46 protein-coding genes and 1 pseudogene are annotated in these 55912 nt (G+C 73.0%); 23 read left to right on the top strand and 24 right to left on the bottom strand.

The window, feature by feature from the left end; genetic code table 11:
- The 3 genes from ACFYNP_RS35655 to ptsP form a co-directional block, all read left to right on the top strand.
- Positions 1-225: hypothetical protein (locus ACFYNP_RS35655; RefSeq protein ID WP_388791363.1), on the top strand; the 225-nt coding region annotated here is incomplete at its 5' end.
- Positions 226-508: 283 nt separating this feature from the next.
- The gene (locus ACFYNP_RS35660) at positions 509-958 is read left to right on the top strand and encodes a PTS glucose transporter subunit IIA (RefSeq protein ID WP_388420396.1); all 450 of its coding nucleotides are present in this window, start codon (positions 509-511) and stop codon (positions 956-958) included.
- A gap of 81 nt (positions 959-1039) precedes the next feature.
- Complete coding sequence (gene ptsP, locus ACFYNP_RS35665) at positions 1040-2710, top strand: phosphoenolpyruvate--protein phosphotransferase (protein WP_388791364.1); 1671 nt, start codon at positions 1040-1042, stop codon at positions 2708-2710.
- Between the two features lie 81 nt (positions 2711-2791).
- Here ptsP and ACFYNP_RS35670 read toward each other — a convergent pair whose 3' ends face one another.
- Positions 2792-3676: a hypothetical protein gene (locus ACFYNP_RS35670; protein WP_388791365.1), complete on the bottom strand. Its 885-nt coding sequence runs from the start codon at positions 3674-3676 to the stop codon at positions 2792-2794.
- Between the two features lie 24 nt (positions 3677-3700).
- Positions 3701-4975, bottom strand: a complete 1275-nt coding sequence (locus ACFYNP_RS35675) for an MFS transporter (protein WP_388791366.1) — start codon at positions 4973-4975, stop codon at positions 3701-3703.
- A gap of 45 nt (positions 4976-5020) precedes the next feature.
- On the opposite strand from ACFYNP_RS35675, the gene ACFYNP_RS35680 reads away from it, so the two are divergent.
- Positions 5021-6340, top strand: a complete 1320-nt coding sequence (locus ACFYNP_RS35680) for an aminotransferase class I/II-fold pyridoxal phosphate-dependent enzyme (RefSeq protein WP_388791367.1) — start codon at positions 5021-5023, stop codon at positions 6338-6340.
- A gap of 58 nt (positions 6341-6398) precedes the next feature.
- Here ACFYNP_RS35680 and ACFYNP_RS35685 read toward each other — a convergent pair whose 3' ends face one another.
- Positions 6399-8387 carry an acetoacetate--CoA ligase gene (locus ACFYNP_RS35685; protein WP_388791368.1) on the bottom strand — a complete coding sequence of 663 codons (1989 nt, stop codon included), beginning with the start codon at positions 8385-8387 and terminating at the stop codon, positions 6399-6401.
- 217 nt (positions 8388-8604) lie between these two features.
- On the opposite strand from ACFYNP_RS35685, the gene ACFYNP_RS35690 reads away from it, so the two are divergent.
- On the top strand, positions 8605-10959 hold the full coding sequence (locus tag ACFYNP_RS35690) for a glycoside hydrolase family 31 protein (protein WP_388791369.1): 2355 nt from the start codon (positions 8605-8607) through the stop codon (positions 10957-10959).
- 95 nt (positions 10960-11054) lie between these two features.
- On the opposite strand, the gene ACFYNP_RS35695 is transcribed toward ACFYNP_RS35690, so the two are convergent.
- Positions 11055-11591 (bottom strand): NUDIX domain-containing protein, encoded by a 537-nt coding sequence (locus tag ACFYNP_RS35695; protein WP_388791412.1) that lies wholly within the window; start codon positions 11589-11591, stop codon positions 11055-11057.
- A 241-nt stretch (positions 11592-11832) separates the two neighbouring features.
- Here ACFYNP_RS35695 and ACFYNP_RS35700 point away from each other — a divergent pair, with 241 nt between their 5' ends.
- The 5 genes from ACFYNP_RS35700 (at position 11833) to glpK (ending at position 16672) form a co-directional block, all read left to right on the top strand.
- Positions 11833-12621: a M15 family metallopeptidase gene (locus ACFYNP_RS35700; protein ID WP_388791370.1), complete on the top strand. Its 789-nt coding sequence runs from the start codon at positions 11833-11835 to the stop codon at positions 12619-12621.
- Between the two features lie 187 nt (positions 12622-12808).
- On the top strand, positions 12809-13210 hold the full coding sequence (locus tag ACFYNP_RS35705; RefSeq protein ID WP_388791372.1) for an Mpo1-like protein: 402 nt from the start codon (positions 12809-12811) through the stop codon (positions 13208-13210).
- 118 nt (positions 13211-13328) lie between these two features.
- Entirely contained in the window at positions 13329-13757 is a 429-nt protein-coding gene (locus ACFYNP_RS35710; protein WP_388791414.1) for a Zn-ribbon domain-containing OB-fold protein, read from the top strand.
- Positions 13754-14944: a lipid-transfer protein gene (locus ACFYNP_RS35715; RefSeq protein ID WP_388791374.1), complete on the top strand. Its 1191-nt coding sequence runs from the start codon at positions 13754-13756 to the stop codon at positions 14942-14944. The genes ACFYNP_RS35710 and ACFYNP_RS35715 overlap by 4 nt, the downstream gene beginning before the upstream one ends.
- Positions 14945-15160: 216 nt before the next feature.
- A complete protein-coding gene (glpK, locus tag ACFYNP_RS35720) occupies positions 15161-16672 on the top strand; it encodes a glycerol kinase GlpK (protein WP_388791376.1) in 1512 nt (503 codons plus the stop codon).
- Positions 16673-16750: 78 nt separating this feature from the next.
- On the opposite strand, the gene ACFYNP_RS35725 is transcribed toward glpK, so the two are convergent.
- From ACFYNP_RS35725 to ACFYNP_RS35740, 4 genes are read right to left on the bottom strand one after another with little or no spacing between them, the layout of a single operon-like run.
- Positions 16751-17356: an ATP/GTP-binding protein gene (locus ACFYNP_RS35725; protein WP_388420408.1), complete on the bottom strand. Its 606-nt coding sequence runs from the start codon at positions 17354-17356 to the stop codon at positions 16751-16753.
- Positions 17337-17780 (bottom strand): DUF742 domain-containing protein, encoded by a 444-nt coding sequence (locus ACFYNP_RS35730; protein ID WP_388420409.1) that lies wholly within the window; start codon positions 17778-17780, stop codon positions 17337-17339. The genes ACFYNP_RS35725 and ACFYNP_RS35730 overlap by 20 nt, the downstream gene beginning before the upstream one ends.
- Positions 17781-17808: 28 nt before the next feature.
- Positions 17809-18255 carry a roadblock/LC7 domain-containing protein gene (locus ACFYNP_RS35735; protein ID WP_388420410.1) on the bottom strand — a complete coding sequence of 149 codons (447 nt, stop codon included), beginning with the start codon at positions 18253-18255 and terminating at the stop codon, positions 17809-17811.
- Positions 18252-21113, bottom strand: coding sequence for a nitrate- and nitrite sensing domain-containing protein (locus ACFYNP_RS35740; RefSeq protein WP_388791378.1), 2862 nt, complete (start codon positions 21111-21113; stop codon positions 18252-18254). The genes ACFYNP_RS35735 and ACFYNP_RS35740 overlap by 4 nt, the downstream gene beginning before the upstream one ends.
- 167 nt (positions 21114-21280) lie before the next feature.
- Between ACFYNP_RS35740 and ACFYNP_RS35745 the strand changes: the two genes are divergently transcribed.
- On the top strand, positions 21281-21853 hold the full coding sequence (locus ACFYNP_RS35745; protein ID WP_388791380.1) for a hypothetical protein: 573 nt from the start codon (positions 21281-21283) through the stop codon (positions 21851-21853).
- A 110-nt stretch (positions 21854-21963) separates the two neighbouring features.
- Here ACFYNP_RS35745 and ACFYNP_RS35750 read toward each other — a convergent pair whose 3' ends face one another.
- The 4 genes from ACFYNP_RS35750 to ACFYNP_RS35765 all read right to left on the bottom strand — a co-directional run bounded on the left by ACFYNP_RS35750 (position 21964) and on the right by ACFYNP_RS35765 (position 30094).
- A complete protein-coding gene (locus ACFYNP_RS35750) occupies positions 21964-26595 on the bottom strand; it encodes a hypothetical protein (protein ID WP_388791382.1) in 4632 nt (1543 codons plus the stop codon).
- 42 nt (positions 26596-26637) lie between these two features.
- Positions 26638-27546 (bottom strand): hypothetical protein, encoded by a 909-nt coding sequence (locus ACFYNP_RS35755; protein ID WP_388791384.1) that lies wholly within the window; start codon positions 27544-27546, stop codon positions 26638-26640.
- Positions 27547-27781: 235 nt separating this feature from the next.
- On the bottom strand, positions 27782-29308 hold the full coding sequence (locus ACFYNP_RS35760; protein ID WP_388791386.1) for a hypothetical protein: 1527 nt from the start codon (positions 29306-29308) through the stop codon (positions 27782-27784).
- A 78-nt stretch (positions 29309-29386) separates the two neighbouring features.
- Positions 29387-30094, bottom strand: a complete 708-nt coding sequence (locus ACFYNP_RS35765; RefSeq protein WP_388791388.1) for a GntR family transcriptional regulator — start codon at positions 30092-30094, stop codon at positions 29387-29389.
- Between the two features lie 251 nt (positions 30095-30345).
- On the opposite strand from ACFYNP_RS35765, the gene ACFYNP_RS35770 reads away from it, so the two are divergent.
- From ACFYNP_RS35770 to ACFYNP_RS35790, 5 genes are all read left to right on the top strand, one after another.
- Positions 30346-31635 (top strand): MFS transporter, encoded by a 1290-nt coding sequence (locus ACFYNP_RS35770; protein WP_388791390.1) that lies wholly within the window; start codon positions 30346-30348, stop codon positions 31633-31635.
- Entirely contained in the window at positions 31632-32426 is a 795-nt protein-coding gene (locus tag ACFYNP_RS35775) for a putative hydro-lyase (RefSeq protein WP_388791392.1), read from the top strand. The genes ACFYNP_RS35770 and ACFYNP_RS35775 overlap by 4 nt, the downstream gene beginning before the upstream one ends.
- A 100-nt stretch (positions 32427-32526) precedes the next feature.
- Positions 32527-33300 carry a LamB/YcsF family protein gene (locus tag ACFYNP_RS35780; RefSeq protein ID WP_388420419.1) on the top strand — a complete coding sequence of 258 codons (774 nt, stop codon included), beginning with the start codon at positions 32527-32529 and terminating at the stop codon, positions 33298-33300.
- A gap of 5 nt (positions 33301-33305) precedes the next feature.
- Positions 33306-33926: a 5-oxoprolinase subunit PxpB gene (pxpB, locus tag ACFYNP_RS35785; protein ID WP_388791416.1), complete on the top strand. Its 621-nt coding sequence runs from the start codon at positions 33306-33308 to the stop codon at positions 33924-33926.
- Complete coding sequence (locus ACFYNP_RS35790; RefSeq protein ID WP_388791394.1) at positions 33923-34792, top strand: biotin-dependent carboxyltransferase family protein; 870 nt, start codon at positions 33923-33925, stop codon at positions 34790-34792. Before pxpB ends, ACFYNP_RS35790 begins: the two co-directional genes overlap by 4 nt.
- On the opposite strand, the gene ACFYNP_RS35795 is transcribed toward ACFYNP_RS35790, so the two are convergent.
- The 5 genes from ACFYNP_RS35795 to ACFYNP_RS35815 form a co-directional block, all read right to left on the bottom strand.
- Entirely contained in the window at positions 34693-35634 is a 942-nt protein-coding gene (locus tag ACFYNP_RS35795) for an SGNH/GDSL hydrolase family protein (protein ID WP_388791418.1), read from the bottom strand. The two genes, ACFYNP_RS35790 and ACFYNP_RS35795, sit on opposite strands and share 100 nt — an antisense overlap.
- 20 nt (positions 35635-35654) lie before the next feature.
- The gene (locus ACFYNP_RS35800) at positions 35655-36878 is read right to left on the bottom strand and encodes a glycosyltransferase (protein ID WP_388420421.1); all 1224 of its coding nucleotides are present in this window, start codon (positions 36876-36878) and stop codon (positions 35655-35657) included.
- Positions 36875-37990 carry a glycosyltransferase family 4 protein gene (locus ACFYNP_RS35805; protein WP_388791396.1) on the bottom strand — a complete coding sequence of 372 codons (1116 nt, stop codon included), beginning with the start codon at positions 37988-37990 and terminating at the stop codon, positions 36875-36877. The genes ACFYNP_RS35800 and ACFYNP_RS35805 overlap by 4 nt, the downstream gene beginning before the upstream one ends.
- A gap of 163 nt (positions 37991-38153) precedes the next feature.
- Positions 38154-39572, bottom strand: a complete 1419-nt coding sequence (locus ACFYNP_RS35810; RefSeq protein ID WP_388791398.1) for a HEAT repeat domain-containing protein — start codon at positions 39570-39572, stop codon at positions 38154-38156.
- 267 nt (positions 39573-39839) lie between these two features.
- Entirely contained in the window at positions 39840-40232 is a 393-nt protein-coding gene (locus ACFYNP_RS35815; RefSeq protein WP_388420424.1) for an ankyrin repeat domain-containing protein, read from the bottom strand.
- Between the two features lie 296 nt (positions 40233-40528).
- Between ACFYNP_RS35815 and ACFYNP_RS35820 the strand changes: the two genes are divergently transcribed.
- Together ACFYNP_RS35820 and ACFYNP_RS35825 are read left to right on the top strand one after the other, a co-directional pair.
- Positions 40529-40723, top strand: a complete 195-nt coding sequence (locus ACFYNP_RS35820; RefSeq protein WP_100577357.1) for a hypothetical protein — start codon at positions 40529-40531, stop codon at positions 40721-40723.
- A gap of 73 nt (positions 40724-40796) precedes the next feature.
- Entirely contained in the window at positions 40797-42407 is a 1611-nt protein-coding gene (locus ACFYNP_RS35825; protein ID WP_388791400.1) for an ATP-binding protein, read from the top strand.
- Positions 42408-42533: 126 nt separating this feature from the next.
- Here ACFYNP_RS35825 and ACFYNP_RS35830 read toward each other — a convergent pair whose 3' ends face one another.
- The gene (locus tag ACFYNP_RS35830) at positions 42534-44036 is read right to left on the bottom strand and encodes a PLP-dependent aminotransferase family protein (protein WP_388420426.1); all 1503 of its coding nucleotides are present in this window, start codon (positions 44034-44036) and stop codon (positions 42534-42536) included.
- Positions 44037-44137: 101 nt separating this feature from the next.
- Here ACFYNP_RS35830 and ACFYNP_RS35835 point away from each other — a divergent pair.
- The 4 genes and pseudogenes from ACFYNP_RS35835 to ACFYNP_RS35850 form a co-directional block, all read left to right on the top strand.
- Positions 44138-44728: pseudogene (locus tag ACFYNP_RS35835) on the top strand (YitT family protein); the annotation flags it as partial.
- A gap of 230 nt (positions 44729-44958) precedes the next feature.
- Positions 44959-45723, top strand: a complete 765-nt coding sequence (locus ACFYNP_RS35840; RefSeq protein WP_388791402.1) for a glycerophosphodiester phosphodiesterase — start codon at positions 44959-44961, stop codon at positions 45721-45723.
- 54 nt (positions 45724-45777) lie between these two features.
- Entirely contained in the window at positions 45778-47160 is a 1383-nt protein-coding gene (locus ACFYNP_RS35845; protein ID WP_388791404.1) for an MFS transporter, read from the top strand.
- A gap of 254 nt (positions 47161-47414) precedes the next feature.
- Positions 47415-47789 carry an RNA polymerase-binding protein RbpA gene (locus ACFYNP_RS35850; protein ID WP_053724453.1) on the top strand — a complete coding sequence of 125 codons (375 nt, stop codon included), beginning with the start codon at positions 47415-47417 and terminating at the stop codon, positions 47787-47789.
- Between the two features lie 381 nt (positions 47790-48170).
- Here the strand turns inward: ACFYNP_RS35850 and fxsA are convergent, their stop codons facing one another.
- From fxsA to ACFYNP_RS35870, 4 genes are all read right to left on the bottom strand, one after another.
- The gene (gene fxsA / locus ACFYNP_RS35855; RefSeq protein ID WP_388791406.1) at positions 48171-48752 is read right to left on the bottom strand and encodes an FxsA family membrane protein; all 582 of its coding nucleotides are present in this window, start codon (positions 48750-48752) and stop codon (positions 48171-48173) included.
- Positions 48753-49130: 378 nt separating this feature from the next.
- On the bottom strand, positions 49131-49895 hold the full coding sequence (locus tag ACFYNP_RS35860) for a polyprenol monophosphomannose synthase (RefSeq protein ID WP_388420431.1): 765 nt from the start codon (positions 49893-49895) through the stop codon (positions 49131-49133).
- Between the two features lie 574 nt (positions 49896-50469).
- Positions 50470-52128: an amidohydrolase gene (locus ACFYNP_RS35865; RefSeq protein WP_388791408.1), complete on the bottom strand. Its 1659-nt coding sequence runs from the start codon at positions 52126-52128 to the stop codon at positions 50470-50472.
- Positions 52129-52138: 10 nt separating this feature from the next.
- Complete coding sequence (locus ACFYNP_RS35870; RefSeq protein ID WP_053724457.1) at positions 52139-52579, bottom strand: Lrp/AsnC family transcriptional regulator; 441 nt, start codon at positions 52577-52579, stop codon at positions 52139-52141.
- A 204-nt stretch (positions 52580-52783) separates the two neighbouring features.
- Here ACFYNP_RS35870 and ACFYNP_RS35875 point away from each other — a divergent pair, with 204 nt between their 5' ends.
- A complete protein-coding gene (locus ACFYNP_RS35875) occupies positions 52784-53206 on the top strand; it encodes a hypothetical protein (RefSeq protein WP_388420433.1) in 423 nt (140 codons plus the stop codon).
- An 88-nt stretch (positions 53207-53294) separates the two neighbouring features.
- Here the strand turns inward: ACFYNP_RS35875 and ACFYNP_RS35880 are convergent, their stop codons facing one another.
- Both ACFYNP_RS35880 and ACFYNP_RS35885 read right to left on the bottom strand, forming a co-directional pair.
- Positions 53295-54395 (bottom strand): phosphotransferase family protein, encoded by a 1101-nt coding sequence (locus ACFYNP_RS35880; protein WP_388791410.1) that lies wholly within the window; start codon positions 54393-54395, stop codon positions 53295-53297.
- Positions 54396-54560: 165 nt separating this feature from the next.
- On the bottom strand, positions 54561-55682 hold the full coding sequence (locus ACFYNP_RS35885) for a hypothetical protein (RefSeq protein ID WP_388420435.1): 1122 nt from the start codon (positions 55680-55682) through the stop codon (positions 54561-54563).
- Positions 55683-55912: the final 230 nt, after the last annotated feature.

Here is a 55912-nt window from a genome sequence, read left to right on the forward strand (position 1 = left end):
AATCTGGCGTTGACTTTTGGCACGCTGTTGAGTTCTCAAGGAACGGACGCTTCCTTTGTACTCACCCTCTCGGGCTTTCCTCCGGGCGCTTCCCTTCGGTATTTCGTGTTCCCGACTCTATCAGACTCTTTCGTGTCCGATTTCCTCGGTGCCTTTCAGGTTCTCCCTCTCGGGATTTCCCTTTCCGGCGATTCAAACTCTAGCAAGTCATTTCCGTCTTCCTGACCACCGCTCCGCGAGCATGCGGAACCAGAGATTCAGGTTAGGATCGGGACTTGGTAGGTGCCGCCGACCGTCGAATCACAGTGTCGTGATGGGGTCAGGCAGGAGTACGACAGTACATGCCACCGGGAGTTGAGGCAAATCGTTTCCGGTGTGCACCTAGGTCCGCCAACCAGTACCTGTCGTGCGGAACTAGGACTTCTTATGACTTACCCTTCTGAACAGTACGCCGTCCAGGACAGGTAGTGACGGCGACACTAGAAGCTCCGCCCCTGGGAGGCTCCCCATGACTAGCGTGATGTCCCCACTTGCCGGACGGGCCATCGGGCTCGCGGCAGTGCCCGACCCCGTCTTCTCCGGCGCGATGGTGGGCCCCGGCACCGCTATTGATCCCGTACGTGAGCCGTCGGCGGCCGTGGCGCCTGTTGACGGCGTCGTTGTGTCCCTGCACCCGCACGCGTTCGTCGTCGTCGACGGCGAGGGCCACGGTGTGCTGACGCACCTCGGAATCGACACCGTTCAGCTCAACGGCGAGGGCTTCGAGCTCCTCGTCAACAAGGGCGACACCGTGACGCGCGGCCAGGAGGTCGTGCGCTGGGACCCGGCCGCCGTCGAGGCCGCCGGCAAGTCCCCCATTTGTCCCATCGTGGCGCTCGAAGCCACCACCGACTCCCTCTCCGATGTCGTCGAGAGCGGCGATGTGAAGGCCGGCGACGCGCTGTTCAGCTGGCAGTGACGCCCGCGCCGCTGTGACGGCGCGCTGGACAGACCACAACGGCGGCGGCATCGACCGCCGCGACTATCGGAGACGGGTGAGATGGAGACAACGCTGCGAGGCGTCGGCGTGAGCCACGGTGTGGCGATCGGCGAGGTTCGGCACATGGGCACGGCGGTTCTTGAGCCGCCGGCCAAGCAGATTCCGGCATCGGACCACGGGCGCGAACAGGGGCGTGCCCGCCAGGCCGTGGAAGCTGTGGCCGCCGACCTGATGGCGCGTGGCAATCTGGCCGGCGGTGAGGCGCAGGCCGTGCTTGAGGCCCAGGCGATGATCGCCCAGGACCCGGAGCTCATGTCCGATGTCGACCGGCGCATCGTCGTCGGCAGCACCGCGGAGCGCGCCGTCTACGACGCGTTCTCGCACTACCGCGAACTGCTCGCGGGTGCCGGTGAGTACATGGCCGGACGCGTCGCCGACCTCGACGACGTGCGGAACCGGATCGTGGCACGTCTGCTCGGCGTGCCGATGCCGGGTGTGCCGGACAGCGACGAGCCGTACGTGCTCATCGCCCGGGACCTCGCGCCGGCCGACACCGCGCTGCTGGACCCGGCGCTCGTGCTCGGCTTCGTGACCGAGGAGGGCGGGCCCACCAGCCACAGCGCCATCCTGGCGCGGGCGCTCGGCGTGCCCGCGATCGTGGCCCTGCCCGGCGCCGGTGAGCTGGCCGAGGGCACGCTGGTCGCCGTGGACGGCAGCACCGGTGAGATCTTCGTCGACCCGAGTGCCGAGAAGCAGGCCGAGCTTGAGCGGGCCGCGGCCGAGCGCAAGGCGGCGCTGTCCGCCTCGTCCGGCCCGGGTGCCACCTCGGACGGGCACAAGGTGCCGCTGCTCGCCAACGTCGGCGGTCCCGCCGATGTGCCGGCCGCGGTCGAGGCGGGCGCCGAGGGCGTCGGTCTGTTCCGTACCGAGTTCCTCTTCCTCGACGACTCGGCCAAGGCGCCGTCGGAGGAGAAGCAGGTCGAGGCGTACCGCAAGGTGCTTGAGGCGTTCCCCGAGGGGCGCGTCGTGGTGCGGGTCCTGGACGCGGGCGCCGACAAGCCGCTCGACTTCCTCACCCCCGCCGACGAGCCCAACCCGGCGCTCGGCGTGCGTGGTCTGCGCTCGCTGCTCGACCACCCCGAGGTGCTGCGGACGCAGCTGACCGCGCTGGCCAAGGCCGCCGCGGGTCTGCCCGTCTACCTTGAGGTCATGGCGCCGATGGTGGCCGACCGTACCGACGCCAAGGCGTTCGCCGACGCGTGCCGGGAAGCGGGGCTTCAGGCGAAGTTCGGCGCGATGGTGGAGATCCCCTCCGCCGCGCTGCGCGCTCGCTCGATCCTCCAGGAGGTCGAGTTCCTGTCGCTCGGCACCAATGACCTGGCGCAGTACGCCTTCGCCGCCGACCGTCAGGTGGGCGCGGTGTCGCGACTCCAGGACCCGTGGCAGCCCGCTCTGCTCGACCTGATCTCGTTGTCCGCCGAGGCCGCCAAGGCCGAGGGCAAGAGCTGTGGTGTGTGTGGTGAGGCCGCCTCCGATCCGCTGCTGGCCTGTGTCCTGACCGGGCTCGGTGTCACCAGCCTTTCGATGGGTGCGGCTTCCATTCCTTACGTGCGCGCGACGCTGGCGAAGTACACGCTGGCCCAGTGCGAGCGTGCGGCTTCCGCGGCCCGTGCCGCGGACACCGCCGAGGATGCGCGCAACGCCGCTCAGGCGGTTCTGTCCGGCGAGTGACCGGACGGTCGTGAGACCGGTGTGAGATGTGGGAGGGGCTTCCCGGCGCGAGGCGCACGGGGAGCCCCTTTCGCTTGCCTCTCAGTGGTGGGGATCGGGATGGCCGACGGGGAATCCCGGGCGGTATTCGACGCCGGGTTCGGGGGCGAGGGGTTCTCCGGTCTCGGCGTCGGTGCAGTAGGCGCTGAACACCTCGCCCTCGGTCAGCGGATCGAGATGGCCCTGCCGCAGCCGCCATCCGTGCAGCCGGTCCGGGCTGCCCGGCTCGGTCGTGCGCAGGACGAGGCCGCCGGCGCTGTCCCGGGCGATGCCGGCGGCGAGGACGGTGACGAACTCGGCCGCGTCCGTCTCGTCGAGGCGCACCGGATCGGAGCCGGGGCGCTCCGCGTGGAGGACGGCGATGAGCTGCTCCTCCTGGGCGGGGATGCTGCAGACCAGGTGGTGGTGGCCGGGGCCGGCGGCCTCCAGCAGGTTCAGCAGGAGCTGGGAGGCCCGGTCGAACGCGGATCGGCCGATGTCCTGGCCGCACTCGGCGCAGTCGCCCGCTTCGGCCAGGAGCAGCGTCGCGTACTCCCAAGTCGCTTTGCGGACGGCCTTGTTGATGAGCTGTGGGACCAGGCTGTCGATGGGCTGGCCCGCATAGGCGACGCAGGCGCCGCCCGCTGCCAGTTCGGCGGTGAAACGGGTGCGGCTGTCCGCTGTGTCCGGGTCCAGGCCCCGCGCCGTACAGAACTCGGTGAACTCGTCCGGGTCGAAGAGGGCGACCGTGGTGTGGGCGCCCTGGGCGGAGAGTGAGCGAAGGAGTCCTTCGACCTGACGGAGGTAGCGGCTGTGGTCGTCGAAGACGAAGGAGCGGTATCTCGTCATGGCCGTGAAGTCGCGCGCGTCGGCGATGAGGCCGACGGTGCCCGGCATCTCACGGCGGAGTGTGCGCCGGACGGCCTTGATGTGGTGTGTGTGCGCCATGTTTCCCCCTGAGCACGGTGTCGATCAATGCTCACTCACCGTAACCGAGGCCACTGACAGTGGCGTCCGGGCCGCTGGCGGGCGGACGAGCCGGTGCTGGACCAGGCACGTTCCCGCGATGCCGGCGCCGAAGGCGATCCAGCCGGCCGGCCCCGTCGCGATGGCGGCGGTGACGGCGAGCGGGCCGACGCTGCGCTGGACCGACTGGGCGAGGCCGTGCACTCCGAGGTAGCTGCCCTGCGCCTCAACGGGGGCCAGCGCGATGGAGAGTTCCCAGGAGATGGTGGCGTGGACGATCTCGGCGAGGGTGAAGGCGATGGTCGCGGCCACGAGGAAGACGGCGGCGGGGCCGGCGCCAGGGGTCGCGGAGGCCGCGATGGCCACGCCCGCGACGGCGAAGGCCGCGGAGAGCGGGAACAGCAGCCGTCGGGCCGCCGGGGTGTTGGTGCCGAAGCGCGCGAGGGGCACCTGGAGCCCGACCACCATCACATTGTTGATGACCATGAGGAGCGGGACGAGTCCGTGCGGGGCGTCGGTGGCGTGTACGGCCCAGAGCGGCAGGCCGACCTTGAAGACGGCGTCGTCCAGGAAGAGGACGGTTTCGGTGGCCACGAACGCCAGGTAACGGCGGTCGCGCCACGGGTTGGTGAGGCTCGGACCCGCCGTGGGCTCCCCGGACCTGGCGACCGTCCGCGAGGGCGTCGCGGGTTCGGCGCAGAGCCCGGTGATGAGGGCGGAGCCGAGGAAGGACAGGGCGTTGCCCGCGAGGAGCCATTGGTAGGCCGAGGCCGAGCCGATGGCGATGGCACCGGCGGCCGCGAGGCCACCGGCCGCCCAGCCGGCGTTGGCGACGGTACGGCTCACGGCCTGGTAGCGCACGCGCTCGGGTCCTGCGATGCGGGCCGCGTACAGCTTGGTGAGCACGTTCGCGGAGCGGTCCCCGAAGCTTCCCACGGAGGCGAAGAGCAGGAGCAGCGCGAAGTGGTCGGTGGTCAGCAGGGCGAACGCCGCGGCCGCGCGCACGATTTGGAGGCCGACCAGGACGCGGGTCAGGGGCAGCCGGTCGGCGATGCGGCCGCCGATGGGCGCGCCGGCGATGCCGACGGCTCCGGACGCGGCGACCAGGGTGCCGATCTGGGCGAGGGAGAGCCCCGCCACATAGGTGAAGTACAGGACCGACACGGCTTCCCAGAGGCCGCTTCCGGTCCGGTCGACGAAGGCGACGGAGAGCATCCGGCGGCCGTCGATGCCTCCCGGGATGCGTTCCCACAGTGCGGCCCGTCGGCGGCTCCAGCTCATTGCTCCCCCTTGACCCAACTTATGTATTGATACATACTCACTTACGTGGCAACACAATATTCGATCGCTGGTACGACAGCCAAGGGAATTGCCGCGTCCGTGGAACGCGCGGTCGCCAACGGGGGCCTTGGTCCCGGGGACGCGCTTCCGCCCGTGCGCAGGCTGGCCGATGAGCTGGCGGTGAGTCCCGGCACCGTCGCCACCGCCTACAAGGAGCTGCGGCAGCGCGGTGTGGTGGTCACCCGTGGCCGAGGCGGCACCGTGGTGGCCGCGGCGCCGGCCGTCGCATCGCGCCGGCCGCCCAAAGTGCCCGACGGGCTGCGGGATTTGGCGGGCGGTCATCCCGACGCGGCCTTCCTGCCGGACCTGCCGGCGCTCGTAGCGCCCTCGACCGGGCCGCGCTCGCACCGCTCCACGCCTCGGCTCCCCGAGCTGGAGGAGCGGGTGCGCGCCTGGTTCGCCGGGGACGGAGTGCCGGCCGGGCACGTGACGTTCGCGCACGGCGCGCTCGACTGCGTCGCCCGGCTGCTGACCACCGAGCTGCGGCCGGGGGACGCGGTCGCCATGGAGGATCCCGGCTATCACCATCTGCTCGACCTGCTCCAGGCGATGGGGCTGCGGATCGTGGCGGTCGCCGTGGACGACGAGGGCATGCGGCCCTCGGAGTTGAGGGAGGCGCTGCGGGCCGGTGCGCGCGCTGTGGTGTGCAGCCCCCGGGCGCAGAATCCGTACGGAGGCCGCTTCTCCGCGGCGCGGCGTGACGCCCTGGTCGAGGTGCTGCGGCAGTTTCCCGAGGTGCTGGTCATCGAGAACGACCACGCCGCCGAGATCGCGGGCGCCGACCTCAACTCCCTTACCAGTGGCGGCCTTTCGCGGTGGGCCCAGGTCCGGACCGTGACCAAGTACCTCGGCACCGATCTGCGGTGGGCGGCCGCCGCGTGCGACCCGGTGACGCTGGCACGGCACGACGGACGATTGCTGCTCACCTCCGGCTGGGTGAGCCATCTCTTGCAGGCGGCCGTGCTGAGCCTGATGGACGATCCGTCGGCCCAGCTATTGGTGACGCGAGCGGAGCAGACCTACGGGGAGCGGCGTACGGCGTTCGTCAAGGAGCTCGCCCGGCGCGGGATCCCGGCACACGGGGCGAGCGGGATGAATGTCTGGGTGCCGGTGCGGGACGAGTCGGCGGTGGTCAACGGCCTTCGTACACGCGGCTGGTGGGTGGCGGCCGGGGCTCGGTTCCGCCTGGCCTCGGGCCCGGGCGTACGGATCACGGTGGCAGGTGTGGACGGCTCGGAGGCCGCGCTCCTGGCCTCGGACTTCGCCGATGTCCTGGGCGAGTCCGAGGCCACGTACGGCGGTTGATCCGGGCCACCAGCCACGTACGGCAGTTGATCCGGCCACGAGCCGCGTACGGGATTGGTCAGCCGCGCTTGCGGGCGATGTCCTCGTAGAAGCGCAGCAGCTCCAGGTTGTCGACCGAACCGGGGTTGACGGCCTTGTCCAGGGCGGCGCCCTGGAGGAGGCGCTTGACCGGCACCTCGATGCGCTTGCCCGTCAGGGTGTGCGGGACGCCGGGGGCCTCGATGATCTCGTCGGGGACGTGGCGGGGCGAGAGCTGTTCGCGGATCGCCTGCTTGATCCGCGTTCGCAGTGCCTCGTCCAGGACCGCCCCCTCGGCGAGGTGGACGAACAGCGGCATCCAGTAGCCGCCGTCGGGCTCTTCGAGTCCGATGACGAGGGATTCGCGGACCTCGGGGAGGCGCTCGACGACCTCGTAGATGTCGGCCGAACCCATGCGCACGCCCTGGCGGTTGAGGGTCGAGTCCGAGCGGCCGTGGATGATCACCGAGCCGTGGTCGGTCAGGGTGATCCAGTCGCCGTGCCGCCATACGCCCGGGAACATGTCGAAGTAGCTCTCGCGGTAGCGGCTGCCGTCGGGGTCGTTCCAGAAGCGGATCGGCATGGACGGCATGGGGTTGGTGACGACGAGCTCGCCGACCTGACCGACGACCGGCCGGCCCTGGGCGTCCCAGGCCTGGAGGTCGGTGCCGAGACAGGGCGCCTGGAGTTCACCGATGTGCACGGGCAGGGTCGGTACCGCTCCCGCGAAGCAGGAGCAGACATCCGTGCCGCCGCTGACCGAGGCGATCCACAGGTCCTCGCGCACCTCGTCGTGGAGCCAGCGGAATCCGTCGGGCGGCAGCGGCGAGCCGGTGGTCGCGACGCCCTTGACACGGGACAGGTCGAAGTCGCGCCCCGGGTGCACATCGGCCTTGCGGCAGGCCATCACATAGGCGGCCGAGGTCCCGAACAGGGTGGCGCCGGTGCGCTCCGCCATCCGCCACTGCGCGCCCGTGTCGGGGAAGCCCGGGCTGCCGTCGTACAGGACGACGGTGGTGCCGGTGAGCAGGCCGGAGACGAGGAAGTTCCACATCATCCAGCCGGTGGAGGTGTACCAGAAGAACCGGTCCTCGGGGCCGAGGTCGCAGTGCAGTCCGAGCTGCTTGAAGTGTTCGAGGAGGATGCCGCCCTGGGACTGCACGATCGCCTTGGGCAGGCCGGTGGTGCCGGACGAGTAGAGCACCCACAGGGGATGGTCGAAGGGCACCTGCTCGAAGACGGGCTCCGCGTCGCCCGCGGTGAGGGCGGACCATGCGAGGGTTCCCTCGGGGGCCGGGGTGCCGAGCAGCGGGATGTGTACGACGGCGCGCAGGGTGGGGAGTTCGCGACGCAGTTCCGCGACGACGTCGGTGCGGTCGTGTTCCTTGCCGCCGTAGCGGTAGCCGTCGACCGTGAACAGCACGACCGGCTCGACCTGCTGGAAGCGGTCGAGGACGCTGCGGGCGCCGAAGTCGGGGGCGCAGGACGTCCACACGGCGCCCACGGCGGCCGAGGCGAGGAACGCGACGACGGCCTGCGGCACGTTGGGGAGATAGCCGCTCACCCGGTCTCCGGGGCGCACGCCGAGCGCGCGCAGCTCGGCCGCGAGGGAGCCGACCTGGCGGCGCAGTTCGGACCAGCTGGTCTCGGCCGGCTCGTGGGTCTCGTCGACGTGCACGAGCGCCGGGTCGTCGGCCCGGGCGGGGTCCTCGGCGGTGCGCAGCGCGTGTTCCGCGTAGTTCAGCGTGCCGCCCGGGAACCACTGGGCGCCGGGCATCGTTCGATCGGCAAGGACAGCGGTGTACGGGGAGGAGAAGCGGATGTCGAACCAGTCGGCGACGGCCCGCCAGAAGGTGTCGAGCTCGGCGACGGACCAGCGGTGGAGAGCCGGGTATCCGCCTTCGGCCGGTGCGCCGTAGCGCTCCGCGGCCCAGGCCTGGAAGCGGGTGATCCGCGCGGCGGCGATGCGTTCGGAGTCCGGCTGCCACAGGGGCGCGGGCTGCGGAGCGGGGTTCGCTGCTGAAGTCATGGGTCGGCTCCCGGGCTGTAACGCGTGATGTGCGTGTGTCCCGCGCACACGCGAGGGGTGTGCGCGTGAGGCGGCTGACAGGGACGATGCCATGTGATCGTCTTCCGCACCAGGGTGTGCTCCCCATACTCGACCGCCCGGGTATGTGGCGCCACCACGGGTGAACGGCAGTTGAACGAACCGCCCGCGGGGCCGTCCGGGTGGCAGGGTGAGCTGCATGAACGGCGATGACCTGGTGCGCTCGGTGAAGGCGGTCGGCTCGGTGCGGGGGCTGCGGGCGGTGCGCTCGGCCCTGCGGCGGCGCCGGGCGGACGCGCGGGACCTGCCGGCGCGCGGGCCGGAGCGGGCCCGGGTGCCGGGTGCCGTGATCGCCGCGGAGCCCAGGCCCGGCGGCGGCGTGGTGCGCTTCGCGCGCTCCCGGCTTGAGGTGCGGGTCGCGGCGGGCGGTGCGGTGTTCTGGGGCTGGGACGGTGCGGAGCCCGAGCCGTCGTACGCCGTGGACGGCCGGGTGCCCGAGCCGGATCCGCGGGCCGTTCTGGAGCCGGACAAGGACGGCGGCTGGCGGATCGTCTCGGAGCGGCTCACCGTTGTCATCTCGCGGCACGGCGCGGTGGACGTGTGCACGCCGGGCGGTGTGGTGCTGCGCCGGGAACTGCCGCCGCGCTGGTGGGAGCCCGTCGGCGGCGGGCCCGCCCGCTGGCTGCAGCGGTCCGAAGTGGCCGCCGACGCACGGTTCTTCGGGCTCGGCGGCCGCGCGGGCGGCCCGCGCCTTCGGGACGGTACGTACCGGCTGTGGAACACCGACCCGGGCGGCGGTTTCGGCCCCGTCGACGACCCCCTGTACATCACGATGCCGGTCCAGTTGGTGATCGCGGACGCGGGGTGCCACCTGGCGTTCTACGACAGCACCTGGGACGGCCGGGTGGTGCTGCGCGAGGGCGAGGAGGGCGCCGGGTCCGGCCACGACCGGCCGGGCGGCAGCGAGCTGCGCATGGATGGCGGCCCGCTGCGCTGCTGGGTCGTCGCCGGCACCCCCGCCCGGGTGCTCCAGGGCTGGACTGCGCTGACCGGCGCACCCGCCCTGCCGCCGTCCTGGGCGCTCGGTCCTCAGCACGCCCGCTGGGGCTTCGGCACCGAGCGCGAGGTGCGGCGCGTCGTCGGCGGCTACACCGAGCGCGGCCTGCCGCTGTCGGCGCTGCACCTGGACATCGACCACTACGACGACCACCAGGTCTTCACGGTCGACCGCGCCGCCTTCCCCGATCTGCCCCGGCTCGCCAAGGATCTGGCGCAGGACGGGGTGCGGCTGGTCTCGATCGTCGATCCCGCGGTCCGGGCCGAACCGGGCAGCGCGCTGTACGAGAGCGGGCGCACCGCCGGGGCCTTCGTCCAGGACGCCCGCGGGCGCGAGGTGCGCGGGGAGGTGTGGCCCGGCGAGTGCGCCTATCCGGACTTCACGGCTCCGGCGGCCCGCGCCTGGTGGGGCGGGCAGTACCAGGAGCGGCTCGACCAGGGGTTCGCCGGGGTGTGGCACGACATGAACGAGCCCGTGGCCTTCGCTCCGTTCGGGGATCCGACGCTGCCCAGGTCCGCCCGCCACGAGTTGGACGGCCGGGGCGGCGACCACCGCGAGGCCCACAACGTGTACGGCCTGTGCATGGCCCGCGCCGGCTACGAGGGCCTGCGCCGGCTGCGCCCCGACGAGCGGCCGTTCCTCTTCTCGCGCTCGGGCTGGGCCGGGATGCAGCGCTACGGCGGCACCTGGTCGGGCGATGTGTCGACCGACTGGGCGGGCCTGCGCGCCTCGCTCTCCCTGGTGCTCGGCCTCGGCCTGTGTGGGGTCCCCTACTCGGGGCCCGACGTGGGCGGCTTCACCGGCAGCCCGTCGCCCGAGCTGTATCTGCGCTGGTTCCAACTCGGCGCCTGGCTACCGCTGTTCCGTACGCACGCGGCCAAGTGGGCCGGGCGGCGCGAGCCCTGGGAGTTCGGGCCGAAGGTTCTGGAAGGCGCGCGGGCCGCGCTGGCCGAGCGGCAGCGGCTGCACCCGTACTTCGTGACGCTGGCCCACTTGGCGCGGCTGACCGGCGCCCCCTATGTCCGCCCCCTGTGGTGGGGCGCGCCGGGCGACCGGGCGCTGCGCGACTGCGAGGACTCCTTCCTGCTCGGCGACGCGCTGCTCGTGGCCCCGGTGCTGGAGCGCGGCGCCGACCGGCGGGCGGTGCGGCTGCCGCGCGGGCGCTGGTACGACACGGCGACCGGGGAGGCCCACGACGGGCCCGGGCAGGTGCTCCTGAACGCTCCCCTGTCCCGGATCCCGGTGCTCGCCCGGGCCGGCTCGGTGATCCCGGTGCTGGGCGAGGGCGGCGGCCTGGAGCTGGAGGTGTGGGCGCCGGCCGCGGGGCGTACCGGGGGCGGGCTCGTGGTGCGGGACTCGGGTGACGGCTGGGAGCAGGCGAAGGTGGAGCGCTTCGCGACCCGCGTCGATCACGGCCGGGTCGTGGTGGAGCGGGTCGACGTCGGATCGGGCACCGAGGCCGGCCATCCGGTGCGGGTGCGGGGGGCGGTGCGCTGAGCGGGTGCCCTGGGGGTGCGTTGAGCGGGTGCGGGGCGCGGGGTATCCCGAGGTGCGCTGAGCGGGTGCCCCGCGCAGGACGTACTGATGGTCCGTCAGGCGAGCGGCGTCGGCCCCTGTTCGTACGCCCCCGCGAACCATTTGCGGACAACCTCGGTGTGCAGCGGGAAGGTCAACTCGGCCGGTTCGCGCAGGAGTTCCCAGCCTTCGCTCTCGTCGGTCGGGCGCGAGGGCGGGAGCCGGTCCGCGCGGCGCGGGGGCAGCAGCCCGAACAGGAGGACGTGTTCGGGGGAGCTGAGGGCGTCCGCCAGCCGGACCTCGGCGACGGGCACCTCGATGCCGGTCTCCTCCTTGAGTTCCCGGACGACCGCGTCCTGCCAGCTCTCGCCGAAGTCGATGAACCCGCCGGGCAGGGCCTTTCCGCCGCGCCGGGGCTCGATGGTGCGGGTGATGACGACGAGTCCGGTGCCCCGGGCGTCGGTCACGGGCAGGAGGGCGATGGCGACGGGCAGCGGATTGCGGTAGGCGACGGTCCCGCAGACCGCGCAGGAACGGGGCCAGGCGCCGTTCGGTGCGGAGTACGACGCTCCGCACGCGGCACAGTGGGAGTCCGGCACAGGCTGCTTCGGGATGGCGATCACGCGCGGACTCTAACCGACCACCCTTCCCCGTACCCCAGTTGACCTGATAGAGGGTGTGTACATGACACAACATACCGAAGGGCGAGGCACCCCGTTCCGGCGCAGGGCCTCGCAGGCCTGGCGGACCTCCCGGACCTCCCGGACCTCGCGGACCTCGCGGACCTCCCGGACCTCGCGAACCTCGCGAACCTCGCGAACCTCGCGAACCTCGCGAACCTCGCGAACCTCGCGATTGCTGCGCGGGGCCGCCGCCGGGGCCGCCGCGTTGCTCGCGGTCGCCGCGCCCTCCCCCACCGCGTACGCGGTGCCGGAGCCGAAGGCACCCGAGGAGTTCGTGGCGCTGCGCACCGTCGACCCCTCGATCATCCAGGAGATGCGCTACATCACCCCGCACGACTTCGTGGGTGAGCCGATCGACGGCTACCGGCAGCCGCTGTGCATCCTGACCCGCCCCGCCGCCGAAGCGCTGCACCGCGCACAGCTGAAGCTTCTGCGGCAGGGCTACTCGCTGAAGGTGTACGACTGCTACCGGCCGCAGCGGGCCGTCGACCACTTCGTGCGCTGGGCCAAGGACCTGGCCGACGAGCGGATGAAGGCGGAGTTCTATCCCCGTGTCGACAAGTCGAGACTCTTCGCGGACGGCTACATCGCCGAGAAGTCCGGGCACAGCCGGGGCAGCACCATGGATCTGACGATCGTGAAGCTGCCCGCGCTGCCCACCCGCCCCTATCACCCGGGCCAGCGGCTCGTGCCCTGCTACGCACCCAAGGGCCAGCGGTTTCCCGACAATTCGCTCGACATGGGGACCGGCTTCGACTGTTTCGACACCCTGGCGCACACCAATGACCCGCGCGTCCAGGGCGCGCAGCGGGCCCACCGGCAGTTCCTCAAGAGCGCCCTGGAGGCGCAGGGCTTCGTCAATCTGCCCGAGGAGTGGTGGCACTTCACCTATCAGCCGGAGCCGTTCCCCAGCACCTACTTCGACTTCCCGGTGGCCCGGCGTTCGGTGGCCGGCCACTGAGGACGGGAGTGCGTTCGGGGCGGCCGCTCGTCCCGCTGCCGCCGGCGCCAATGATCACCGAGGCGACTCCGCTTGAGGGGCGAGCGGACGTCCGGGGCCACCCCCGTGGGTCCCGGGCGCCCGCTCTGTCCTTTCGGACGCGAAGGAGCCGTATCCGGTTCTCCGGGGAACGATTAGGTTCGGTCGCATGACCAAGACGACGAGCACGACGACAGGGCGGACGACGGCCAGGACGCCGAACACCACACCGCCGACGTTCGATTCGTACGACGAGTTCTGGCCCTATTACGTGGCGATGCACTCCCGGGCCGCCACCCGCTGGGTCCACCTCGCGGGGACTCTCACCGGACTCGCCCTCAGCGCCTACGGCCTGGCGCGCGGACGCAAGCGGTACGCGCTCGCTCTCCCACTCATCGGGTACGGGACCGCCTGGCCCGCGCACTGGTTCATCGAGAAGAACAACCCGGCCACCTTCGGGCACCCCGCCTGGTCACTGCGCGGGGACCGGCAGATGATCGCGACGATGCTGGCCGGGCGCGACCGCGAGCTCGGCGAGACCGCTGCCAAGTGGCTGGCCGAGAACCGCTGATCCGGGACCCGGACCCGACCGCCCCTCCCCAACTCCGGTTGCCCGTGGCACACTTCTGACGTTCCGTCAGAAGGCAGTGCCGGGAGGGGCCTTGACAGACGCACGCACGCGCACGCCTGTGGTCGCGGGCTGGTTCACGGACGCGCAGGGGCCGGACTTCCGGCTGCTCGGCACCCGGTGCACCGCCTGCTCCTCGGTCTTCTTCCCGCGCGAGGACGCCTCCTGCCGCAACCCCGGCTGCACGGGCGGCGAGCTGGCGGAGGTCCCCCTGTCTCAGCGCGGCAAGGTGTGGTCCTACACCGACGGCCGCTATCGCCCGCCCGCCCCCTATGTGTCGGACCCACAGGTGGAGTGGGAACCCTATGTGCTCGTCGCCGTGGAACTGGCGGCCGAACGGATGGTGGTGCTCGGCCAGGCGGTGCCCGGCGTGAGCGCCGCCGATCTCGCGGTGGGCATGGAGGTCGAGGTGGTGCCAGGGGTCCTCAACGAGGACGCGGACACCACCTGGACCACCTGGCACTGGCGACCCGTGGAGGCGGCGGCATGAGCGGCGACATCGCGGTACTGGGTGCGGGAATGCATCCCTGGGGCAAGTGGGGACGGAGTTTCGTCGAGTACGGGACCGTCGCGGCCCGGGCCGCGCTCACCGACGCCGGGATCGACTGGACCCGCGTGCGGTCGGTGGTCGGCGCGGACACCGTGCGCGGCGGCTACCCCGGCCATGTGGCGGGCGCGACCTTCGCGAAGGCGCTCGGCTGGCAGGGCGCGCGGGTGACCAGCGTGTACGCGGCCTGCGCCTCCGGCGCCCAGGCGATCGGCGCGGCCCGTGCGCAGATCCTGGCCGGGCTCGCGGACGTGGTGCTCGTGGTGGGCGCCGATGCCGCGCCCAAGGGGTTCTTCGCACCGGCCGGGGGCGAACGGCCGGACGATCCGGACTGGCTGCGCTTCCGGGTGCTCGGCGCCACGAACCCGGCCTACTTCGGGCTCTACGCCCGGCGCCGCATGGCCCTGTACGGCGACACGGTCGACGACTTCGCCCAGGTCAAGGTGAAGAACGCGGCGGCCGGCGCGCTCAATCCGAACGCCCGCTACCGCAGGAGCGTCAGCGCCGAGGAGGTCGCAGCCTCCGCGGTGGTGGCCGATCCGCTGCGGCTGCTCGACATCTGCGCCACCTCGGACGGTGCCGCGGCCCTCGTCCTGACCAGCATGGACTTCGCTCGCCGGCACGGCACCAGCGACCCGGTGCGCATCCGCGCGGTCTCCACGGTCACCCCCACCTTCCCCCGCTCGGTGCTCGATCTGCCCGACATCGCGACCGACTCGGCGGCCGCCGTCGAGCCCGCCCCGCACTCCTTCCGCGCCTCGATCGCACGGGCCGCCTACGAGGAGGCGGGCGTCGGGCCCGAGGACGTGTCGCTCGCGGAGGTCTACGACCTGTCCACCGCGCTGGAGCTGGAGTGGTACGAGGACCTCGGCCTGTGCGGGGCCGGTGAGGGGGCCAAACTCCTGCGGGACGGGGAGACGGCGCTCGGGGGCCGGATTCCGGTCAACCCCAGTGGCGGCCTCGCGTCGTTCGGGGAGGCCGTGCCGGCCCAGGCGATCGCCCAGGTCTGCGAACTCACCTGGCAGTTGAGGGGAGCGGCCGGGGACCGTCAGGTGCCCGGGGCCCGGATCGGAATCACGGCGAACCAGGGCCTGTTCGGACACGGCTCGTCGGTCGTGGCGGTGCGCTGAGGGACACGTCCGGCAGCCGCCGCCGAGCACCGCACGTATCCACCCAGCCCACTACCGCTGCATCAACACCCCTTGCTGCGCGCGACCTTGACGACCCATCACGTCCGGTGAACACTTCCCGTTGTCTCTCGGCAGCGCCGCGTCCACCGCCCGAAGCCCCCTCGACCGGCCTTGCCGCCATGGAAACGCGCCGAGCCTAGACAACCAGGGGTAGCCATGACGGACCGGTTCGTTGCCGCGATCGACCAGGGGACCACCTCCAGCCGCTGCATCATCTTCAACCAGGACGGGGCGACCGTCGCGGTCGACCAGCGTGAGCACCGCCAGATCTTTCCCAAGCCGGGCTGGGTGGAGCACGATGCCACCGAGATCTGGTCCAAGGTGCAGGCCGTGGTAGCGGGCGCGCTCGCCCGCGCGGGGCTGCGCGCCGACCAGCTCAGCGCGCTCGGCATCACCAACCAGCGCGAGACGACGCTCCTTTGGGACCGGGCGACCGGCAAGCCCGTGCACAACGCGATCGTGTGGCAGGACACCCGGACCTCCGCGCTCTGTCACCAACTCGGCGGCGAGCACGGCCAGGACCGGTTCCGGGACGCGACCGGGCTGCCGCTCGCCAGCTACTTCTCGGGTCCCAAGGCGGCCTGGCTGCTCGACAACGTGCCGGGCCTTCGCGCTCGCGCCGAGCGGGGCGAGATCGCCTTCGGGACCATCGACTCCTGGCTGATCTGGAACCTGACGGGCGGCACGTCCGGAGGCGTCCACATCACCGACGTCACCAACGCCTCGCGCACGATGCTGATGAACCTGGAGACCCTGGAGTGGGATCCCGAGATCCTCGCGGCGATGAACGTGCCCCGCGCGGTGCTGCCGGAGATCCGGTCCTCGGCGGAGGTGTACGGCACGGCCGTCGGCCCCGTGGCCGGTGTGCCCGTCGCCTCCGCGCTCGGCGACCAGCAGGCAGCGGTCTTCGGACAGGCCTGCTACGAGACGGGCACCGCGAAGAACACCTACGGGACGGGGAGCTTCCTGCTGCTCAACACCGGTACCAGGCCGGTCACTTCCAAGAACGGTCTGATCACGACGGTCGGCTACAAGATAGGCGAGCAGGCGCCGGTCTACTGCCTGGAGGGCTCGATCGCGATCACCGGGGCGCTCGTGCAGTGGTTCCGCGACCAGCTGGGCATCATCCGGCACGCTGACGAGATCGAGGCGCTGGCCGCGAGCGTCGACGACAACGGCGGGGCCTACATCGTGCCCGCCTTCTCCGGGCTCTTCGCGCCCTACTGGCGTTCCGACGCACGCGGGGTCGTGACGGGCCTGACCCGCTACGTCACCAAGGCGCACCTCGCCCGCGCGGTCCTGGAGGCGACGAGCTGGCAGACCCGCGAGGTCGTCGACGCCATGTTCCAGGACTCGGGCGTGCGGATCAGCACCCTGAAGGTGGACGGCGGGATGACCGCCAACCATCTGCTGATGCAGCATCAGGCGGATGTGCTCGGAGTGCCGGTGATCCGCCCCAAGGTGGCGGAGACGACGTGCCTGGGAGCGGCGTACGCGGCCGGGCTCGCCACCGGCGTCTGGTCGGGCCTCGACGAGCTGGGGGCGCACTGGCAGCGCGACGTGGAGTGGTCCCCGCGCATGGCGGAGCCGGTCCGGGAGCGCGAGTACGCCAACTGGCACAAGGCCGTGGAGCGCAGCCTCGGCTGGCACGAGGAGGACGGCCGGTAGCCCGTCCGCCCCGAACGCGCGGCCCGTACCCCGGTCGGCGGGGGTACGGGCCGCGTCGGAATCGGAACGGGACAGCCGTCACGTCACCGCGTGCTGACGGGACTTGGCGGACCTCTCCATGGCGTGCTCGACCACGCCGACCAGGATCTCCTTCACCGACTCGCGCACCCGCGCGTCACACATGCGGAGCGGCACCTCGGGGTCGAGGTCGAGCGCGGCGCGCACCGTGTCGGCCGGGTAACGGGCCGCCTCGTCGAAGCAGTTGACGGCGACGGTGAACGGGATGCCGCGCCGCTCGAAGTAGTCGATGGCGGCGAAGCAGTCCTCCAGGCGGCGGGTGTCGGCGAGGACGACCGCGCCGAGCGCGCCCTGCGCCAGCTCGTCCCACAGGAACCAGAACCGGTCCTGGCCGGGTGTGCCGAAGAGGTAGAGCACCAGGTCCTCGCGGAGCGTGATGCGCCCGAAGTCCATGGCCACCGTGGTGGTGCTCTTGCCCTCCACCCCCACCAGGTCGTCGACCGGGCGGCCCGCCTCGCTGAGGCGCTCCTCGGTGCGCAGGGGGCGGATCTCGCTCACCGACCCGACCAGGGTGGTCTTGCCGACGCCGAAGCCGCCGGCGACGAGGATCTTGAGCGTCACCGGATCGACGTGCCGCTTCCTGCGGCTAGAGCGCCCGAAGGCCATTGATCACCTCGCGGAGAAGGGACTCGTCCGGCAGCTCGGCCGGCGGAACGGGTCGGGTTACGTGCACCAGGGCGTCGGCGACAAGATCGCCGACCAGAACCCGGACCACCCCGACGGGGAGGTCGAGTCCGGCCGCGAGCTCGGCGATCGACTGCGGGGAGTCCACGCAGCGTTCGACGATCTCCACGTGCTCAGGTGAGAGCGTCTGGTCGCGGCCGGGGTCGTCGGCGGCGGGTTCCGGGACGACCACGGCGATCAGGTCGAGGCGGTGCTGGCCGGCGCTGGTGGTGCGCCCGCGCGTCATCGCGTACGGCCGCACCACCGGCCCCGCGTCGTCGTCGAACCAGTGGTCCGGCCGCCCCGGAACGGTCGCTTCCGAGGGGGCCCGCAGCTGGTCCTGGGTCCGCTGGTCTGCCTCACTCATCCGGTCCCCCGCTCATGGCGTCCCCCGCTCACCCTCCGGTGCGCAGGCCGGTCCGTGGTGCGGTGGTCAGGTGGACGCCCACCCGCTTGACCATCAGGGTCATCTCGTAGGCGACCTGGCCGACGTCGGAGTCGGCGTCCGACAGGACGGCCAGACAGCTGCCGTCGCCGGCGGCCGTCACGAAGAGGAAGGCGTCGTCGAGTTCGACGACGGTCTGACGGACCCGGCCCGCGTCGAAGTGGCGGCCGACACCCTTGGCGAGGCTGTGGAAGCCGGAGGCGACCGCGGCCAGGTGCTCGCCGTCCTCACGGGTCAGATCGCGCGAGGTTCCGGTCGCCAGACCGTCGCTGGAGAGCACCAGGGCCTTGCGGATCGAGCCGACGCGGTCGACCAACTCGTCGAGGAGCCAGTTCAGTTCGCCGGAACCGCTCCCGGTGGTGTTGCGTGCTGCGGCTGAGTCCTGTGGCGCGGTCATCGACCGTCCCCCTCCGGTGTGGTTCGTCGTGCGGTGTCGCTCCGGTCCTGCGCGAACGGTCCATCCGCGGTGTCCGATGCTTCGTTGTGCCTGCGGCCGCGCTGCCAGCCGCGCTGGAGCGAGGCCATCCGGTCGCGCACCTCGTCGGCGTCGCGCTCCGGCTCGGGCCCGTCGTCGGGCCCGGCCGCGGCGCGTTGGCTCTCGGGGGCGTCCTTGAGCTGCGGCGCGAGGCTGGCCTGACGGACCCGGCGGGGCAGTCCGCCGAGCGGGGCGGTGGCGTCCGGCTGGGGTTCGGGAAGGCTGCCCCACGAGGGCGCGGAGCTGGGCGCGCCCGGCAGGTCGGCCGGATTGGCCGGGCCCGCCGGAGTGCGCTCGCCCAGGCCGCCGGGCCTGACCGGCGTCAGACCCGAGGGCTGCGAAGCGGGCCGCAGGGAATGTGGGGCGGGGGGCTCGGCCAGGGGTGCGGAGGGGCGCGACGGCTGGGGCGGGCGGCGCTCGGGCAGCCGGCCTTCACCGCCGTGGCCCTCCCGGGCTTCCGGGTCGGGTCCTGGCGCCGGATGCCCGCGTCCGTGGCCGTCGACGCGGCGGCCGTTGTCGCTGACCAGGGTCGGTACCCGGTGGCGGCGCGGCAGCGGCAGCGCTCCCTGGTCCTCGCCCTCGTCCGCGGCCTGCTGGTGCTGCTGACGGTCGTCGGCCGACTCCGCCGCACGGCGGGCCGAGCGCAGCAGGCCGCCGCGCCCCGGCTCCCTCGTCTCGCGCCCCACGGGGGCCTCGAACACGGAGGGCTCGTCCAGGCCCAACGGGTCGAGCGGGGGCTCCAGTTCGACGGGTCCGTCCAGGACCGACTGGCCGGGGATCCCGACCGGCATGGGCGAGAGGGCCCGGCGGGGCGTGTCCTGCGCACCCCTGCCGTCACCCTTGGTCCCCTTGCGGTCCAGGCGCAGGTCGCTGCCCTCGGTCTCGGGTGCGTCGGTGAGCAGCGTCGCCGGGATGAACACGACGGCGGTGGTTCCTCCGTACGGCGACGGCTGGAGCGAGACCCGGACGTTCTGACGCTGGGCGAGACGGCTGACGACGAACAGGCCGAGCCGGTCGGTGTCGGACAGCTCGAACTCGGGGGTCTCGGCGAGCCGCAGGTTCGCGTCCAGCAGGGCCTCGGGAGCCATGCCGAGACCGCGGTCGTGGATCTCCAGGGTGAAGCCGTTGGCGACGCGTTCGCCGTGCACCTGGACGGCGGTGTGCGGGGGCGAGAACACCGTGGCGTTTTCGAGGAGTTCGGCGATGAGGTGCGTGAGGTCGGCGACGGCCGGACCGCCGACGCCGAGCCGGGGCAGCCTGCGCACCTCGATGCGTTCGTAGTCCTCGACCTCGGCTACCGCGGCCCGTACGACGTCCATGAGCTGGACGGGCCTGCGCCACTGCCGGGAGGGGGCGGCGCCCGAGAGGATCACCAGGCCCTCGGCGTGCCGGCGCATACGAGTGGTGAGGTGGTCGAGGCGGAAGAGGTCCGCGAGTTCGTCGGTGTCCTCGGTGCGCCGCTCCATGGTGTCCAGGAGCGTCAACTGACGGTGCAGGAGTACCTGGTTGCGGCGGGCGAGGTTGACGAAGACCTCGGAGACGCCGCGGCGCATGTCGGCCTGTTTGACGGCGGCCTCGACGGCGGCGCGCTGAAGGGTGTTGAGGGCCTGGCCGACCTGGCCGACCTCGTCGCGTTCGTAGTCCAGGCGGGGCGCCTCGGTCTCCACGTCGACCTGTTCGCCGGCGGCGAGGCGGCGCATCACGCTGGGCAGGCGGACACCGGAGACCTCGTGGGCCTCCTTGCGGAGCCGGGTGAGGTCGCGGACCAGCTCGCGGCCGATGCGCACGGACATGAACAGGGAGACCAGGAGGGCGAGGAGGCCCAGCACGCCGGCGAGGCCCGCCTTGATCAGCACGCTGAAAGCGACCGGTTCGACCCGGTCCTGGTACCGGTTGCCGGCCTCGGTGCCCAGTTGGGCGAGGCGGTCGAGCACCGGCGTCGCGGCCTGCTGCCAGCGGGTGGCGTCGATGTGCCGGGGGTCCTTGGCGGGCCCGGCGTCGATGATGGCGGCCTCGGCGGTGCGCAGCGCCTCGGTGTCGGGGCCGCGCCAGTACTGCTCGAAGACATCGCGTTCGGAGCTGGGCAGGATCTCCAGATTGGTGTCGTAGAGCAGCTGCCGATTGGCCACCAGGTCGGATATGCGGCGCAGTTCGGGGGCGGTGGTCTTCGGGGTGATCAGGGAGGAGGCGACGAGAGCGTCCTCACGGGAGAGCATCTCGCGGGCCCGGGTGATGCCGACCAGGGCCCGGCCCTGCTTGTCCATCTCCACGTTCTCCAGGGCATGGAGGTTCACGAGGAAGCTGTAGCAGGGGTCGATGAGGCGGTTGTAGAAGTCCAGCGCCTGGGTCCGGTCGACGGTGCCCTGCTCGATGGAGCTGCGCAGCCCGGCGAGCGAGTCGAAGCCGTCGAGCACGGCCTTGAGGCGGTCCCTGGCCACAGGCTGGAGGTCGCTGCGGACATCGGAGTCGCGGCCCGCCGCACGGATGGCGGCCACCGCGGTGTCGGTGGCGGCGCGGCGGCTGCGCAGCGAGGTGAGGGCGTCGGCGGGGCGTTCGTCGGCCAGGTAGACGAGGGTCTGGCGACGCTCCTGCTGGATGACACGGACCGTGTCCTCGATGGGGTAGCCGACCTTCTTGACGATGTTCGCCACGTTCATCAGCTCGTTGGCCTGTCGGCCGGTGAGATAGGTGGAGAATCCCCACAGCGCGGTGAGGGAGACGAGCGGCACCAGCAACAACGCCACGATCTTCCTGCGGATGGACTTCCCGCGAAAGCGCATGGCCTCCCCCAGATCAACCGTCAACAAACGGCGTGAGCCTACTACTGACACAGAGACAACTCGAAGGCACGTCCGGACGATTTTCGGCCGCCCTGAACAGCGGTGATCATGCGTTGTCCTGGCATTCCAGGAGATGGCAACCCCCTTCGAGACCGGGGGCACCTGTCATGGCGGCTTTTCGACCCTGGGGGCAGATGGCTGGAACTCTTCGTTCCGGGCAAATCCCGGGAATCTTCCGGGAGTTCCGTTCGTCTGTCTGTACGGGTGGTGCGGAACGGCCGGGGTACGCGTTGCGGGAGCGAGGCGTCGGGGCCCCGCGGGTGGGGAGGAATGAAGGCATGAGCGTTGAGCAGCGGCCGTTGTGGGTGGAGGAGCCTGCGGTGCGAACGCGCCTGCCGGATCCGGTGCGTACCGCGGCCGTGCGCGCGGTCATCATCGTCGCGGCGACGCTGATGCAGGCGATGGTCGCCTTCCTGAGCGCGCTCGCAGGTTCGTGGCTTGCCTTTCCGATGGTGCTGAGCAGCGTCGGCAGTACGGTCCTGGCCACCTGGGGGGTGCTCGACGTCTGGATCACCCGCCAGGTGTGGAACCAGCGCAACGGCGTGGTGTCGATACCGAGCAGCACGGCGCGCAAGCTGCGCAAGGAGCGGCGCCGGGCCCGGCGGGCCGCCCGGGCCGGCGAGCGCGGCGCCCGAATACGGTCGGCGGACGGCTCGGGGCAGCGGCTGTCACGCGCCTGAGCCCGGTCCGCCGGGACCGGGCTCAGACTCAGACTCAGGCGCGGATGCAGAGTCCGCGTTCCGGAACTCCGGGCTCCGGGCTCCGGGCTCCGAGCTCCGGGCTCCGGATGTCAACTCCCCTGCGTGGCAGGCCTCTTGAACATGCGCGTCGCGGTGATCTCACCGTGCACCGTCTCGCCCGCGGTGTCCTGCTGCGGCAGTCCCGGCCGCAGATGCTCCTCGACGCTGATGTACTTCAGGCCCGCCCGGAGGTCCGCGTCATTGCGCAACCGGATCACCAGAGGGAACTCGGCGAGCGCTGTCGTGTCGAACAGGCCGGTGGTGTAGAGGAGTTGGACGCCGAGCGCGTCGGACACGGCCCGCTGGAGTTCCAGGAGGTACGTCGCGTTCGCGCGGCCGATCGGGTTGTCGAGGAAGAGCGTGCCGGCGTGCCGGTGCTTGTCGCGGCCCCGGTCGTTGCTGCGCAGCGCCGCCATCGTGCAGTACAGGGCGATCGCGGCGGTGAGCAGCTGGCCGCCGGAGAACACATCGCCCATCTGCCCGACGGGGACGCGCTCGGCGCGCAGCACCGCGTCCGGCTTGAGGATCTCGACGCTGATGCCGCGCGGCTCCAGGGCCGCCTGCACACCGCGCAGCAGCAGGGACATGCCGTCCCTGCGCAGGTCGGAGTTCTTCTTGACGGCCGCGCGGGTGGCGTCGTCGATGACCTCGCCGAGGCGCTCGGTGAGGGTGGCCTGGTCGGGCTCCTCGAAGCGGATGCGCAGGAATTCCTGGCCCGACCACTCGCCCAGGCCTTCGGGGAGCTGGGACAGGCGCTGGGCGGAGCGCAGCGTGGTGAGCGCCGACTCCACCAGGCCGCGCAGCCGGTCGACGATGGAGTCGCGGTTGCGCTCCAGCTGCTCCAGCTCGTCGGTGAGGACGCGCAGGCGGGGCTCGAAGGCGGTGGCCCAGGCGGCGGCGTGCTCGGGCAGGGAGGCCGCGGGCAGTTCGCGAATCTGCTGGCGGGCCGGCGTGCGGACCTGCTCGTAGCGGGTCGCGTTGGCGTGCCGCACCAGGATGTCGCTCGCCTCGCGCACGGCGGAGTCCGCGGCCGAGAGGTCGCCGGAGCAGCCGCGCAGGGAGCGGCGCGCCTCGGTGGCGGACTGGCGGGCCTCTTCCAGGCTGCCCGGGTACGGGTCGGGGGCGCTCTCCTCGTCCGGGCCGTGGCTGTTGTCCCGTAGCAGGTCGCGCAGCAGGGCCGCCGTCTCGTCGAAGCCGCCGGCCCCGTCCTCGGCGGTCCGGTGGGCGGTGAGCAGCTCGGCGTGGGCGGCCCGTGCGGTCTCCAACTCGTCGGTACGCACGGCCAGTTGGGTGGTCGCGGTACGCAGCAGGGCCTGGGCCTGCTCGGCATCGGCCGGGACCTGGTCCTCGGGCAGTTCGGTGTGCCGCTCCCCGTCGGCCGGCGCCAGCCGCTCGGCCTCGCCGCGCAGCCGGCCGAGTTGCTCGCTGGCGGTGGAGGCACGGGTCTCCAGCATCTGGACCAGCGACTCGGCGCGCGCGGCGGCGGCCTGGCGGGAGGGGCCGTCCGCGCCGTCGGTGCCTTCGAGGAGGGTGGCGGCGCGGGTGCGCACCTTGTTGCTGAGCCGGTCGAGCTCGGCCAGGGCCGCGCTCTCGTCGCTCTCGGCGCGGGCCTGCTCGGCACGCAGGTCGGCGCCGACGCCGACCTTCTCGTACAGCTGGGACGCGGCGCGGTAGGCCTCGCGCAGGGCGGGCAGCGCGTGGCGCGGGGCGTCCGCGTCGGGCTCCGGGAGGTTTTCGGGGGCGCCCGCGATCTCGGCGCGCTCGGCGCGCAGCGCCCGGGAGGTGCGGTGGGCGTCGTCGGCGGCGCGCTGGGCGGCGCGGCGGTCCTCGTCGGCGGCCTTGGCGCGCTCCAGGAGCGACTGGGCGCGGGCCTCGGACTCGGCTGCCTCGTCGGCGAGTTCACGCAGCTTGACCTGCCAGCCGGCCCGCTCGCGGAGCCGGAAGGCGAGCCCGGCGAGGGCGTCGGCGGCGCGCCGGGCGCGCTGGGCGGCCTCCTGGCGCTCCTCGCGCACGCGGGCCGTCTCGGCGGCCGCCTCGTCCGCCTCGGCCCGGGCGGTGCGGGCCTCGGTCAGTTCCTCGGCGGCCTGCTTGGCGGTTTCGCGGGTGGTCTCGGCCGCCGCGGCCAGCTCGGCGAGCATGCCGGGCGGGCAGTCGGCGCGCCAGGATCCGATCCGGGCGGCGAGGGAGCGGTCCCCGGTCAGCCGGGCGGCGAGCGTGCGGATCTCCTCGTCCCGGGCGGTGGCGCGGGCGCGCAGCGACTGGCGCTCCTCGTCGGCGGCGTGTTCGTCGTGCATGGCCGGGTTCGGCGGCACGAGGAAGATGCCGCTCTCGCCGCCCGAGTCCGCGGCCGGAACGGGCGCGAGCAGCGCGGCCGTGGTGCCGACGGCCACGGCGGAGCGCGGCAGCAGGGCCGCGTTCGCGAGCGCCTCGCGGGCCCGGACGTGCGAGGCGGGGTCGGTGATGACGACGCCGTCGACGAGCTCGGGGCGGGCCGCGAGCACCGCGGCGTGGTCGGCGGGGGCCACGGCCTGGGCGAGGTAGCGCCAGCCGGGCAGTGCGGGGATGCCGTGCTCCCCCAGGTACTCGACCGTGGCCAGCACGTCCGCGCTGGGCGGCAGGAGGCCGCCGTCACCGAGCGCGCCGAGGATGCGCGCGTCGTCGGCGGCGGCCGTGCGCAGCTCGAAGAGCTGGCGTTCGGCAGCGGCGACGGACTGGTCGAGGAGCGCGCGCAGTTCGTCCGCGCTGCGGTCCAACTCCGCTGCGCCGAGCGGCCCTTGGGGCATCTCGTCCTGGTGCCTGCGGGGCTCGGGCACCCCGGAAGCGGTGCCGGCGCCGGTGCCGGGCAGACCGAGCAGTTCGGCCAGGCGCTCCTCGGCGGCGATCGACTCGGCGGCCCGGCGCTCGGCGTCGTAGGCGTTGCCGGCGGCCCGCGCGGCGTCCTCGGCGCGGGCCGCGGCCAGTTCGGCGCGGGCCTCGACGGAGGCGGCCTCGCGGGCCCGGTCGGCGGCGGTGCGGGCGGCTTCGCGGGCCGTGTCCCAGCCGGCCACCGCGGTCTTCTCGGCGTCGCTGGCGGCGAGCGCGGCGCGGGCCGGGTCGGCGTCCGGCGCGCTGTCGTCGAGCCAGCCGGCCCGGACCGCCTCGGCGGTCTCCTGCTCGACCTCGGCGAGCCGCTGGCGCAGGTGCCCGGTCTCGCTGCGGGCGCGCTGGGCCTCGGTGGCGGCCGCGGTGGCATCGCGGTGCGCGGCCTCCCCCGCCTCCTGAAGACCGGCCGAGCGCTCCTCCTCCTCGGCGGCGACCCGCTCACCGTCCTCGGCGGCCGTGTGCAGGGCCCGTACGAGATCGGCGGCGGCCCTGGCGCGGGCGGCGAGCGCGGGAGCCGCGTCGCGCTCGGCCTCCTGGATGGCGGCGGCGACGCGGGCCGAGCGGTCGGCGGCGGCGCGGTGGCGCAGCACGGCCTCGGCGGCCTGCCAGGCGGAGTGCAGGGTGCGGGCGTCGGCCAGTTCACGGCGCTGCGCGGCGGCCGCCTTCTCGGCGACGGCGAGCGCCAACGAGGCGTGCCGGTAGGCGAGTTCCGAGGCGATCAGGGAGCTGGTGCCGCGGGCCCGCTCGGCGAGCGTGACCTGGTGGGCGGCGGCGGTGACCTGCTGGGCGAGGTCGGTGGCGCGGCCACGCTCCTCGGCGGCGCGGGCCGAGAGGCGGCGGGCGAGCGTACGGGTGCGGCGCTCGGCGCCGGCGTGGATGTCGCGGGCCCGCGCGCGGGTGTCGGCGGCTTCGACGATCCGGTTGAGCAGGTCCACCGAGCCCGCGGTGAAGTCGCGTTCGGCAGTGAGTTCGGCACGGCGGCCGAGCTTGTTCCCGAAGCCGCTGACCAGGTCGGCGAGGCCGTCGGTGTCGCGGGTGTCGGTGACGGCGCGCAGGAGCAGGTCGGTGAAGTCGGAGTCCTTCTTGACCGCGAACAGGCCCGCGGCCTCGCCCTCGTCGGCGTTCATCTCCCGCTGGTAGCGGAAGAGTTCGGGGTCGAGACCCAGGTCGCCGAGGTGCTCGTTCCAGCGGTCGTGGATCTCCTCCCAGTAGACCTCCAGATGCGGGTACGCCTTGGTCGCCTCGGTGATGGCGTCGCGGAAGCCCTTCATGGTGCGACGCCGGCCCTGGGCGCCGGAGGCGCCTTCCGCGGACGGGCGCATCGCGCTGGACTCGGCGACCGGCAGCGAGTCCAGGCTGAGGCCGGGGCCGGGCCGGAAGGAGTACCAGGCCTCGGCGAACTTCCTCGGGTCGTTGGAGACTTGGCGGCCGCGCCACTCGCTGACCTTGCCGACCACGACCAGTTCGCCGGTGAGGGTGTGCTGCCACTCCAGGGCCACGTGTCCGCAGTCGTCGGCGAGCAGGAACTTGCGCAGCACGCCGGAGCTGGCGCCGCCCAGGGTGTTGCGGTGGCCCGGCAGCATCACCGAGAAGATCAGCTTGAGCAGTACGGACTTGCCGCCCCCGTTCTCCAGGAAGAGCACGCCCGCGGGCGCCGGGCGGCGCGGCGGGCCGACCGGCTCGTCCTCGAAGAACTCGGCCTGCGCGGGGGCCGGGTTGGGCACGGGTGCGCCGACTCCCCGCAGGTCAAGCACGGTGTCGGCGTAGCGCGCACCGGCGGGCCCGATGGAGTAGAGGCGGACCCGGGACAGCTCGTACATGTCGGCGGACTCTCGTCGTTGTGGGGGGGCGGGGAAGGCGGGTCAGGAGTGGAAGGGCAGTCCGGCGTCGGCCGCCAGTTCCAGGTCGTCGGCGTCGGGCGGCGGCAGCAGGGTGGCGGCGCCGTCGGTGACCGCGACCACGCCGAGCTCGATCAGCTCGGTGAGGGCGGCGCTGCCCGCCATGTCGCGGACCTGCAACTGGTAGCGGGCGGTGGTGCGGTAGGCGCCGCCCGCGTCGTCGCCGGTCCGCTGGAGGAAGCCGGATTCGGTGAGGAAGGCGACGGCCTTGGCGACGATGCCGGTGGTCGAACCGGCGAGCCGGCGGGCGTCCTTGGTGGCTCCGGTGGAGCTGCGCCGGGCGTAGATCCGCCAGGCGGCCTCCAGGCCGGGGGCGCCGGTCTCGGGGTCGGTGTTCTCGCCCGTCTCCTCGGCCCGCTCCTCCAGGCGGCGGCAGGCCTGCCGGACGAAAGCGTCCACGCCGTTGACGGTGATGCGGCCGATGTACCCGTCGTCGGCGAGGTCCTCGGGACGCGGGAACGCGAGGGCGGCGACGGCGAGATGGGCCAGGCCGTGCAGAAAGCGGTCCGCCGAGTCGGGAGCGGCGGCGCGGCGCGCGTAGTCGCCCATGCGGACCGCGAAGACGGAATCCTCCGCGGCCGTCACGGCCATGCCTGCGCGGGGCGACACCTCCAGGACGATCAGACCGAGCCCCGCGGCGACGGCGTCCGCCAGGCGCGCGAACGCGGGGTCCTCGCGGTGGCGGCGGAGCAGTTCCGCGTACTCCGCGTCACGGGCGGGGAGCAGCTTGGGCTGGAGGCCGAAGGCGACGAGCCGCGCGGCGTCGGCGGCGTCGGCGGGGGTGATCCGGCCCTCGCCGCCGGTGCCGGGTGCGGGGGGCGCCGGCTCGGCCTCGTCGCCGAAGGCGACGTGCTCGGTGGGGTGGTCGGTCACGGGGTGGTCTCCTTGGTGCGTGCGTTGCTTGGCGCGGGGTGCGGGGCGCCTGCGGCGGGCTCGCTTCCCGCCCCGCCCCTTCCCGCGACCCTCCGGGGGCGGGCAACCGGGTGCGGGCCGGTGCTCCCGGGGCTCCGCCCCCGGCCGCGCTCCTCGATCGCCGGAGGGGCTGGATGTGACCGCGCGGCGGGGCCGGGGGCTGAGGCCCCCGTGGGCGCCCGGGTCGGGGAAAGGCTCACGCCGCCTCCGTCCGGCCCGCGGCCATTCCCGCCGCGTCCAGCAGGGCCATGCCCACGATCAGGTCCGCCCCACCGAACTCGGGGTCGTCCAGCTGGGTGCCGTCGTCGACCGCGAACAGCAGGCGCTCCTCGCCCTGACGGTAGGCCGTGCCGACCGGAGGGCTCGCGGCGTGGACCGCCAACAGGGCTACCAGGTACGGCAGTTCGGGGTCGAGACGGCGGGCGTCGGCCAGCAGGCCCGAGAGGCGGCGGGGCGCGTCGTGCTCCAAGTCGAGCAGCTCCATGGCCGAGGCCAGCTGTTCCTCGCTGAAGCGGCTGTCGTCGGGGGTGGTGATCAACTCGGGCTCGGGCATCTCCGCGCCGAGGTGTTCCCGCTCCGTGGGCGGTGTGAGCAGTATGTCCACCAGGTCCCCGACGCGTACGGACACCGGGGTGCGCAGGCCGGTGCCGCGCGCGAAGAACGCGTCGGTCACCCGGATCGCGTCCGCCACCGGGAGCGGCAGCAGCGGGGCGACCAGCTGGCCGTACAGGTCGAGCCCCGAACGGGCGGCGGGCCGGGCGAAGGCCTGGCGGTCCTGCTCGGCGCGGAAGAGCGGGCCGGCCTCCAGGAGGCGGGACTGGAGCTGGGTGTGGCGCCGGATGCAGTCCTTGACGATGTCGACGAGCTCGGCGGCGCGGCGCTTGTTGTCCGGGTCCTCCGCCTCGTCGCGGGCCTTGCGGATGTTGGTGAGGATCGCGTTCTCGTGCCGGTAGCGGTCGGCGACGTGGTCGAGGGCCTCGGCGATCATGTCCGGCACCGCGTGGAGCCAGTCGACCGCGCGGACGTTGCGCCGCGTCGCCTCCAAGGTGCGCCGCAGCGTCTCGGCGTACTGCACCGTGCGGTAGCGGGCCTGTTCGGCGGCGAGCTGGGCGTCGGCGAGGCGACCGCGGCTGATCAGGACCTCCAGCTTGACCTCGGCCGCGATCTGGGCGCTGGTGACGTCCGTGTCGAGGGCGCCCACCAAGACGTTGACCGCCTCGTCGGTGGTGCGCAGGTAGACGGCGCCGCCATAGCCGGGGACCTCTTCGAGGAGCTTGAAGTCGTAGTCCCTGCGGACGTAGACCCCGTCGGGGTTGAACGTGCCGTACACCGCGCGGAAGCCGCGGTCCACGCTGCCGACGTTGATCAGGTTCTCCAGGACCCAGCGGGCCACCCGCTCGTGCTCGACGGTGGGCCTGGTCGGTGCCTGGGCGGCGACGCGCGGGACGAGCCGGGCCACGATCTGGTCGTGGTCGGCGCCCGTGTCGAAGTCCATGTTCAGGGTGACGAGGTCGATGGAGGCCAGCGCCACCTCGGCCATGGCGTACACCGAGTACTCGCCCGCGAGGTTGGCCTTGCGCACGTCGAGGTCGTGCAGCGGCGCGGTGCAGGCCAGCGCGCGCAGGCGGCGCGCGAGGCCCTCGTCGGCGGCCGGGCCCGGTGCCGGGCGCACGGCCGCGCTGAGCTGGGGCGGAACGGATTCCGTCGAGGCAGGCGAAGTCACGCTGGACAGATTAGGTCCTCGCACTGACAACGGTCGAAACGGCGCAGATCCGCCCGCCTCGCGCGGCCGGGGCGCGGGTCAGGACGGAAGGTCGGTGACCAGTTTCCCGTACGCCTCGACGAGCTGGGCGCGCGAGTCGTCGAGGTAGTCGGCGAGCAGCCGCCGGGCCGCGTCCCGCTCCCCCGCGCGCAGCGCCTCCAGGATCTCCCGGTTGCGCACGAGGTAGGGCTGGTGCAGGCGGCGCGGGTCGTCCACCACGTGGAAGGCCAGGCGGAGTTCGGCCAGGACGCCGCGCATCAGCTCGTCCGTGCGGACGCTGCCCGCGAGGCCCACGAGTTCACGGTGGAAGTGGATGTTGGCGGTGGAGACGCCCGGCCAGTCGCCCTCCCCGGCCGCGCGTTCGCCGTGGGAGACGGCCGCGTCGAGCCCGTCGAGGAAGTACGGCGGCTCGCCCAGCCCCTGGACGACGGCGCATTCGACCAGACGCCGGGTGCGGTAGATGTCGGCCACGTCCTCGACGGCGAGCACCCGGACGAAGACCCCGCGATTGAGCTCGTGGACGAGCAGCCGTTCGTGGGTGAGCAGCCGGAACGCCTCGCGCAGGGTGTTGCGCGAGACGCCGAGGGCCTTGCCGATGGCGTCCTCCACGAGGCGCACCCCCGGCGGGAAGAAGCCTTCCGCGATCCGGGTGCGCAGGATGTCCGCGACCCGCTCCGCCGTGCTGGTGCGGCCGAGCAGCGCGCGGTCCTCGGCAAGTCCGCCCCGCCCGGGACCCGTTGTCGCCACAGCACCCTCTCTCCCCCGCCGGCCGTTCCCGCCGACGTGCGCGCCCATCGTAGAAGCACCTTGAGGACATGAGGAAGCGGGAACGTCCACGCAAGAACCTTGTCGGATCGTTCAACAATCCTCTACGTTGAAACGACCGCACCCCGGGACCGCACCCCGGCCGCGCACCCGACACGCCTCCCCCTCCCCTTGCGCACAGCCCCGGCAGCCCTCTTCTCATCCGCCCTCTCGTCCCCTCCTGCGAGGTGCACATGAGCACGACCAAGGCAGCGCCGACCCACGGTCAACTCCCCGACGACAGCGGCCCGTTCGGCTGGCTGCGCGCTCTCGGCCCCGGCGGCCGCCGCGCGTTCGGGGGCGCCTTCGGCGGCTACGCGCTCGACTCCTACGACTTCTTCACGCTCCCGCTCACCATGGTCGCGATCGCGGCCTACTTCGGACTCGACAGCGGCCAGACCGGACTGCTCACCACGGTGACGCTGGTGGTCTCGGCCGTCGGCGGCGCGCTCGCCGGGGTGGTCGCCGACCGCATCGGCCGGGTCCGGGCTCTGATGATCACCGTCGGCACCTACGCGGTCTTCACCGTCCTGTGCGGCTTCGCGCCCAACTACGAGACCCTGCTGGTCTTCCGCGCCCTCCAGGGGCTCGGCTTCGGCGGCGAGTGGGCGGTCGGCGCGATCCTGGTCGCCGAGTACGCCTCGGCCCGCCACCGCGGCCGCACCCTGGGCGCCGTGCAGAGCGCGTGGGCGGCGGGCTGGGCGCTCGCCGTCGTCGTGTACACGCTGGTGTTCCAGTACGTCGGCCCGGACACCGCCTGGCGCGTGGTGTTCTGGACCGGGGCGCTCCCCGCCCTGCTCCTCGTCTACGTACGCCGCAACGTAGAGGACGCGCCCGAGGCCACGGAACAGCGGCTGGCCACGGCCCGCGCCACCGGCGGCGCCGCCACCTTCGCGGCGATCTTCCGCGGCCCGCTGCTGCGCACCACCCTGTTCGCGGTGCTGCTCTCCGCGGGAGTCCAGGGCGGCTACTACACGCTCGCCACCTGGGTGCCGACCTTCCTCAAGAGCGAGCGGCACCTCACGGTGGTCGGCACCGGCGGCTATCTGGCGTTCCTCATATCGGGTGCCTTCGCCGGCTATCTGACCGGCGGCCACCTCACCGACCGGCTGGGCCGGAAGAAGAACATCGTCCTGTTCGCCGTCCTGTCGGCCGGCTGCATCCTGGCCTACACCCATCTCCCGTCCGGGGCGAACACCCTCCTGCTCGTGCTCGGCTTCCCGCTCGGCTTCTGCATGTCGGCGATCTTCAGCGGCTTCGGCGCCTTCCTCAGCGAGCTGTACCCGACGGCGGTGCGCGGCAGCGGCCAGGGGTTCACCTACAACACCGGCCGGGCCGTGGGCGCCTTCTTCCCGACCCTGGTCGGCTACCTCGCCGACAGCTGGGGCGTGGGCGGCGCCCTGGTCTTCGGCGCCGTCGGCTACGCGATCGCCGTACTCGCCCTGCTCGGCCTGCCCGAGACGCGCGGACAGGAGCTGTCATGACCCGGCTCGAACCCCTTGCTCCCGCCTCCCCCCAGCAGGGCCGCGCCCTGTTCCGTTCCGGCACGGACGCGCCGACGGCGGGCTGGGCCCCCGGGCACACCCAGGCGAACCTGGTCTGTGTGCCGGCCGACTGGGCCGAGGACGTACGGCTGTTCTGCGAGCGCAATCCGCAGCCCTGCCCGGTCCTCGACGTCACCGCGCCCGGATCGTTTGGCACCCGGCTCGCACCCGGGGCCGATCTGCGGACGGACGTTCCCCGCTACCGGGTCTGGGAGAACGGCGAACTCGCCGCCGAACCGGTGGACGCCACGGCCTTCTGGCGCGACGACCTGGTGACGTTCCTCATCGGGTGCAGCTTCACCTTCGAGTCCCAACTGGCCGCCGCGGGAGTCCCGTTGCGCCACATCGAGCAGGGCCGCAACGTCTCGATGTATGTGACGAACCGGCCCTGCCGTCCGGCCGGGCGGCTCAGCGGGCCGCTGGTGGTGTCGATGCGGCCGGTCCCGGCCGCCCTGGTGGGCACCGCCCGCCGGGTGACCCGGGCGATGCCCGCCGTCCACGGCGCGCCGGTGCACTCGGGCGATCCGGCGGCGCTCGGCATAGCGGACCTGTCCCGGCCGGACTTCGGGGATCCGGTACGGGCCGAGCCCGGTGACGTGCCGGTGTTCTGGGCCTGCGGGGTCACCCCGCAGGCCGCCGTGATGGCGTCCCGGCCGCCCTTCGCCCTCACCCACGCGCCGGGCCGGATGTTCCTCACCGACGTCCGCGACGAGCACTACCGCACCGGCTGAACCACGCACGACCGTGTGCCCCGGCCGAGCGCGTCACGCCCGATCGGGGCACACTGCACCACAGCACCCCGCACCCCCGTGAACAGGAGACGCCCCGCCCATGACCCGGTCCGCGACCACGTCGATCGACCTCAACGCCGATCTCGGCGAGGGCTTCGGCCACTGGCGCCTCACCGACGACGAACAGCTCCTCTCCGTCGTCACCAGCGCCAATGTGGCCTGCGGCTTCCACGCGGGCGACCCGGCCACCATGCGGCGGGTCTGCACCCTGGCCGCGGAGCGCGGGGTACGCATCGGCGCCCAGGTCTCCTACCGCGACCTGGCGGGCTTCGGCCGCCGCTCCATGGACGTACCGTCGGCCGAGCTGGCGGCCGAAGTCGCCTACCAGATCGGCGCGTTGGAGATCTTCGCCCGCGCGGCCGGCAGTCGGGTCTCGTACGTCAAGCCGCACGGCGCGCTCTACAACCGCGTGGTGCACGACGAGGAACAGGCGGCCGCCGTCGTCGAAGGGGTACTGCTCGCGGACGCGCGGCTCCCGGTGCTCGGCCTGCCGGGTTCCCGGCTGCTCGCGGCCGCCGAGCGGGCCGGGCTCCCGGTGGTCACCGAGGCGTTCGCGGACCGCGCCTACACCTCCGACGCCACCCTGGTGCCGCGCGGCCGGGACGGGGCGGTGGTCAGCGACCCGGACGCGGTGGTGGCGCGGGCCGTGTCGATGGCCCTGGACGGCACGGTCGTGGCCGAGTACGGCGAGCGGGTCGCCGTCGGGGCGGGTTCGCTGTGCCTGCACGGGGACACCCCGGGCGCGGTGGACCTGGCCCGCCGGGTGCGGTCCGCACTTGAGGCGGCGGGCGTCGAGGTGGCGGCGTTCTCGTGAGCACCGTGCGCGTCCTGCCGGTCGGGGAGCACGCTCTGCTGATCGAGCTCCCCGACGGCGATGCGGCCGGGGCCCTGCACGCCGAGCTGCTGCGCCGCCGGGCCGCCGGAACGCTCCCCGCGGTGCGCGAGATCGTGCCCGCGGCCCGTACCGTCCTGCTCGACGGCGTGGGCGATCCCCCCTCCCTGGCAGCCCAGTTGACCACCTGGGACATCCCTCCCCTGGCGACGGGCTCCCAGGAGACGGTCGAGATCCCCGTACGCTACGACGGCCCCGACCTCGCGGACGTCGCCGCCCTGTGGGGGGTCTCCGAGGACGCGGTGGCCGGGATCCACTCCGCGGCCGAGTTCCGGGTCGCCTTCTGCGGTTTCGCGCCCGGGTTCGCCTACCTCACCGGACTCTACGACCGGTACGCGACGCCCCGCCGGGACACCCCGCGCACCGCGGTCCCGGCGGGCTCGGTCGCCCTCGCGGGCCCGTACACCGGCGTCTACCCACGCTCCTCGCCCGGCGGCTGGCAGCTGATCGGCAGTACGGACGCGGCCCTGTGGGACCCCCACCGCGAGCCCGCCGCCCTGCTCACTCCGGGCACCCGGGTCCGCTTCGTCCCCGGGGCCCCGCGATGACCGACCGCGCCCTGTCCGTCGTACGGGCCGGCGCGCTCACCTCCGTACAGGACGAGGGGCGGCACGGGCACGCGCACCTCGGGGTGCCGCGTTCGGGCGCGCTCGACCTGCCCGCGAGCCGGCTCGCCAACCGCCTGGTCGGCAACGCCCCGGGGGCGGCCGTCCTGGAGTCGACCCTCAACGGCTGTGCGGTACGCCCCCGTTGTGCGGTCACCGTGGCGGTGACCGGGGCGCCCTGCCCGGTCACCGTGGCCGGCCGGCCGGTCGCTTGGGGCGCCCCGGTGCGGGTGCCGTCGGGCGCGGTGATCGAGGTGGGCGCGGCGACGCGCGGGGTGCGCTCGTATCTGGCGTTCGCGGGCGGCATCGCCGTGGAACCGGTCCTCGGCAGCCGCTCCACCGACCTCCTGTCGGGGCTCGGCCCGGCGCTGCTCAGGGACGGGGAGGTGGTGCCGCTCGGCCGTCCGGAAGGCGCGCACCCGTACGTGGACTGGGCGCCCGCGCCCGGAATGCCGGACGAGCTCGTGCTGCGGGTGCGCCCGGGGCCGCGCGCGGACTGGTTCACGCCGGACGCGCCCGCCGTGCTCGCGGCCGGGCACTACCGGGTGTCCTCGGCGAGCAACCGCATCGGGCTGCGCACCGAGGGTCCCGCGCTGCGGCGGTCCTCGGGGGGTGAACTGCCCAGCGAGGGAATGGTGTTGGGGGCGGTACAGGTGCCGCCGGACGGGCGGCCCGTGGTCTTCCTGGCCGACCATCCGACGACCGGCGGCTACCCGGTGATCGGCGTCGTACCCGAACCGGACCTGGCGGCCGCGGCACAGGCCGCGCCGGGCACCCCGCTCCGGTTCGCCCTGACGCACTGGAGCTGATCCGGTACCGGCGCGACCGCCGCGAGGGCCGCGGCGAGCGCGTCGGCGGCCTGCAGATCGAGGCGGACCGCGGTGCCGCGCGCCCCGTGCCGCAGCTCGTCACCGGCCAGTCGCAGCAGCTGGGGCAGCAGGTCGGCGGAACGGCGGGCCAGCCAGGCGGTGCCCGCGGTGGCCAGCCAGTACAGGGAGGCGGCGGTGCCCGGCGGCGGCCGCTCCGGTTCGGCCGAGGGCGGTGCGCCCGGGGCCAGGCCCCGCTCCGCGAGCAGGGCGTGACAGCGGGCGGCGATCAGCCGGTGCCCGCGCTCGCCCGGGTGCAGCCGGTCCGCGCTCCACAGGGTGCGGTCGTCGACCCAGGCCGGGTCGGCCAAGTGCAGGTGCACGGCCCCGTAGCGCGCGGACAGCGCGTGCACCACGCTGTTGACGGCCCGCTGGCGGCGCGCGAGCGGGCGGGCGAGCGGACCCGGCAGCCCCAGCATGGCGCCGGGATCGGGCAGGCAGGCCGTGAGCAGCACGGCACCGTCCCCGACGAGGCCTGCGTACAGCGTGTTCAGGCGGACGGCGATGTGCCGGATGTCGAAGGTCCGGCGCAGGGTGTCGTTGACGCCGACGACGACCGAGACCAGGTCGGGCCCGAACTCCCGTGCCCTGGGCGCCTGTTGCTCGACCACGTCGAGGGTGAGCGCCCCGCTGGCGGCGAAGTTGCGGAACTCCCACCCGCACTGCCCCGCGGCCAGCAGCGCGGCCCAGCCGCGCCGCCCCCCGGCGACCGGATCGCCGACGCCCTCGGTGAGGGAGTCACCGAGCGCCGCGAACCGCAGGGCGCGCGGCGGGACTTGGGGCATCGTCTCGACGGCCAGGGCGCTCACGCAGTCACCTCCGGTGCCGCTCGGCTCGGGGCCGGCCCGGAGGCCCGGGTCGTCGGGCTGTCGTGCGCGGTGGGCGCGGCGGGTTCGGGCGCTCGTACCACCGGAGCGTCGTGCGCCGCGAGGAACGCGGTCACCGCCGTGTCCCAGCCGAACAGTTCGGCCCTCGCCCGCGCGCTCGCCCGGCGTCGTCCTTCAGGCCGGGCCAGCAACTCACCGACAGCCAGGGCGAATTCCTCGCCCGTGCCGCCCGCCGCGAGTCCCGCGTCCCCGATGACCTCGGGGAGCGCGGACGATGCCGCGCACACCACGGGGGTCCCGCACGCCAGGGCCTCAAGGGCCGAGAGGCCGAAGGTCTCCGCCGGGCCCGGCGCCAGGCAGATGTCGGCGGCGGCCTGGAGGTCGGCCAGGGCCTCGCGGTCGGCGATGTGGCCCAGGAACTCGACCGGAAGCCGTTCCGCCGCCGCCCGGCGTTTCAGGCTCCCCGCGAGCGGGCCGTCCCCCGCGACCACCAGGGCCGCCCGCACCCCCGCGCGCCGCAGCGCCACGAGCGCGTCCAGGGCGAGGCCCGGCCGTTTCTCGACCGAGAGCCGCGAGCACAGCAGGAGCAGCACCCGGGCGCCGCGCGCGTGCCGGGCCCGCAGCACCGTGGAGCGCCGGCCCGGCCTTGAGCGGACCAGGTCGACGCCGAGCGGCGCCCGGACCACGTTGCGCGCGCCGATCCGTACGAACTCGCGCTCGGCCCATTCCGTGGTGCACACGATCCGCGAAAACGCCCAGGCCGTGCGCCTGTTGAGCCGATCGGCGGCGCCCCGGGCCACCGCTTCGGGCAGGCCCCAGGTGCGCAGGACACCGTCGGCGGTCTCGTGCGAGACCATCACGGAGGGCACCCGGGCCCGCCGCGCCCACTCCCCCGTCCAGCGCAGGGTGGTGCGGTCGGACACCTCGACGCGGTCGGGCGCGAGGCCGTCGAGGACCCGGCGGACCGGGCGCGCGTCCGCGAGCACCCGGTAGCCGCCGGTGCCCGGCAGCAGGGTGCCCGGCAGGGTGATCACCCTGCCCTGTTCGGTGCGTTCGTCGCTCGCCCGCGCGCCGGGCACGATCAGTACGGGTTCGTGCCCGGCGGCCAGATAGCCCCGGCCGAGTTCGCGCAGGGCGGTGCGCAGACCGCCGGACGCGGGGGTCACGAAGTTGGCGAGCCGGACGATCCGCAGGCCGCTCATGCCGCCACCACCGTCCGCGCGTCGAGCACCTCGGCGTAGTGGTCCAGGAGCAGATCGCCCACCGCGGCCCAGGTCCGCCCGAGCACGGCGGCCCGCCCGGCCCGCCCGAAGGCGGCCCGGCGCGCCGGGTCGACGAGGTTCAGCAGGGCGTCCCGCACGGCCCCGGCGTCGCCGGGTGGCACGAGGAATCCGGTTCTGCCGTGGGCGACGAGGTCGAGCGGGCCGCCCGCCGCGGGGGCGATCACGGGCACCCCGCTCGCCATGGCCTCCTGCACGGTCTGGCAGAACGTCTCGTACGGGCCGGTGTGCGCGAAGACGTCCAACGAGGCGTAGATGCGGGCGAGTTCGGACCCGGTGCGGCGGCCGAGGAAGACGGCCCCCGGCAGCGCCGAGCGCAGCGCGGGACCGCTCGGCCCGTCGCCGGTGACGACGACGCGTACACCGGCCGACGCGCAGACGCCCGCGAGGAGTTCCACCTGCTTCTCGGGGGCGAGCCGGCCCACGTAGCCGACGATCAGTTCGCCGTTCGGGGCGAGTTCGCGGCGCAGGGCGGCGTCGCGCAGGCCGGGCCGGAAGCGCTCGGTGTCGACGCCGCGCGGCCACAGGCGCACCCGCCGTACGCCGTGTTCGGTCAGATCGCGCAGGGCCGCGGTGGACGGGGCGAGGGTGCGGTCGGCGGCCGAGTGCACCGCGCGCAGCCGACGCCAGGCGGTGCCTTCGCCGGCGCCCATGTAGGTGCGGGCGTATCCGGCGAGGTCGGTCTGGTAGACGGCGACGGCGGGGACGCCCAGGCGGGCGGCTGCGGCCATGCCCCGGACACCGAGGACGAAGGGGCTCGCGAGGTGGACGAGGTCGGCGCGGTGCGCGGCGATGGCGGCGGCGACGCGGCGGCTCGGCAGAGCGAGGCGGACCTCGGGATAGCCGGGCAGCGGCAGCGAGGGCACCCGTATGACGGGGCACGGCGCGTCAGAGCCCTCCCCCGTGGCCGTGGCCGGGGCTATGACGAGCGGTTGGTGACCGCGTACGGCCAGATGCCGTGCGGTCTGCAGGGCGCAGTGGGCCACGCCGTTGACGTCGGGCGGGAAGGACTCGGTGACGATGACGACACGCATACCCGTGTTGTCGTCGCGCCGGGAGTGGCCCGGTCGACTTGGATCTTTCCGCCCGGGGAACGTCCCATGAGCGTTGCCCTTCCGGGTCCGGTTTCGGGGCCCGTGAGCGGTGTCCTTGCGGGTCCGGCCGTGGATCGCACGGCCTGCCCCCGCCGGCCGTGGATCACACGGCCGTGGCGTCCGGGCCGAGCCGGTCGTGGATGGCGCTCTGCACCTCGGCCTCCTCGGCCGGGTCGGCGGCGAGCCTGCGCAGCCGGTCGGCCACCCGGGCGTCCACGAGCTCCGCGTACTGGGCGGCTACTTCTCTGGTGGTCTCCTCGCAGTCCCACAGGCATTCGACGGCGAAGCCGGTGGCGAAGGAGGGGTCGGTCGCGGCGAGCGCACGGGCGGTGCGGCCGCGCAGTTGGGAGGAGGCGGTCTCGCGGTAGACGTGCCGCAGGACGGGGGCGGCGCAGCAGATGCCGAGCCGTCCGGCCCCGTCGACGAGGGCCCGCAGGAGCGGGGCGTCGGGGCCTTCGGAGCGCACGGTCTCGCGGAGCGCGCCGAGCACCAGCTTCTCGTCGCCCGCCTCGCCGCGTGCGGCGAGCACGCTGGCGGCGGAGGCGCCGAGCTGGTCGGGGCGCTGGACCCAGCCGCGGGCCCGGTCCACGGCCTCGGGGCCGCACATCCGCTCGAAGGCGTGCACGGCCGCTTCGGCCGCGGTCCGCGAGCCGGTGGAGACGGCCGCTTCGATCAGGTCGAGCACGCGGGCGTCGCACGATTCGGCGAGGTAGTGCAGGGCGGCGCCGCGGGCTCCGTCGGTGCCGGAGCGGGCCGCCTCGATGATGGCGTCCCGGTCCTCGGGCCCGGCGACCGCGCCGAGGCACCTGGCCGCGGGAAGGTGCAGGACCGCGCCGCGTTCGAGACCCTCGTCGGCCCAGTCGAAGACCGCCTGGACGCTCCAGCCGGGGCGGGGCCCCGACGGTCGCATCTGGCGCTGCCATCGGTCGAAGGAGCCGGTCTCCCGGGCTGCCCGCACCCGCTTGCCCACCTCGTCGCGCGGGTCCTCGGCCCACAGCCGCCAGGGCCGGGGCTCGAAGGCGTCGCGCACGGTGGCGGCCAGCTCGGCGTCACCCTCGGTGGTGGCCGGGAAGCGGCCGAGCACGGAGGTGGCGAGGCCGCGCAGGCCCGCGTCGTCGTCGCGCAGCGCGAGCTCGTCCAGGGCCCAGGCCCAGTTGGAGCCGGTCGCGGCGTAGCGGCGGAGCAGCGCTAGGGCGTCGCTCCTGCCGTACGAGGCGAGGTGGCCGAGGACGGCGAGGGCGAGCCCGGTCCTGGAGTCCTCGGTGTCGAGGACGTCCTCGGCTCCGAAGAGGTGGCGCTCGATCTGATCGAGCCCGCCGTCGAGGTCCAGGAAGAGCCGCGCGTAGTACAGCGAGCGGTTCTCGACCTGCCAGTCGTGGCGGGGGTCACTCAGTACACAGTGGTTGAGGGCCGCCAGGGCCTCGTCGCGCGGGGCGGCCAGCGCGTGCAGCGTGCCGTCGCCGCGGCCCCGCTGGAGCAGGCCGAGCAGCGTGCCGCTCGGCGCTATGACTGGATCGAACATGGAATTAGCCTCACATCAAGCTGTCGACGCAACCGGGGATTCGTGCCTTGCCCTAGGCCGCGCAGCAACATGAGGGGTCGCCCGCCGTCTTCTGCTTGGTGTAGACCATCTTCCTGCCTCTCGTCGTGGTTCCGGATGACGGAACCCTGCCCCCGATGTAGGGGTTCGACGTCATGATGACCCAGCCATTTCGCCATTGCGACCACATTTACGGCGCCCCTCTCCGCGGGCTCTTCGATGGATCCCCCGTAAACGCTTGGTGGACGCTCAGTTGGCCCCGAACAGGGCGAGCAGGTCCGCCTTGCCGAACATCCGGGCGGTGTCGACCGCGGAGGGCGTCCCGGCGGAAGGATCGGCTCCGCCGGCCAGCAGAGCCTTGATCACGGCGTCCTCGCCCTTGAAGACCGCTCCGGCGAGCGGGGTCTGGCCGCGGTCGTTGGCGCGGTCCGCCTCGGCGCCGCGGGCCAGCAGGGCGGAGACCGCCTCGGCGTGCCCGTGGTAGGCGGCGAGCATCACGAGCGAGTCGCCGCGGTCATTGGTGAGGTTCGCGGGGACCCCTGCGTCGACGTACGCGGCGAGCGCCTCGGCGTCCCCCTGGCGGGCCAGCTCGAAGATCTTGGACGCCAGCTCGACCACCTCGGGATCGAGTTCCTCGCTCATCGACAACTCCTTAGGGGCAACGGAACAAACCCGCACGGCGACAGCGCCGTACGAGTGAATCGACAGGGTACTGCGCACCGGGCGACATGACGTGGCCCACCGGCGGCAAAGATCACCGCGCGTGACGGTTTGACCGGCCGACGGCCGCACAGTGTCCCGCTCCGGGCTGCTTTTCATATCCGCCACTCCAGTGAAAATGGCGGAGTTTCACCCGTTTGCACCTTTTATCGCATAGATACTTCCTGTGAGCCTGGAAGAACTCATGGTGACCGTCCCCATCAACCAGGAGATCCCCAATGATCCTGTCCATCTCAGGTGTGGTGCTGCTCGGAATCATCTGCTTCCTCTTCTTCAAGAAAGACGGACTCAAGGCCTCGCACGCCCTGGTGTGCGCGCTCTTCGGCTTCTACCTCGCGGGCACCGCCATCGCCCCGAGCATCACCGCCGGAGGCGCGAGCCTCGCCAGCCTGCTGGGCGGGATCAAGTTCTGACCTCCCGCCGTCCGCCGTCCCACGGCGGACATCACGGCGGATCCCCTTGCGGACACAACTCCAGGAGAACGATGTGGCCCGGCGACCACTCCCCCGCATTCTGAGCAGCAGCAGCGCATCCATCGTTCGCAGCCGCGAGATCGCGCGCACGGCCGCCGACAGCGCCACCGACGTTCTCCATCCGCTCATCACGATCAGCCGCGGCCTGCGGCTGATCGCCGCCGCCCTGCGCGGCAAATGGGCCGCCACCCCCAAGGAACGGCGTGGTCCCGCGCTGTTCCTGACGGCGGCCGTGGTCCTGGTCGTCGCGCTCATCCCGTACGGGCCGCTCCTCGCCCTGATCACGGTGATGGGCGCGGCCGGCTGGAAGGGCCGGGTGAAACCGGTCGTCTCAACGGGCCCGGACGAGGCCGAAGCCGCCCGCCTCCAGGCGCTCTACGAGGCACTGGTGCCCTACTTCTCCGTCCCCGAGGACCCGAGCCCGCTCTTCTCCCACGGCGGCGAGTGGGACAAGGCCTTCGGCGACCACGCCTTCGACGACAGCGGCCGCCTCACCCGACTCACCATTCGCTACCCCGCGTACTTCACCGACGGCGAGCCCGCGGCGCGGGCCCGCATCGAACAGCTTCTGCACGCCAAGTCGGGGCGCGGCCGCGAGTACCACTTCGCCTGGGACGAGGAGGCCAACCAGCTGACGATGAGCGTCCTGGGCGCGCTGCCCACCTCGATCGCGGCCCAGCGCTTCGTGACCTCGCCGGGCGAGACCGTCCTGGGCTTCACCGACGCGGACGCCGTGCGGCGGACGGTTCCGGTGACCGCGGGAGAGGAGAGCCGCGATGCCCCTCCGGTGATCTGGCGCACCGGCCCCCGCTCCACCGAGCCCCATCTCCTGATCGTCGGCCGCCCCGGTTCGGGCACCACGACGCTGCTCCGCTCGATCGCGCTCCAGGCCCTCCAGCACGGCGATCTGCTGATCGTCGAAGGCAGCGGCACCGGGGAGTACGCCTGCCTGACCGGCCGCTCGGGCGTGCTCGCCGTCGAGTGCGGTCTGGCGGGAGCCCTCGCCACCCTGGAGTGGGCCTCGCACGAGACCGAGCGCCGGCTGATCTCGGCGAACCGGGCCCGCCAGGCGGGCCACCCCGCGCCCGAGGACACCAAGCGCCCGCTGTGGATCCTGCTCGACCGCCCCAGCGTGTTCGCCGACCTGGCCGCGGCCGACGGCCGCCCCGACCCGCAGCACCTGCTCCAGGTCCCGCTGCGGCACGGCCGGGCCGCCGGGGTGACGGTGGTGGTGGCCGAACAGTTCGAGACCCTGGACGACCTGTCCGAGCCCGTACGCTCACACACCCGGGCCAGGGTGGTCCTCGGCCCGGCCTCGCCCGGCCAGGTCGAGTCGGTCCTGGGCGTCCCGCCGCACACCACACCCACCCCCGAGGTCCCGCCCGGCCGCGGCTACGCGCGCCTTGGCACCGGCCCGGTGCTCCGCCTCCAGGTCCCCGCCACGCCGGACCCGTACGACGACGCCACGACCGAGGCCCACCGCCAGGCGGTCCTGGGCCTCCTTCCGGAGCGGGAGGGTCCGGTGGACGCGACGCCGGTGGAGGCCGCGACCGTCCAGACCGCGCCCGCGGACGCGACACCCGTGGAGGCGACACCCGTGGAGGCGGTCCCCGCCGAGGGATGACGGGCCCCCGCCCGGAGGAGCCGGTGGCCGCCGAGCGCTGGAACACCCCGAGGGCTGGAACACCCGCCCCCCGCCCACTTGAGCCCCTTGGGCCCCTTGGGCCCCTTGCGTACGGAGTTGCTCCGTCTAGGCCACGAACGTGCGCGGCGGCTCCGCGCTCCCCGAACCGCCGCCCGTCTCCACCAGGCGGGCCGCCGCCGCGAGACGCACCGCGGCCTCCTCCGCGACCGGGCCGCCCACCGTGAACGGCAGCCGCACATAGCCCTCGAACGCCCCGTCCACGCCGAAGCGCGGCCCCGAGGGCACCCGCACCCCGACGCGCTCGCCGACCTCGGCGATGCGGGAGCCCGACAGGCCTCCGGTGCGCACCCACAGCGTGAGGCCGCCGCGCGGCACGTCGAACTCCCAGCCGGGAAGTTCCCGGCGCACCGCCGCCACCAGGGCGTCCCGGTTCTCGCGGGCCTGGGTCCTGCGCAGTTCGACCGCCTGCTCCCAACCCCCGGTCCCCATAAGCCAGTTGACGGCGAGCTGCTCCAGGACCGGAGTCCCGAGATCCGCATACGCGCGGGCGGCGACCAGCGAGCGGATGATGTCGGGCGCGGCCCGTACCCAGCCGATGCGCATGCCCGCCCAGAACGCCTTGCTCGCCGAACCGACCGTGAGCACCGTGGCTCCGGCGGGGTCGAAGGCACAGACGGGGCGCGGCATGGCGAGGTCCTCGTCGAGCCACAGCTCACTCATGGTCTCGTCCACGACGAGAACCGTTCCGGCCGAGCGGGCCGCGTCCACCAGCTGACGTCGCTGATCCTCGTCGGCGAGCGCACCGGTGGGGTTGTGGAAGTCCGCCACGACATAGGCGAGCCGGGGCGCGGCGTCCCTCAGCACCTGGCGCCAGCGAGGCAGGTCCCAGCCGGCCAGGCCCTCGGCCATGGCGATCGGCACCAGACGGGCGCCCGCCTCGCGCATGAGCTGGAGGATGTTGGCGTAGGAGGGCGACTCGACGGCGATGCGTTCGCCGCGTCCGGCGAACAGATGGCAGATGGCGTCCATCGCCCCCATCGCGCCCGTCGTCACCATGATCTGCTCGGGCATCGTCGGGATGCCGCGCGCGGTGTAGCGGTCGGCGAGCATCTGACGCAGGGCGGGCAGCCCCGCCGGGTAGTCGCCGTGGGTGTGGGCGTACGGCGGAAGCTCTTCGAGCGCGCCCTGGACGCCCCGGGTCAGCCAGGGCTCGGGCGCGGGCAGCGCGGCGCAGCCGAGGTCGATCATCGAGCCGAGCGACTCGGGGGGAAGCGGTTCGAGCCCCCGGCCGGGCAGCGGATGCCCGGCGGGCACGGCGGTCCAGCTGCCCGCGCCGCGCCGCGATTCGAGGAAGCCCTCGCCGCGCAGCGCCTCGTAGGCGGCGGCGACCGTGGTGCGGCTCACCGACAGGGCCACGGCCAGCTCGCGCTCGGCGGGCAGCCGGGCGGCGGCCGGCACCCGGCCCTCCAGGACGAGCAGCCGGATCCCGTCGGCGAGCGCCCGGTAGGCGGGCGGCTTGCGCAGGCCCGTACCGATCGGGCGGGGCTGCTGTGCCTTGAGCTGACGGGCGAGTTGGGCGGGCCCGATCGCCGAGGTCCACTGAGCCATCGAAGTCAGTCCACCTTCCCGGAATTGGCCATGGTTGCAGTCCATTGTGCCGCCTCAGAGTGGCACGGGTCAGTCCACTACCACCACACAGGGGGCCCACCTTGTCCACGCACCTCACCCGGAGGGTGGTCCAGCTCTATGTCGGCCTGGCGCTGTACGGCGTCAGCTCGGGGCTGCTCGTCCGCGCCGGGCTCGGCCTCGAACCCTGGGGGGTGCTGCACCAGGGACTCGCCAAGCACACCGGTCTCTCGATCGGCGTCGTGTCCATCATCGTCGGGGCGGCGGTCCTGCTGCTGTGGATCCCGCTGCGGCAGCGGCCGGGCCTCGGCACGGTCTCCAACGTCTTCGCGATCGGCGTCTTCATGGACGCCACCCTTGCCGTCGTTCCCGATGTGCACGGGCTGCTCGGCCAGGTTCCGCTGACGGCCGCCGCGATCGTCTGCAACGGGGTGGCGACCGGCCTCTACATCTCGGCCCGCTTCGGCCCGGGCCCGCGCGACGGACTGATGACCGGCCTTCACCGGGTGACAGGACGTTCAATTCGGCTCGTGCGCACGTCACTTGAGGTCGTCGTGGTGGCGACCGGCTTCCTGCTCGGCGGCTCACTCGGCATCGGCACGGTCCTGTACGCCCTGGCGATCGGACCGCTCGCCCAGTTCTTCCTCCGCGTCTTCGCGATCCCCGAACCGACTCCGGCGTCGGCCCCGGCCCCGGCCCCGGCCCCGGCCCCGGCCCAAAACCCGAGCCCTCCCACTGCCCCTGCAAGCGCCTACGCCTCGACCTCGACCTCGACCTCTGCAACCGCCTACGCCTCGACCTCGACCTCTGCACCCGCACCCGCACCCGCACCCGCACCCGCACCCGCACCCGCGGGCAACCCCGCCGTCGCACCTGCGTCACCGGAGCACGCGATACTTCCCCGGTGACTCGCGTACGCCACCCCTATCTGGACCATCCCTCGCCGATCCCGTTCGCCCACCGCGGCGGGGCGGCCGACGGCATCGAGAACACGGCGGCCGCCTTCGAGCGTGCGGCCGAGGCCGGTTACCGGTACTTCGAGACCGATGTGCACACCACGGCCGACGGCCGCCTGGTCGCCTTCCACGACGCGACGCTCGACCGGGTCACCGACGCCCGGGGCAGGATCGCCGAGCTGAGCTGGGACGAGGTGAAGCGGGCCCGGGTGGCCGGCCGCGAGCCGCTGCCGCTGTTCGAGGAACTCCTGGGGTCCTTCCCCGAGGCCCGCTGGAACGTGGACCTCAAGACCGAGTCCGCGCTCGCCCCGCTGGTCGACCTGATCCGTCGTACCAACGCCTGGGACCGGGTCTGCGTCGGCTCGTTCTCGGAGGCCAGGGTCGCCAGGGCGCACCGGCTCGCGGGCCCGCGCCTGGCCACCTCCTACGGAGTGCGGGGCGTCGCCGCGCTGCGACTGCGCTCGTACGGGATCCCGGTGCCGCTGCGGCCCGGCGCCGTCAGCGCACAGGTCCCCGAGAGCCAGTACGGCGTCCCGGTCGTGGACCGGCGCTTCGTGCGGACCGCGCACGCGCTCGGCCTCCAGGTCCACGTCTGGACGATCAACGACCCCGAGCGCATGAGGGCGCTGCTCGACCTTGGCGTGGATGGCATCATGACCGATCATCTGGAGACACTGCGCACGGTACTGACCGACCGGGGCGTCTGGCACTGACCCGACCCCCCGGCAGCCACCGCTTCGCGTACGGGCACGAGCGAGGGGCGCGGGTTGAGCACTGAGACCACGGACACGCTGGACCGGCCGGAGCGGCCGGCCGGTGCGGCCGACCGCAAGCGCGAGCAACACGGCTGGTACTTCTACGACTTCGCCTGCTCGGTGTATTCGACGAGCGTGCTCACGGTGTTCCTCGGCCCCTATCTGACCTCGATCGCCAAGTCGGCGGCCGATGTCGACGGGTTCGTGCATCCGCTGGGCATTCCGGTGCGCGCGGGCTCCCTCTTCGCGTACGCGGTCTCCGCCTCGGTGATCTTCGCGGTGATCCTGATGCCGATCGTGGGCGCCGCCGCCGACCGCACCGGCCGCAAGAAGCCGCTCCTGGCGGCCGCCGCCTATACGGGTGCCGCGGCCACGGCCGGGATGTTCTTCCTCGACGGTCACCGCTATCTGCTCGGGGCGGTGCTGCTGATCGTCGCCAACGCGTCCCTGTCCGTGTCGATGGTCCTCTACAACGCCTATCTGCCGCAGATCGCGGGGCCCGAGGAGCGTGACCAGGTCTCGTCGCGGGGCTGGGCGTTCGGCTACACCTCGGGCGCCGGCGTCCTCGTCCTCAACCTGATCCTGTACTCGGGGCACGACGGCTTCGGCCTGTCCGAGTCGACCGCGGTACGGATCTGCCTGGCCTCGGCCGGAGTCTGGTGGGGCGCGTTCACGCTGGTGCCGCTGCGGAGGCTGCGCGACCGCAAGGTCGCGACGGCCGCGGGCCGGGCCGGCGCGGGCGACGGGCGGGTCGGCGCGGGCTGGCGGCAACTGATCTCGACGCTGCGGGACATGCGGGCCCGTCCGCTCACCCTCGCGTTCCTGCTCGCGTACCTCATCTACAACGACGGTGTGCAGACGGTCATCTCGCAGGCCTCGATCTACGGCTCCGAGGAACTCGGCCTGGATCAGGACACGCTCATCGTGGCCGTGCTGCTCGTGCAGGTCCTCGCGGTGGCCGGGGCGCTCGGAATGGGGCGGCTCGCGCGGACGTACGGGGCGAAGCGGACGATCCTCGGCTCGCTCGCCGTCTGGGCGGTGATCCTCGGGGTCGGCTTCTTCCTGCCGGCCCGTCAGCCGGTGCTGTTCTTCGTGCTCGCCGGCGCGATCGGCACGGTGCTCGGCGGCAGCCAGGCGCTTTCGAGGTCGCTTTTCTCACACATGGTGCCGAGCGGCAAGGAGGCCGAGTACTTCTCGGCCTACGAGATGAGCGACCGCGGCCTGAGCTGGCTGGGGCCATTGGTGTTCGGTCTCGCGTATCAGCTGACCGGGAGCTACCGGGATGCCATCATCTCGCTGGTGGTCTTCTTCGCGGTGGGATTCGTACTGCTCGCCCGGGTGCCGGTGCGGGCCGCCGTGGCCGCCGCGGGGAATCCCGTTCCGGCGCGGATTTAGACGTTGAAGTGAAAGGCCGGTAGTGTACGCCTTTGGCCTGCCAGGCGGACCGTTACTGCGTGCTCAAGTAGAGAAGACGCTGGGTGACATCTGCTGTCAGATGTGACAAACCGGTCACTGGTGGGTACAACAAGGGGCGGCACGACGGCGACGCATGACCCAGAACGGGAATCTTTACCGCCGACCGGACGTTGACCGGATGACGACGACAGTGACACCTGTCCTGTGGGCGACAAGCCCGGGAGGCACGATTCATGAGTGAGCGAGCTCTTCGCGGCACGCGCCTCGTGGTGACGAGCTACGAGACCGACCGCGGCATCGATCTGGCCCCGCGCCAGGCCGTGGAGTACGCATGCGAGAAGGGACATCGCTTTGAGATGCCCTTCTCGGTGGAGGCGGAGATTCCGCCGGAGTGGGAGTGCAAGGTCTGCGGGGCCCCCGCACTCCTGGTGGACGGCGACGGCCCTGAAGAGAAGAAGGGCAAGCCCGCGCGTACGCATTGGGACATGCTCATGGAGCGGCGCACCCGCGAGGAGCTGGAGGAGGTTCTGGCCGAAAGGCTGGAGGTCCTTCGTTCCGGCACCATGAACATTGCCGTGCATCCGCGCGACAGCCGCAAGTCCGCCTGATCGCGCAGTTCGGCGATACAGCGCACAACAGCTGAGGGTCGGTCACACCATCTGGTGTGACCGACCCTCAGCTTTTGCGTGGGCCGCGCGCGTTCGCCCTGCTCCTGTTCCTGCTCCTGCTCCTGCCCTGCCGCTGCTCGGATGAGGGCCCTGGGTCGGGGGTCGGGAGTCGGAGTCGGATGGGATATGACCCAGGCCCGTGGTGCGCCGCGCGGTCCCGCGCACGGAAGGCACGGACAGGGAGGGAGCCGGAGGCCGACGGTCAGGGGCCGCCGACCCGACGTCAGGGACCCCGAGGCCAAGAACCCGACGTCAGGGCCCGAGGTCAAAGACCCGACGTCAGGAGACCAGCGGTCAGGACCCGAGGCGATGGAACCGAGGTCAGGAGACCAGCGGCGGACGCGGGCCGCGGTCCTCGCCCGGCGGGTATGCGGAGGACCCGTCCTCCCTGATGACCTCGCCCGGCACGACCTTGCCGTCGGGATAGTGGATGCGGGCCTGCTGGAAGGCGTCCCCGAGGGGGCCGCCGCCCGCGGCCCGCATCCGCTTGTCCAGCGAGCGCTGGGCGAAGCGGGTGACGTACTTCCGCACCGGCGGGAGCAGGCAGAGCAGCCCCAGCGCGTCCGAGACGAAGCCGGGGATGATGAGGAGCAGGCCGCCGAGCATCGTCAGGGCGTTGCCCTCGCCCCCGCCCTTCGCGGCCGTGGGGGCCGCGCCGGACTGCTGCTCCTTGAACGCCTCGGTGAGGTTGCGGAAGGCGCGGCGGCCGGCCCGCTTGATGACGTAGCTGCCGAGCAGCAGGCCGCCGATGAGCAGCAGCACCACCAGGAGCCCGCTGGTGGCCGAGGCCACCACGGTGAGCAGCCAGATCTCCAGGACAAGCCAGGCGGCGATCCCCAGGGGTACGAAGGTGCGTGCGCGCGAGCGCTTGGGCGCGGTCGGAGGCGGAGTGCCGGTCGTCATGCTCCCAGTGTGCCTGGGAGCCGATCGGGACGACGTAAGGAAGAGATCAGTACGCCCTGGTCAGGGACCCAGGCCCCGTGAACGATCCGCCCCTGAACAGTCCGGCCCCATGGACGACCCGCCCACGTGAACGACCCGACCACGTGGGCACCGCGGTCACGTGGGCACCCCGGTCACGTGGGCACGCCGCTTACATGGCTGCCCCGCGCCACCTCGGCGAACCGACCACCGGCCACGTGGGTACCCCCGGCACCCGTCCGCCCGCCCGCTCGTCCGCCCGTCCGTCCGCCCGGCCGCTCGTCCGCCCGGCCGCTCGTCCGCCCGGCCGCTCGTCCGCCCGTCCGTCCGCCCGGCCGAGACGCCCCGGCCCCTTCCGGGCTACCGCTTGCGGCCCAGCAGCTTGTTGGCGCGGGACTCGACGCCCCAGGCGGTGACCCGCCAGAGCGCCTCGACCAGGATGTCGTTGCTCATCTTGGAGTCGCCGCGTTCGCGCTCGACGAACGTGATGGGCACCTCCACCACGTGGAAGCCCTCGGCGACCGCCCGGCGGGCGAGGTCCACCTGGAAGCAGTAGCCGGCCGAGGCGACCTCGTCGAGGCCGAGGCCTTCGAGGGTCTCGCGGCGGAAGGCCCGGAAGCCGCCGGTGACATCCCGGATCGGGACGCCGAGGAGCAGCCGGGAGTACGTGGAGCCGCCGCGCGAGATGTACTCGCGGTACTTGGGCCAGTTCACGATCCGGCCGCCGGGCACCCAGCGGGAGCCGAGCACCAGGTCGGCACCCTTGAGCGCGGTGAGCAGCCGGGGCAGTTCCTCGGGCTGGTGGGAGCCGTCGGCGTCCATCTCGACGAGGACGCCGTAGTCGTGCTCGATGCCCCAGCGGAAACCCGCCAGATAGGCGGCGCCGAGGCCTTCCTTGCCCTTGCGGTGCAGCACGTGCACCTGGTCGTCCTCGGCCGCGATCTCGTCCGCGAACTTGCCCGTGCCGTCGGGGCTGTTGTCGTCGGCGACGAGGACGTGGGCCTCGGGGACCGCCGCCCTGACCCGGGCGACGATGGGCTTGATGTTCTCCGCCTCGTTGTAGGTCGGAATGATCACCAAGGCCTTGCCCAGCGGGCCGTACCGCCTCTGACCGCCGTCGTTCACTGCTGCCCCTTATTGTCCGTACGCAGGGGTCCACCATAGCGAGCGGTCGTGATCAGGCCGTACCGCGAGGGTGTGTGGTGTCGGATGCGCCCGGATGGCGGCGGGGATCCGCCGGAATGCCGGATGTCATGAACGTGTCGGTACGGGGGCCCGGCGCCCTTCGGGCCGACCTGGGACCCGCTGGCTGCGGGTCGACCGAAAGCCGTTGTCTACTGAGCATCCGGGCCCCACCCGGGTCGCACCTTCCCCGGGCCCTCGGCGGGCAGGGGGGACGCCCTCACGGCTGAAACCTTCCCTCGCCCCCGAGGCGCGGGCGCTGAACCTGGCTGCCAGTGGTGGTGCGCCGGTGCGGCACACCACCCCATGACCCAGCGGCGTTCGACGACTGCGTGGAGGATCAACCGGTCGGACAGTCCTGTGGTGGACTCGGCCGAACCTACCGGCCCGTTGCCGCGTTCTGTCAACAGCCGATTGAGCTGCGACGTTTTTTCAAATCCCCAGGTCAGTCCCGAAGATCCGCAGGTCGTGGCGATGCCGTGACAGCCACCCGTCGGCGGTACGAAATGTCCCTATGTCACTCGTTCGGACGCGCGAATACCGTTTGTCCGAACACCACGGTGCGCAGACAGACCGGCAGGGCCGCGCCCGGAGTGAGGTCCGGCAGGCCCGGGGTGCCCGAGCGCGGGTCGGTGGACCAGCGGGCCACCCGGTCGTCCGGGGCCTGCACCACCAGGTCCTCGGCGCGCCAGACCGCGTAGTCGGCCGGGGCGCCCGGCACCAGCGTCCCCGCGTCGTCCCGGCCGAGCGCGCGCCAGCCGCCCCGGGTGTGAGCGGTGAAGGCGGCACGGGCGGAGACGCGGTGCTCGGGCGTGTGGTGGAAGGCGGCCGCGCGCATGGCCGCCCAGGGGCCCAGCGGGGTCACCGGGGCGTCGGAGCCGAAGGCGAGCGGCACGCCGGCCCGCAGCAGGGCCGCGTACGGGTTGAGGGTGCGGGCCCGCTCGACGCCGAGACGCTCGGCGTACATGCCGTCCTCGCCGCCCCACAGCGCGTCGAAGGCGGGCTGTACGGAAGCGGTGAGCCCGAGCTCGGCGAAGGCGGCGATCGACTCGGGCGTGAGCATCTCGGCGTGCTCGACGCGGTGCCGGGCGCCCCGGATCCGGGCGAGGCCGACCTGCTCCGCGGCGGCCCGTACGCCCTCGACGACCGCGCCGAGGGCGGCGTCCCCGATCGCATGGAACCCGGCCTGGATGCCGGCCTCGGTGCAGGCGGCCACATGGGCGGCGACCTCGGCGGCGTCCAGGTGACGGGCTCCGGAGTGCGGGGCGTCCGCGTACGGGGCGTGCAGGCAGGCGGTGTGGGAGCCGAGGGAGCCGTCCACGAAGAGGTCACCGGCCGCACCGACCGCGCCGAGTTCGCGGATGCGATCCACGTCCTTGGCCCCGGCGACGCGCTCGGCCCAGTAGCCGAAGACCCGGGGGCCGGCGTTGTCGCGGGCGAGCGCGAGCAGGGAGGTGAAGTCGTCCTCGTCGGAGATGTCGGGGCCGCCGCACTCGTGCACGCTGCCGATGCCGAGCGAGGCGGCCCGCCCCAGCGCCGCGCGCTGGGCCTCGGTGCGCTGGCGCGGGGTGATCGCACCGTGGGCCGCGGCCCGCACCGCATGGTGGGCGGCGCCCGTCAGCGGCTCGCCGTCCCGGTATCCGGCCAGGTCACGGACGCCCGGGACCAGGTCGAGCAGGCCGGTGGTGACGACGGCGGAGTGCACGTCGATGCGCGGCAGATACAGCGGGCGTCCGCCGGTGGCCGCGTCGAGCTCGGCCCGCGAGGGGTGGCGCCGCTCGGGCCAGCGCGCCGAATCCCAGCCGTTGCCGAGCAGCACCTTGTCGTCGGGGCGGGCGGCGGCGTGGGCGCGCACGGCGTCGAGGGCCTCGGCCAGGGTGCGGGCCGAGGACAGGTCGAGGCCGGTCAGGGCGAGGCCGGTGGCGGTGGTGTGCACATGTGCGTCGGTGAACGCGGGGGTGACGAGGGCGCCTTCGAGGTCGACGACCTCGTCGACGCCACTGGCGAAGGCGTCCGCGGCGCCCTCCGAGCCGACCCAGGCGACGTGGCCGCGTTCGACGACCATCGCGGTGGCGAAGGGGTCGGCGGGGCTGTGCACGTCACCGCCGCGCAGCAGGACGGTGCGCCCGCCGGACTCTTCGGTGGGGTCTTCGGTCGTGGAACTCGCGGAACTCATGGAGGACAGCCTAGATATGCGGCGGCCGCGCCTCGTACGGGGTCGACAGGACCACCGTCGTCCGGGTCGAGACGCCGGCCAGGGTGCGAATGCGGGTGAGCAGGTGCTCCAGCTCCAGCGGGGTGGCGACCCGTACCTTGAGGATGTAGTTCTCGTCCCCGGCCACGCTGTGGCAGGCCTCCAGCTCCGGCACGCCGGCGAGGCGCTCCGCGATGTCGTCGGGGGCGCTGGGGTCGAAGGGCTTGACCGAGATGAACGCGGTCAGCGGCAGGCCCACCGCCTCGGGGTCCACGACGGCCGCGTATCCGCGGATGACCCCGCGCTGCTCCAGCCGCCGTACGCGCTGGTGCACCGCCGAGGTGGACAGGCCGGTGGCCTTGCCCAGGTCGGTGTAGCTCATCCGCCCGTCCTTGACGAGCAGATCCACAATCTGACGGTCCAGCTCCTCCATGACGATCAACCTATGGCCCCGGGTGCCCTCCGGCACAGTCGGGAGACGTCCGAAAGGGCACCTGCGGGCGGCATGTGACGAACGCCACAGGTTCGCGGACGGCCGGACGGGGGGCCGGTGGTTATCGCCACGGCTTGGCGGGAAGTGCTTGCTTTGGTCGCGGCCGCGGCGCAAATGCCGGCCCACCCGAGGGGGAGTGTCCCAATGCAGAATCCCAAGCGAACCGGACGTACGGAACGCGAACGTGGCGAATTGGAGCCTGTCGATATCGCCGGCCTCGTCGAGGACGAGGACTCGTTCGACGCGTACGACACCTTCGAGATGTACCGGGTCATCTGCCCGGACTGCGCCCAGCCGATCGCGCTGCTCGCCGACGAGGAGGAGCTGCCGGAGCACGCGCTGTGCCCGAGCCCCTGGAATCCGTTCGTGCTCACGGTGTGTGCCGGGACCGGGCGCCCCGCCGCGGCGGCGAAGGCGGCCGACGAGACGCTTGAGGTCCAGGAGCAGGACACCGCACTGCTGTTGACGCTCCCTCAGGGGCTCGACTGGCGCACCCAGCCGTTCTCGCACGTCGGCGGCCCGGGCTCGCGCCCGTTGCGCGTGCCGCAGATGCGCCGCGCCGCCTGACCGCGCGCCCGCTGTGACGGCCGGACGCCACCGGGGGGCGTCCGGCCGTCACCTCCGGGTCCCGGTACGCACCGCGCACCGCCCTTCCTCAACTCCAGTACGTGCCAAGCACCATGGCCTCCAGCGTGGCCCGGTGCAGGATCAACGCGTCCGGATCCAGCGGCGGTTCGACCTCACCGAAGTGCACCTGCCGGTAGGCGATCCGCAGCATGACCACGGCGTGCCGCAGCGCCGCGTACAGGGTGTGGAACTCCATGTCGCGCGGGGTGTGTCCGGTGAGTTCGGCGTACCGCCGCTCGATGTCCGCGCGCCGCAGGAAGTCCGGCAGGCCGGGCTGGCCGAAACCCACCGTGAGGTCCTGGAAGAAGCGGTGCAGATAGACGGTCCAGCCGAGGTCCAGTTCGCGCGGGCCGCAGGCGGCCATCTCCCAGTCGAGGACGGCGGCCGGCTCGAAGCCGTCGTAGACGATGTTCCCGATGCGGGCGTCGCCCCAGTTGAGGACGGCGGGGCCCTCGTCCTCGGGCCAGTGCGCGTCGAGCCAGTCGAAGGCCGCCTCGATGAGGGGTGAACGCGGCACCCCGTCAACCACCCATGCGTAGTAGTCCCGTTGGGCCGCCACATGCCGCTTGAGCGCGGAGCCCTGCGGGAACTTCGCCGGCAACAGGAACTCGGCCTCACGGGGCGGGACTTGGTCGTGCAGGCGGGCCAGTACGGACAGGGTGCCCTCCTGGAGGCGGGCCCGCTCGGCGTCGGTCGCCGCGTGCAGCCAATTGCCCTCGTACGTATAGGGCATGACGTCCGGCGGTACGCGCCCCTCGGCCCGGTCCATCACGAAGAACGGCGCACCGAGCGGCGCCGGGTCCTCCTCCAGCCAGCGCACGCGCGGCACGGGGACGTCGGTGTGCTCGGCGACCAGGCTCATCACGCGGTGCTGGCGGGCCATGTCGTACACCGGGAAGACGGTGTACGCGGCCGGGTCCGCGGCGAGCCGCAGCGCGCAGGCGCGGACGGGGGTGTCGGGGTGCTCGATGTCGAAGAGCAGGGTCTCGCTGGACATGCCGTTGGAGGACGGCACCCGGATGTCGGTGACCCGGGCGCCGGGTAGTCGGACGTCCAGCCAGGCGGTGAGGCGACGGCCGACGTCCTCGGGGTCGCGGGTGGAGGTGCGGGGGCGCGGCGCGGTGGCCAAGGCGGTGCTCCTTTCACGGCGAACGACGGACGACGAACCACGAGCGACTAGCGACCCGCGACCAGCGACCAGCGACCAGCGACGGGCGACCAGCGACGGGCGACGGGCGACGGGCGAGCGGCGACGGACGCAGCGCGAGCGGCGAACAGCGAGTGGGCGGCTGGGTCAGGGGGCGACGGAGGAGTAGTCCGTGAAGCCGCTGGGGTCGTGGCGGCCGAAGCTGCCGTGCTCGAAGATCCCGTAACCGGTCCGCCCGTCCAGGGTGAAGCGGGCCGCGTGGTCGGTGACGCCGTAGGCGGCCATGGGGTGGGCGGCCGGGTCGGACAGGTCGTAGACCTGCCGGTCGATCCAGTCGCGGCCCTGCCAGGTGCCGTGCTGCCAGCCGTCGGCGGGCGGGTATCCGGCGCCGACCGCGAGCGGCGAGGAGGCGAGGATCTCCACGCCGAGTTCGAGGGGTTTGCGGGACTGGTCGGTGAGGTGGATGACAGCACGTTCGGGGTGCCGGGTGCCGGAGCGATACGTGATGTCGGCCTGGGGCCAGCCGAGTTGGGCGTCGGGCTGCCCGTCGCGCACCAGCGCGGCCTCGTTGAGCGTGCGGTAGCCGTCGGCGTCCTCCTGGGCGATGACCATGACGAACCGGTCGTCGAACCGGGCCGGCACCCACAGCCAGTGGAAGCCCTCGGGCCGGTACTCGGCGCCGCGCCCGGCCTCCTCGCCGGGGATCGGCCGCACACCCCAACTGCGGTCACGCGTCCCGGTCCACTCCCCCGCCGTGACGGGTATCTCCTCGCCGCCCACCCGGATGACCCCGGTGCAGTGGCCCGCCTGCACGAACCGCCGCCCCTCAAGCGTCAGCCGGCCGCCGCTGCGCTGCACGTGATGGGGTTCCCACAGCGCGGGGAAGTCCGCGTTCCAGACGATGTCGTACGAGAGCGAACTCGGGTCGCGCGGATCGGGAGCGCAGTGGAGCGAGAGGCGGCTCAGCGGGACGTCAACGGTGATCCGTAGGGGGCCGACGGCCAGGTTCATACGGTCGTCGGTGAGGGCGTCGGAGGCGCGGACGGCGTGCAGTCGGTCGCCTACGCGGAGGGTGGCGTAGGCGTCGATCACCCCCGTGTTCGGGTAGACCCCGAGGCCCGCGATCAGCAGGGCTCGGCCCTGGTGGTCGAAGACGTGGAAGATGCAGCGGTCGTAGGCGTTGCGGTCGCCCGTCGCGACGTGGCGCATCGAGAGGGGGGCCTGGTGGATGGGGTACTCGTCGAGTGGGGCGGGGCGGTTCTGGGGCATCGGCAACCTCCATGCGTCCGGGGCCACCTGACGGTACGTCAGCTCCTGGGCTCCCGCCATACCCTGGGCGGCGGGCCTTGCCCCCAGGGGTTCGCCCACCCGCCCTCCCGTGACCCGGGGTTGGTTGGTTCCGGCCCCTGGGGCTGCGCCCCAGACCCCCTGAGGGGCTGCGCCCCTCGGACCCCCGCAGGGGGCTGCGCCCCCTGCACCCCCGGTTCGGGGCTCCGCCC

Origin of the sequence: Streptomyces sp. NPDC006691 (genome assembly GCF_042869955.1) — a bacterium.
Lineage (GTDB): Bacteria > Actinomycetota > Actinomycetes > Streptomycetales > Streptomycetaceae > Streptomyces.

Bases quoted from the DNA above. Each gene is read 5' to 3' on its own strand.
- ACFYNP_RS35660 (WP_388420396.1), top strand. From the start codon at position 509: ATGACTAGCGTGATGTCCCCACTTGCCGGACGGGCCATCGGGCTCGCG.
- ptsP (WP_388791364.1), top strand. From the start codon at position 1,040: ATGGAGACAACGCTGCGAGGCGTCGGCGTGAGCCACGGTGTGGCGATC.
- ACFYNP_RS35670 (WP_388791365.1), bottom strand. From the start codon at position 3,676: ATGGCGCACACACACCACATCAAGGCCGTCCGGCGCACACTCCGCCGT.
- ACFYNP_RS35675 (WP_388791366.1), bottom strand. From the start codon at position 4,975: ATGAGCTGGAGCCGCCGACGGGCCGCACTGTGGGAACGCATCCCGGGA.
- ACFYNP_RS35685 (WP_388791368.1), bottom strand. From the start codon at position 8,387: ATGACTTCAGCAGCGAACCCCGCTCCGCAGCCCGCGCCCCTGTGGCAG.
- ACFYNP_RS35690 (WP_388791369.1), top strand. From the start codon at position 8,605: ATGAACGGCGATGACCTGGTGCGCTCGGTGAAGGCGGTCGGCTCGGTG.
- ACFYNP_RS35705 (WP_388791372.1), top strand. From the start codon at position 12,809: ATGACCAAGACGACGAGCACGACGACAGGGCGGACGACGGCCAGGACG.
- ACFYNP_RS35715 (WP_388791374.1), top strand. From the start codon at position 13,754: ATGAGCGGCGACATCGCGGTACTGGGTGCGGGAATGCATCCCTGGGGC.
- glpK (WP_388791376.1), top strand. From the start codon at position 15,161: ATGACGGACCGGTTCGTTGCCGCGATCGACCAGGGGACCACCTCCAGC.
- ACFYNP_RS35725 (WP_388420408.1), bottom strand. From the start codon at position 17,356: ATGGCCTTCGGGCGCTCTAGCCGCAGGAAGCGGCACGTCGATCCGGTG.
- ACFYNP_RS35730 (WP_388420409.1), bottom strand. From the start codon at position 17,780: ATGAGTGAGGCAGACCAGCGGACCCAGGACCAGCTGCGGGCCCCCTCG.
- ACFYNP_RS35735 (WP_388420410.1), bottom strand. From the start codon at position 18,255: ATGACCGCGCCACAGGACTCAGCCGCAGCACGCAACACCACCGGGAGC.
- ACFYNP_RS35740 (WP_388791378.1), bottom strand. From the start codon at position 21,113: ATGCGCTTTCGCGGGAAGTCCATCCGCAGGAAGATCGTGGCGTTGTTG.
- ACFYNP_RS35745 (WP_388791380.1), top strand. From the start codon at position 21,281: ATGGCGGCTTTTCGACCCTGGGGGCAGATGGCTGGAACTCTTCGTTCC.
- ACFYNP_RS35750 (WP_388791382.1), bottom strand. From the start codon at position 26,595: ATGTACGAGCTGTCCCGGGTCCGCCTCTACTCCATCGGGCCCGCCGGT.
- ACFYNP_RS35770 (WP_388791390.1), top strand. From the start codon at position 30,346: ATGAGCACGACCAAGGCAGCGCCGACCCACGGTCAACTCCCCGACGAC.
- ACFYNP_RS35775 (WP_388791392.1), top strand. From the start codon at position 31,632: ATGACCCGGCTCGAACCCCTTGCTCCCGCCTCCCCCCAGCAGGGCCGC.
- ACFYNP_RS35780 (WP_388420419.1), top strand. From the start codon at position 32,527: ATGACCCGGTCCGCGACCACGTCGATCGACCTCAACGCCGATCTCGGC.
- ACFYNP_RS35790 (WP_388791394.1), top strand. From the start codon at position 33,923: ATGACCGACCGCGCCCTGTCCGTCGTACGGGCCGGCGCGCTCACCTCC.
- ACFYNP_RS35795 (WP_388791418.1), bottom strand. From the start codon at position 35,634: ATGCCCCAAGTCCCGCCGCGCGCCCTGCGGTTCGCGGCGCTCGGTGAC.
- ACFYNP_RS35800 (WP_388420421.1), bottom strand. From the start codon at position 36,878: ATGAGCGGCCTGCGGATCGTCCGGCTCGCCAACTTCGTGACCCCCGCG.
- ACFYNP_RS35805 (WP_388791396.1), bottom strand. From the start codon at position 37,990: ATGCGTGTCGTCATCGTCACCGAGTCCTTCCCGCCCGACGTCAACGGC.
- ACFYNP_RS35810 (WP_388791398.1), bottom strand. From the start codon at position 39,572: ATGTTCGATCCAGTCATAGCGCCGAGCGGCACGCTGCTCGGCCTGCTC.
- ACFYNP_RS35815 (WP_388420424.1), bottom strand. From the start codon at position 40,232: ATGAGCGAGGAACTCGATCCCGAGGTGGTCGAGCTGGCGTCCAAGATC.
- ACFYNP_RS35820 (WP_100577357.1), top strand. From the start codon at position 40,529: ATGATCCTGTCCATCTCAGGTGTGGTGCTGCTCGGAATCATCTGCTTC.
- ACFYNP_RS35830 (WP_388420426.1), bottom strand. From the start codon at position 44,036: ATGGCTCAGTGGACCTCGGCGATCGGGCCCGCCCAACTCGCCCGTCAG.
- ACFYNP_RS35850 (WP_053724453.1), top strand. From the start codon at position 47,415: ATGAGTGAGCGAGCTCTTCGCGGCACGCGCCTCGTGGTGACGAGCTAC.
- fxsA (WP_388791406.1), bottom strand. From the start codon at position 48,752: ATGACGACCGGCACTCCGCCTCCGACCGCGCCCAAGCGCTCGCGCGCA.
- ACFYNP_RS35865 (WP_388791408.1), bottom strand. From the start codon at position 52,128: ATGAGTTCCGCGAGTTCCACGACCGAAGACCCCACCGAAGAGTCCGGC.
- ACFYNP_RS35870 (WP_053724457.1), bottom strand. From the start codon at position 52,579: ATGGAGGAGCTGGACCGTCAGATTGTGGATCTGCTCGTCAAGGACGGG.
- ACFYNP_RS35875 (WP_388420433.1), top strand. From the start codon at position 52,784: ATGCAGAATCCCAAGCGAACCGGACGTACGGAACGCGAACGTGGCGAA.
- ACFYNP_RS35885 (WP_388420435.1), bottom strand. From the start codon at position 55,682: ATGCCCCAGAACCGCCCCGCCCCACTCGACGAGTACCCCATCCACCAG.